This is a genomic window from Providencia sp. PROV268 (assembly GCF_028477805.1).
Classification (GTDB): domain Bacteria; phylum Pseudomonadota; class Gammaproteobacteria; order Enterobacterales; family Enterobacteriaceae; genus Providencia; species Providencia stuartii.
Map to the genome: position 1 here is coordinate 1 of NZ_JAMPLW010000026.1, position 56,490 is coordinate 56,490.

Here is a 56,490-nt window from a genome sequence, read left to right on the forward strand (position 1 = left end):
AGGCGTATTAAACCTGATTTCACAGTTGGAGTCAAGGAACATTCGAAAAACTTTATTTCGTATGCGCTTTTTTTCAACAGGTTAGCTGATTATTGAACAGTGAGGCTAATAAAAAGACGATAAAATAAAAAACACTCGCCAGTTATATACTGAAACGAGTGCTTTTTGTACTAATATTAATCGCCTTTAGAGACGGTAATTCTTCTGAGCCTTATCGACTTTTATCAGATAATTACGCGATTCGGCAGCAGGATGCTTTGTTGATAGCGTTTGATAAACTTCGCCAGGGGCGAGCTGATTGATCTTCTGTGCAGCTACTTTTTTATCGCTGTGGAAGACTCTAAGGACGCTACCAGCACCACCGTTATAAGCGGTTATTACGGCATAACGGCGTGACACTGGGTTTTGAATATCACCTAAATAGCTATTTTGTAAAATTGCCAAATAAGCAGTTCCCGTATCAATATTTTTTTCCGGATCGAAAAGATAACTACGGCTCGGAACCCCTGACTTACCTTGCGAACGGAAAACATCTTTACCCGCGGTATTTGGCATGATTTGCATCAAGCCTAACGCATCGGAACGACTTACCGCGTAAGGGTTAAAGCTCGATTCGATTTGCATAATGGCTAAAATAAGTGACTCATCAACCCCATATTTAGCCGATGCCTTCCTGATAAAAGGAAGGTACTTATGAGCGCGTTTATCAAGGTGGTTAGGAACCAGTTGCATGGTCACAGACCAAATGACATTCATACCTGATTGCCGGCGCTGCAACTTATTATTAACAAGGTATTCAGCGTATTTATTTGCGCGCCATTCCCAACGAATGGGTTCACCTGTGTTATCTAATACCTGCCCAAATAGAAAAGGTTCTTGGCTGTGAGGTATATCATTAATATCAGAATACAAATCGATAGAATTTGGGTCATCACCCATTAATAGGGTAGTGATGATAGCCTTTTTCAAATGTTCTGAAGGCTCTACGGCGGAGATGGTTTCTACTGTAATCGTCCCAGCATCAAAGTTGATATGACTACGGGTACGATACTCATCGGTATACTTAACATAATCTTTAGGGCCTGCAATGAGAACTTCTTTGATCCCCCAGATATTTTCGATATTGTGGGCAAATTGCCCCATAAGGATATCGAACCCATTGGTGTCTTTCACATAGTTAGGATTAAAATCAGACTCTTTATTGCTGGAGCAGGAGATAAGAAGAGGCACCAGCAGCGTTAAGGCTAACAGTTTTTTCATACATTCCACAGTATTCAAGCTCATGGTCTACCTAAGATAGGTAGACCAATCAATTATTTTTCAGGTGTGTAGCCGTCGATATGAATATCGTGTCCCTCAAATAGGAACTTAACCATTTCTTGCTCTAGCATTTTACGGTCATCAGGGTTCATGGTATTGAGCTTTTTCTCATTAATCAGCATGGTTTGTTTTGCCATCCACTGACCCCAAGCCTCTTTCGAAATCTCATTAAAAATGCACTTTCCTAGCTCACCCGGATAGAGCTGAAAATCTTGCCCCTCAGCGTCACGTTGTAAAAAAGTACAAAAAATTGTTCTACTCATTATTTTTTCCTCAGAATATCAGGCGGCACGGCAAGCTGTTGAAGTAAGCTTTCAACCGGCGCAGCGAGGCCGATTGTTGCACCGAGATTTAAGTTATACCAAAGTCCTTTACCTTCATCCATGGCTGAAGTAAATGCCTGAATATTAACTTTAACAGGAATAATATCCAGATGAAAATGGCTGAATGTGTGGCGAAACGCAATTAATTGTTCTGGCGTATCATGTTGAATACCGGATTGAGAAAGCCACGCATTCATTTGCTCTTGGGTTTCAAATTGAGGGAAGGCAAATAGCCCTCCCCAAATACCTGAAGGTGGTCGCTGTTCAAGCCAAACGAGATCGCCTTGCTGCATAATTAGAAACCAAGCTGTCTTTTCAGGGATCTTTTGTTTCGGCTTTTTACCGGGGTAATCCTGCCATGAGTGGTTAGCATAGGCTATGCAACCTAAATGCAGGGGGCAAAGTTCGCATTTCGGTTTACTACGGGTGCATACCATAGCACCTAAATCCATCATAGCCTGATTAAAGAACTGGACGCCTTCTTTAGGGGTAACCTCAGTACTGATATCCCATAAGCGATTTTCGACCTCTTTTTTCCCTGGCCATCCTTCGATGGCATAGCAGCGAGCGAGCACGCGTTTAACATTACCATCTAATATTGGATAGTGCTGTTGTTGTGATAACGACAAAATAGCGCCTGCTGTAGAGCGACCAACACCAGGAAGGGCCACAACATCATCGAATGTAGTTGGAAACAGCCCATTGAAACGTTCTGCTATGACTTTTGCGGCCTTATGCAAATTGCGAGCGCGTGCGTAATAGCCCAGCCCCGTCCATAGATGTAATACTTCATCTAAGGGGGCATTCGCGAGGTCTTTTACATCGGGAAAACGGCGAATAAATTTTTCGAAATAGGGAATAACCGTACTGACTTGAGTTTGTTGTAGCATGACTTCCGAGAGCCAGACATGGTATGACGTTTTTTCTTTTTGCCACGGCAAAGTTTTCCGGCCATATTGGTGATACCAATTAAGCACGGCGAGCGAAAATTGTTGAGCTTCCATTGAGTATATTATTTTTATCGGTAATTCTATTAAAATCAGAGATAGTCAGGATTGCAACATAGACCGGACAAGCTGTAAACCGCTTATTGTGTGCTGGAGTGTAAAGTTATCCAATTTTCACCTGCAACCTTGGATGAGTTTTGATAAACTCCCTGCACTTTCATGTGAAGTTTGTATTATTAATCGTTTTACTAACTTGTTGAAAATAGTCGGCAAGGGTAGTCATTTTCGCTTGTTTACTTGATTAGGCAATCAATTCGTAGAATTTTTATATTATGATCAATAACGTCATCTCCCCAGAATATAATGAAGAAGGGCGGGTTATGCGCCGCGTTCGCAGCTTTGTCCGTCGTCAAGGACGTTTGACGCAACGCCAAGAAGATGCGCTACAAAGTGAATGGGCAACGATGGGGATCGATTTTGTTGCACAGCCTTTAGATTTTGCCGCAATTTTTAATAACCAAAATCCTGTTGTACTTGAGATAGGGTTTGGTATGGGGGCCTCTTTAGTCACAATGGCCTCACAAAATCCTGAAAAAAACTTTCTAGGGATTGAAGTCCATGCGCCTGGTGTTGGAGCATGCCTTGCTTCCGCAAAAGAAGAAAATGTGACAAATTTACGTGTCATGTGTCATGACGCAATTGAAGTGTTGGACCGTATGATCCCCGATGAAAGTTTATCTATGGTTCAGCTATTTTTCCCAGATCCATGGCATAAGGCAAAACATAACAAGCGCCGTATTGTGCAAGGGCCTTTTGCCGATAAAATTCGCGCTAAACTGGTGAAGGGCGGTGTTTTTCATATGGCGACGGATTGGGAGCCATATGCGGAACATATGTTGGAAGTGATGAGCCATGCAGATGGGTATAAAAACTTATCTGCATCAGGGGATTATGTACCTCGGCCTGAAACACGACCTGAAACAAAATTTGAAAAACGCGGCCAGCGGTTGGGGCACGGTGTATGGGATTTAATGTTTGAGAGGACAAAATAATGGCTAAGCAACAACGCAGTCGTCGTTTACGTAAAAAACTACGTATTGATGAATTCCAAGAGTTAGGGTTCATTGTAAAATGGAGCTTTGAAGAAGGTACGCCTATCGAAGAAGTCGATCGTACCGTTGATGCATTGATTGCTGAAGCAATTGAACCTAATGGCTTAGCGTTTGAAGCAAGTGGTTATATGAGCTGGGAAGGTATTGTTTGCCTGCAAAAAATCGGTAAATGTACTGAAGAACACCGTACCATTGTCGAAAACTGGCTAAAATCAAAAGGCATGAAAGATATCGTTGTTTCAGAGCTATTTGATGTTTGGTGGGAATAATTTCTTAAGTCGGTAATCGATTTATTGGGTTTCTTATTTGTTTTACGAACTCTAATGGTCATTACGACCAAAGGCATCCTTTTAGGATGCCTTTGTTTTCTGGAGTGAAGTACAGTGAGCCGTCTATTTTCTAATCAACTACTGAACGATATCTTAGACCAAGTACGGCCTTTAATTGGTCAAGGCGCGGTCGCAGATTATATTCCTGCTCTCGCGAATGTCCCTCCTCATCAATTGGGGATTGCGGTGCATACTGCTGACGGTGAAATTTTTATGGCGGGAGATGCTCAGACACGTTTTTCTATCCAATCAATTTCAAAAGTACTGAGCCTGACTTTAGCGATGACGCGTTATGAAGAAGATGAAATTTGGCGACGCGTCGGGAAAGAGCCATCAGGATTACCATTTAACTCCTTGATCCAGCTTGAAATGGAAAAAGGTATTCCGCGTAACCCTTTTATTAATGCGGGAGCGATTGTGATTACAGATATGCTGCAATCACGTTTAAGTGCGCCCAAGCAACGCATGCTAGAGTTTGTCCGAAAACTTGCTTGCGAGCCAGATATTAGCTACGACATTGCGGTTGCGCGTTCGGAACTTGAACATGCCAGCCGTAATGCCGCCATTGCCTTTTTGATGAAATCATTTGGTAATTTTGAGAATAATGTCCTTACAGTTCTCGAAACTTACTTTCATTATTGTTCTCTAAGTATGAACTGTGTAGAGCTGGCACGCTGCTTCTCTTACTTAACATCACAAGGGATGTCATCTTGCTCTATCGACCCTATTATTACGCCACTACAGTCGCGGCAAATTAATGCCTTAATGATGACTTGTGGGATGTATGATGGTTCTGGTGAATTTGCCTTTCGTATTGGCATGCCTGGTAAATCAGGGGTTGGCGGTGGGATCGTTTGTGTCGTACCGAACCAGTTTTCTGTTGCGGTATGGGCACCTGAATTAGATTCGGCGGGGAACTCGCTGGTGGGTTGCGCAGCTCTTGAATTATTATCAAAACGCATTGGTCGTTCGGTGTTTTAGATATCATCAATCGGTAAAACGATCTAATAGGAGTTACTATGTTACGCCGTACTTTAATTGTTCTTTCTTTATTGGCTAGTGCAGGCACTCAGGCCGCAGATTATAAATGTTCAGTGACGCCTAAAGACGATATCTTTCTGACCCCAGCAAGTGTTCAAGTGGTTGGGCGCAGTGGCGACTTGAATATTACGCCTAATGGTGATGTGACTCTTAATGGCAAAAAAATTGAGGTAACCGAGCAGCAAAGGCAGCAAGCTGTTCGTTATCAAGCCGCTATCCGTAATGATATTCCATGGATCAAATTGGAAACCCAAAATAAATTATCGGCCTCGAAAAATACCCTTGATAAAGTGGTGATCCGAGTAATCGGTAATGATAGCAATGTACGTAAACGCTTAACAAAGTTAGAAAGTGACCTTAATGGTCAGATCAATCAAGTCATAGAGACACGCCCTGATGGTTATGCTTTCCATCACCAAGCAATGAGCAAAGTTGAAACGCAAGGGCGTCAATTGGTCAATGAGAGTCTAGGTGGTATATTACAGGACAGTATTAATGAAATGGGGCGTAAGCAACTGCTCTCTGGCGGTGATAGCAGTAAAGCGCTGCAAGGTCTTTTAGGGAATTTAGGTGGGCTTCAGCAAGACCTCGAAGCGGAGTGGAAAAAACAAGAAAATAGCTTCCAACAGTTTGGTCAACAAGTGTGTGGTAAAGTGACTTCCCTTGAACAGCAACGTATTTCATTAATGAATTCACTGAAGTAAGAGATATTCTCTTCTTTTTTAAGAGGCAGAGGCCTATTTTGGGCTCTGCCTCTTTGTTATTTAGCACAGCAAAAATGTGATGTTTTTATCAATAATAATAATCAAAATGAAATTGATTCTTATTTGATTGACTTATTAATGGCTCACTCTAGAATGCAAGTTTGGTTTAGTGACTAACTGGTATTGTTTAATATGAAAAAATTCATTCCTGCTGTACTTGTTTCCTTACTCTCTTTTTCCGCGCCATATGCACTGAGTGCTGAATCAGCGGCATTTACCCCTAACGCCGTCATTGCACAAGGCACTGAAAAAGTGAATATCAAACATTTGTCAGGTGAGACTGAAGTGAATAAGGCTCCACAGAAAGTGGTTTTATTCGACTTTGGTGTTTATGATTCAATGCAAAAATTAGGGCTTGGCGATAAGGTCGTTGCGCTGCCAATGGGCAATGCGCCTGCTTACATTAAAGGCAATATTGCTGCTAATGTGCAAAATGCAGGTGGAATGAAACAGCCTGATCTTGCAAAAATTGCAGAATTAAAGCCTGATCTGATCGTGATCACTGGCCGCCAAGGTAAGTCTTATGATGAACTATCTAAAATTGCTCCAACCATTAATTTAGGTACAAATAGCCAGCATTACATTGATTCAGTGAAAGCGAATATCAATTTAATCGGTGAGCTGTATGGCAATCAAAAATCGGTAGAAGAGCAACTGGCTCAGTTGGATAAATCTATTGCGGTAGCCCAAGAAAAAGCGAAAAAATCACAGTCTAAAGTGTTAGTTCTGCTGCATAACGATGGCAAATTGATCCCAAATAACCAAAGTGTTGTTTATGATGTTGTTAAAGCACAACGCGCAGAGTTACCAGAGCCAGCAGAAGCGGATAAGTCTAAGCGCCGTGTCGTTGATACGAAAACCATCGCACAGGCAGATCCTGATGTGATTTTAATCGTGGATCGCAGTGAAGCGATCGGGGCAGGTAAGCTGGATAAAACCGTTTTCGAAGATCAAAATATTCAAGAAACGAAAGCCTACAAAAATGGCAAAATCACATACTTGCAGTCTGATTTATGGTATTTGTCAGGTGGTGGTTTAGTGAGCCTAACAGAACAAGTTGATGCAGTCGCTAAAGCACTATAAGTGATCTAAAAAAGCCCGCACCAGTTAAAAGCGCCTAATTTTATGAGCGCACTTTAATCTGCGGGCTTTTGTGATTTATGGGGCGGGATAGGGATATTTTTATTGCAAAAATAAATTACTCTTCATCAAGAAAAAGCTCTAGTAATGAGTTTAAGAATAATTTGCCATGTTTGGTAATTTGCCACTCATGCTCATTTTCAGTGATATAGCCTTTATTTAGCGCTTCATTAAGTGAGTCTCTTACCACCGATTCAGGCAAGCCCGTATAGTCACTAAATTCTTTTCGGGGCATTGGCTCCAATAACCGAAAGCGGTTCATAAAATATTCGAACGGCCTATCTTGGGCATCGACATCGTAAGATTTTTGTAAATAGCGCCCCTCCATATAACCACGAGGATGCTTAGTCTTGATGGTACGCATAATACGTCCATCAGTGAATGAGATCTTACCATGAGCGCCACAGCCGATACCGAGATAATCACCAAAACGCCAATAGTTGAGGTTATGTTCACATTGAAAACCAGGCTTAGCATAAGCCGATGTTTCATATTGCTGATACCCTGCCGCAGTGAGCAGCTTATGCCCTTCGGAATAAATTTCCCATAATGTATCATCATCGGGCAGGGTCGGAGGGCGCGAGCCAAATTGTGTATTAGGCTCGATAGTCAATTGATACCAAGATAAATGGGGAGGGGAAAGCGCAATTGCTTGGCGCAAGTCAGATAACCCTTCATCACGAGTTTGTGAAGGCAAGCCATGCATCAAGTCTAAGTTAAAACTACGTAAATTAAGCTGTGTCGCAAGCTTCGCAGCCCGTTTCGCTTCTTCAGCGCCGTGGATGCGGCCAAGAGTAATCAATTTGTCATCGCCAAAGCTCTGTACACCAATAGAGATCCGGTTAATCCCTGCTTTTTGGTAGCCTGAAAAACGATCGGCTTCCACAGTACCCGGGTTAGCTTCCATCGTGATTTCAGCTTGTGGGTCAAGATGAATTCGTTGACGTACACCATCCATCAGCGCTTGCATGGATTCCGCACTTAATAAGCTTGGTGTACCTCCACCAATAAATAGTGTTTTGATGGCGCGATCACCGATGAATTTCGCATCAATCTCTAAGTCGTGCAACAGGTGCTCAACATACTCTCGCTGGGGGATATCACCTTTAAGAGTATGCGAATTGAAATCACAATATGGGCACTTTTGTACACACCAAGGAATATGGATATATAGGCTTAGAGGTGGCAACTTAAGCATTCTTGAGTGCATCCAATAGCATTGCTAAGGCTTTGCCTCGATGTGAAATCGCTTGTTTTTCTGATTTCGTCAGCTCAGCAGAGGTACAATTCAGTTCTGGCACATAAAAAATAGGATCATAACCAAAACCGCCTTGCCCACTCGGTTCATGAGTGATGATGCCATGCCAGCGTCCATGGAAAACCAAAGGTGTTGGGTCTTCTGCATGGCGTAAGTAAACCAACACACAGTTAAATTGTGCCTGACGTTCCCCATCAGGCACCGATTTCATCGCATCGAGTAATTTATGCAGGTTTTGTTCATCCGTTGCTTCTTCACCAGCATAGCGAGCGGAATAGATCCCCGGAGCACCACCGAGTGCGTCAACGGAGATCCCTGAGTCATCCGCAATAGCAGGGAGACCAGTTTGCTGAGAAGCATGGCGAGCTTTTAAAATCGCATTTTCGATAAATGTTAATCCTGTTTCCTCGGCAGACTCAACACCGAGAGAAGTTTGGGCTACGATATCCATCCCAAAATCACGTAACAGGTCAGCAAGTTCATTGACTTTTCCCGGATTACCGGTAGCTAAAACAACCTTTTGCATTTTTAATCGCTCTTATTACATTACGCCAACAGCGTAGAGAATGCCTGTTAATGTTGGATCAATCATCAGTGAAATATCAGAACGTAGATAATTCAGCGCAATTAAGATGAACATGACAATCATTGCTGAGAAATCAAGCCCACCCATAGCAGGGATAATGCGACGGATTGGCGCCATTAATGGTTCTGTTAATTGATATAACAAATAGTCGACAGGATTACGGCCTTGGCTAATCCAGCTCATGATCGCTCTAATCAATATCATCCAGAAAATTAATTTTCCGGCATAGGTTAGTAACAGAATAATACTGATTGGAATAACACTAAAACTGAGAAGGGCCAATGTATGGGTGATCCACAAGCTAAAGACAATAGCAACAAGTGATAAGATAAATGCGATAGTAACTGTTGCTGTATCAATAGGCCCGATAGAAGGGATAACACGGCGTAATGGTGTAATAACAGGTTTCGTGGCTTTTACCACGAACACGGAGAAGGGGTTATAGTAATCTGCACGTACCCACTGCATCCAGACTCGTAGCAGTAAGATAAAAATATAAAGTTGAATAATGGTTGTAACGACAAAAAGTAAAGTCTGCATGTCTCGTCCCGCTGTTAATTAAAAAAGTTTTTCCATCTCTTCTGCCCGAGTGATAGCACGTTGCATCGCTTTTGCTACCATTTGCGGAAGACCACTATCGTAAAATTGCGCTAATGCCATCGCTGTCGTTCCTCCCTTAGAAGTCACTTGTTCGCGCAATGTGGAAAATGGGGTGTCGCCTTGTGATTTCGACAACGCAACAGCACCTTCCGCGGCATTTAAGACCAATTGACGGGCTTGATCGGGCGTATAGCCTAGTTTCTCGGCTTCTTGCTGCATGGATTCCATAAATAAGAAGAAGTAAGCAGGAGAGCTTCCAGTAATCGCAATAATATTATTGATCTCTTGCTCGTTTTCGCACCAAATTGTCGAGCCAACACTTTGCATCAATTGCTCTGCAAATTGTTTGTCTTCGGCGTTAATACTCTCTTCTGCGAATAAACCACTCACGCCTTTACCGACGAGTGATGGCGTATTTGGCATGATACGAACCAACTGCAATGGTTGGGCTAAATAATCGGCATAGCGGTGAGCGGGGATACCCGCAGCAATGGTCAATACCAGTTTTTTACTGAAATCCACGGCATGCTGTAAAGGTTGACACACCTCTTCCATCATTTGTGGTTTTACAGCAAGTACAATCACATCGGCGTGTTGCACAGCGGATACATTATCACTACTGCTGATAACGCCATATTGTTCGGCGATTTTTTCTCGGCGAACAGGGGTTGGCGAACAGACGGTGATCATTGAGGCGGGGTAACCGTGGCTAACAAGCCCTGCAATAATAGCATGGGCCATATTTCCGGCACCTATAAATGCAATTTTGCGATGTTGCATGTTGTACTCCTTATGATTTGTGATAGTCACGGGCACCAAAAATAGCCGTTCCGATACGAACGAGGGTCGACCCACAATGAATGGCAGCAGCCATATCATCGGTCATCCCCATAGATAGGGTGTCGACGCTAGGGTAGTGTGTTTGTAACTGTTGATAGGCTTGCTCCATTTTGCGAAAAGCTTCGCATTGGCGCTGGTAGTCACTTTCCGGTGCTGGAATGGTCATCAAACCACGAAAAACTAGGTTAGGCATTTGGCTAACTTGTTTTGCTAGCTCATCAAGCTCTTCAAGTTTTATGCCTGACTTACTGTTTTCATCACTGATATTTATTTGGATCAGCACATTTAGCGGTGCTTTGTTGCTTGGACGCTGATCATTTAGACGTTGGGCGATTTTTTGCCGATCCAGCGTATGGAACCAGTCAAAATGCTCGGCGACAAGACGGCTTTTGTTTGATTGTAATGGGCCAATAAAATGCCAAACCAGATCTTGTCTATCCGCGAAAAACTGAATTTTCTCAACGCCTTCCTGAACATAATTTTCACCGAATTGACGCTGTCCAGCCTCGATAGCCTCCAAGATAGCGTCACAAGGTTTGGTTTTACTTACTGCAAGTAGTGTGATGTCCTGTGCAGAGCGATGACATTCTGCTGCCGCTCGTTCAATACGCGCTTTTACATCAGAGATATTACGTTGAATGGTCATTATTCTGTTCAATTACGTTAGGTGGATAATCATAATGCCCATAGTGTAAAGCATATTGCTTGATAACGGCACCTTTGCATGTGTAGATTAAAAAAAATTACATTTCGGAAAACATTGTGCGGCTTAAAGGTGTTGCTCAAACCAACTTTCTAAGATCACGACAGCAGATGCTGAGTCTACTTTGCCTTTACTCAGTGCTCGGTAACCACCACGCTCAAATAGTTCTGCTTTTGCGGCAACCGTGGATAGGCGTTCATCGTGTAGCTCGACTTTGACACCAAATCGCCCATGGATACGATTAGCAAAGTTACGCGCTTGGCTGGTGACAAGTTGTTCAGTGCCATCCATATTTAAAGGAAGGCCAACAATGACCAATTGAGGTTGCCACTCTTTTAGCAACTTTTCGATCTGTTGCCAATCAGGGCGGCCATCATTGGCTTTCAGTGAGGCGAGGGAGCGGGCTGTTCCTGTGATTTCTTGGCCAACAGCAACACCAATACTTTTCGTACCAAAATCAAATGCAAGAAGGGTTCTGCTAGACATCACGCGTGCCCTGCCTGCATGGAAATTGTATGGATATTCACGCCTAGAAGGTTAGCAGCAGCTTGCCAGCGATCTTTAATGGGGGTATCAAACACTAACTCTGGTGTGGCTTCTACCGTCAACCAACTATTTTCCATAATTTCATTTTCGAGTTGACCGGGCTCCCAGCTTGCATATCCCAGAGCGACTAATGATTGCATAGGCTGCTGGTCCTTGCCGAGTGTTTCTAAGATATCTTTAGAGGTCGTTACCATCATGTCATCATTGAGATGCAGACTTGAGGCAAAGCCTTTAATCGGCGTATGGAGGATAAAACCATGCTCTTCAGCAACAGGGCCACCAGCAATCACTGGTTTAGCAAGGTTGCTGGTATTGGTTGTTGAAACCGCTATCTCTAATTTCTCGAGCATGGTACTCACAGAAAAATCATCAATAGGTTTATTGATAACGATCCCCATAGCGCCTTTTTCATTGTGTTCACACACATAAACAACAGACTGCTCAAAATAGGGATCAGTAAGAGATGGCATTGCTATCAAAAAATGATTTTGTAAATTCATAATTTTTAGGCTCAGTGTAGTAAGTAACCTATTTTAATGATAAGAATTGCCTTTAAAGGTTGAGAAAAGGCACTTTAATGAGCCTTTTCTCATTACCAATACGCTATTTTTAGCGCTGAAGGCACTATTTTTTTATATCGCGCTCAATGGCATCCATCAACATACCCGTGATAGAAATATCGTAAGCGGCTTCAATTTCGCGGGCACAAGTTGGGCTAGTGACATTAATTTCAGTCAAACGATCGCCTATAATATCAAGCCCAACAAAGTATAAGCCTTTTGCTTTTAAAGTTGGGGCAACGGCGCGGGCAATTTCCCAATCGCTTTCACTTAATGGGCGAGCTTCTCCGCGACCACCTGCCGCCAAATTACCACGGGTTTCCCCCTGTGCTGGGATACGAGCTAGACAGTAAGGCACAGGCTCACCATCAACGACCAGTACACGTTTGTCACCATCTTTAATTGCTGGCAAATAGTTTTGTGCCATGCAGTAACGGCTAGCATGTTCGGTGAGCGTTTCGATAATAACCCCAACGTTAGGGTCGTCTTGCTTCAAACGGAAAATAGACGCTCCGCCCATTCCATCAAGTGGTTTAAAAATCACATCGCCATGCTTTTGGTGGAACTCACGTAGCTGTTTAGCGCTGCGCGTGACTAATGTGTGTGGCGTTAATTCAGGGAACCACGCTGTAAACAGTTTTTCATTGCAGTCGCGTAAACTTTGTGGCTTGTTGACGATCAGTGCGCCAGCCTGCTCAGCTCTTTCAAGAATATAAGTTGCATAGATAAACTCAGTGTCGAAAGGGGGGTCTTTACGCATTAAAATAGCGTCAAGATCACCGAGCGCGATATCTTGCTCAGATTTGAACTCATACCATTTGTTTGGGTTTTCTTTGACAGTGACGACTTTTGTCGTTGCGCGAGCTTCACCTTGATACAGATAGAGATCATTCATCTCCATATAATGGATTTCATAACCACGACGTTGAGCTTCCAGCATCATAGCAAAACTAGTATCTTTCTTGATTTTAATGGATGAAATAGGATCCATTACTATACCGAGCTTGATCATTTTTTCTCCTTAACCTAGGTCACCTAGGCGCACTTGCAGTGCGGTGATTGCAGTTAGCGCAGTCGTTTCTGTTCTTAACACTCTTGGCCCTAACAGAATATCGGTAAATTGATAATTAGCTGTCATGGCGATTTCTTCTTCACTTAGCCCACCTTCGGGGCCGATTAATAGCCGAACTTTATTTAATTCAGCAGGTAATGTATTGATACTTTGTGTTGCTCGTGGGTGTAAGTTGACCTTAAATGCCCCATCTTCCTCAGCACACCATGCTTCGAGTGACTGTACAGGACGAATTTGTGGGATCCGATTACGACCACACTGCTCACACGCAGCAATGGCAATCTTTTGCCATTGTTGTCGTTTTTTCTCTAACCTTTCAGGATCTAAACGAACACCACAGCGCTCAGAGAGTAAAGGGGTGATTGTATTAACACCTAGTTCCACCGATTTTTGGATAGTAAACTCCATTTTTTCACCACGCGACATGACTTGCCCAAGGTGTAAATCTAATGGCGATTCTCTATCATCAACATGGCTATCGATAATATTGACGGAGACTTTCTTTTTTGTCGCCTCTGATATTTCAGCGCAAAACACCTGATTACTGCCGTCAAATAATTCCAGTTTTTGGCCCGCAGTCATGCGAAGCACTCGCCCCACATGGTTGGCTGCATCATCGCCAAGAGCGATTGTAGTGTTAATTTGTAGTGGCTCAGGGTGATAAATGCGTGGAATGCGCATACAGTTTCCTTAAAAAGAACAAGGTTAAAAAAGAGCAATAGCAGATCAAAAATATGGGGATGCAATCGCCAAAATCAAGAGCTAGCTCAATTTTATAGTGGTTTATGGTTTTTTTGTAGTCTAGCCTGTGTGGTATTGGTGTGATGAATGATAATATATTATCAAATACGACAAAAAATCATCGCGGTTAAAACGATAAATTGTGTCGGAATTACTGTGTAGGGAAATAAATAGAGGTACGGTATATTTGTATATAACTCCATAATGGAATAAGGAGAATATATGATATTACCGATTGAAAGGATCTATCATAAAATTATCCATCATCTCTCTTTTTTATCTTTTAGTGATCTTAATGATTTTATTACTTCAACTTTTCCAATGCTAACAGTATGCCGAGGCAACTTAAGTTCAGGAAATGTAACTATCGATAATTCATACTGTTTTTTGGGGGATGTATGTGGCTATAGGCTATTACTTATGGCTTTTATCATTGTTATATCAGCGAAAATTTCACAGTTGATGTTACAACATATTCCTAAAAAATATTTAAATAAAGATGGGATAAGGATAGGTTATAAATGGCTGGTACTTATTTATTTTCCTTTATTAATATTTAATTTTTCATTAAATGATGAATTAATTATTGTTATTTTATTTAGTATTTTCTTCAATTTAATAGTTTGTCTATTTATTATTGATATGAAAATAGGCTATTTACCAGACATACTTGTTTACCCATTATTATGGGTAGGGTTAGTGTATCAAGTGTGCTCTGAGCAAGGTAATGTGGTTTCGGCTATCTATGCGGTGATCACCAGTTACCTTTCCATCATGCTGTTAACGGTAATTATGGAGAAGATCCGCCAATCCCCGCAAATGGGGCGAGGGGATTTTAAACTGATTGCCGCGTGTGCAGCTTGGATCGGGCTTATGAATTTACCTCAGTTTTTTGCGCTAGCGGCGGGCATTGGCGGGCTTCACTATTGGGCCATTTATTTACGTCATCGGCACAAAGCTATCGCCCGTATCCCCTTTGGCCCAGCTATCATTTTGAGTGCAACTTATTGGTTATTTGCGCCATTGGTGTGTTTAGTGATGTTCAATGGCGCGATGTCGTAGCGCATCATTGATTGGCTGCTACTAGTGAATCCAAAAATTGTTGCCATTTTTGAGGATCACCTAAATAGTTTTGTAACGGTACGCGCAGCCACTTATGCTGCTGTTTTATGAGTAAGGTCGGGAAGCCGGAAGATCCGGATTGAGCCAGTAGCTGGCGGCTATAGTGAATATGGTGTTCAAGGTTATTCCCTCCTTGTTCGGCATAATCAAACTGGTATTGCTCGCTATCTAACCCGATTTCTTGTGCGATCGCTAATAAGACATTTGGGTTGCTGATATGACGACCAGAGACGTAATGAGCATGCTGAACTGCTTTTAACATCGCTAATGCTTTTTGTTGCTTTTCAGAAGCAAGAATGGCTTGTAAAGGTGGTGCTGAATCAAGAACAAGATTTGGCTCATCCAGCATTTTTAAATAGTCATCACCAAAAATTTGCCCTGTCATGGCGGCAATGCGTTTATCGGATTGTTTGATGTGTTCACGGAATTGATTATCCATATGAAGGCATGATGCGCCTGCCAGCATGCCTCCGCCATGTAATTCTAACACAATGTCAGGGTGAGAATTGGCAATTTCAATCAATGGTGAAGCACCGTAACACCAGCCACATAAAGGGTCATAAATGTAATGTAAGGTGATTTTATTCATGATAGCTCCTTAACTATTCAGTGATTCAATTAGCCTATCCATTATAGAGATAGGCTAATTGAGATTATTTTATTGTGGCCACTGCATTTCGCCTTTAATGACTTTGGCACTTAGCTCTAAGCTCGATTTATCATCAAGATGAGGGTAAGCCTTCTCCATTTTGCTCGTAAGCTCTTTGGCATCCTTACTTTGTTCAGCCATGGCCTCAAAGGTATTCAAGTAATTTTGAGTAAAGGTAACAGAGCTAAGATCCATTTTTGATTTGCCAGTAAAGTGCCCTGGTACAACGGTTTTAGGTTGTAAAGCTTGAATGCTTTCTAAAGTTTGTTGCCAGTGTTTTCGCGATGATTGAGTTTGAGTATCTGCAATCCAAACATGGATATTATCAGAGACAACGACTCCCCCAACGACAGCTTTCAATGATGGAACCCAAACATAAGTACGCTCTGGAGCTGGGCCATCACTTCCTTTAATAAAGAGAGTTTCACCATCGACAGTAAAACTATTGCCTTGTATCACATCGGGTACGATAAGTGTTGTTGGCGCTTCGTTTTTAAGCACTTCACCCCAATATGCCAACTTGCCATCTTTCGATGCTTTGATAGCTTCAACGGTTTCTTTCGTCGCTATCACCTTAGCTTTAGGAAATGCTTTCGTGATCGTATCTAATCCAAAATAATAATCGGGATCAGAATGGCTGATATAAATGGTTGTTAGGGTTTTATTGAGCGCTTTTATCTTTTTCACTAAGGCCTGTGCATCATTTTTTTGAAACTGTGCATCGATCAGCACAACTTCTTTATCACCGCTGATAATTTCAGAGGAAACGGGAAATACACTGTTATTTCCTGGATTATAGATATCTAATTTAAGCTCTGCTGCATGGGCAAATGTAGCGCTCATTGCAAGTAAAGTGGCGGCGGCGATAGCATGTTGTTTCATCATTAACTCCTAATTGTTAGCCATATTTTAAAAACCTCGTTAAGTTGGGTGTATATTAAATTGCAATAATGATGAGAAAAACGCCATAATTAGCAAATGTTTGTTGCACAAATCGGTCAAATAGATGGATAGATTAACGGCGGTACAGGTTTTTATTAGTATTGTTGAGCATGGCAGTATGAGTGCTGCCGCAGATAAACTCGATATGTCACGAGCGATGGTGACCCGATATCTTGCTGAAATGGAACAGTGGGCTGGGGTACGTTTATTAAACCGTACGACAAGGCGGCTGAGTTTGACATCGGCAGGAGAAGGGGTTTATCAACAAGCGCTAAAGTTAAATGCACTCTCTTTAACTCTGCCTGTACAACAGCAACATGATGCGACTCAATTGACGGGGCTAGTGCGTATTAGTTGTGCTCAGTCGATTGCCAGCCAAGCGCTTTCTGTCGCAATAACCGAGTTTTTACAACACTACCCGAATATGGCGATTGATTTAAGTATTACAAATAAGGCGGTGAATCTGATTGAAGATAGGATTGATTTGGCTATCCGTATTACGAATCAATTAGAGCCGAGTTTGATAGCCAAGCCGCTTTCAACGTGCCACTCTGTGATTTGTGCAGCGCCATCTTTTTTCAAAGATAAAAAAATACCGACTAAGCCGGAGGATTTAGCGCCACTGGAATGTTTGACCTACAATTTTTTTGGGCGCAGTTTATGGCGTTTTGAAAAAGATGGGGAGCCTTTTTCCGTATTAGTAGGAGGGCGACTCAGTGCCGATGAATCTGTATTTTTGGCTCAAGCGGCATTAAATGGTGCAGGTATTGCTATGCAGCCTTATTTATCGGTCAAAAAATACTTAGAATCAGGGGAGCTGCTCCAGCTATTACCCGACTATGTGCCGCAGCCATTAGGAATTTATGCAGTGTATGCCAGTCGCCAAAATATGCCGACAACATTAAGAGCTGTACTGGATTTTTTAGGTAACTGGTTTACAACTTCAGAATATTGGCAGTCACTGATGCAGCAACGCGCTACTTAAATCCTGCTCAGTTTTGGCAAATGAAACCCGTAAGTATTGGGTAAAAATATCTAATAGTTGTGATGATGGCCGGTGAATCGGCTTAATTAAACTCACCGTAAAAGGAATCGAAAAACTCAATGGGCGAATGATCAGCTTACCTGCTGATTGCTGGTGGAAATCCAAAGCAGTGATAGGGTTGACGATTGAAATACCGATGCCTTTTAACGCCATTGCGCAGATAGACGATGCTGAATGCGTCTCCATCACCATTTTTCGCTCAATTTGATGTTGGGCAAAAATGGTATCGATAATCTGCCGATAGCTGTCTGTTAGTGACAGGCTAATGAAGTTTTGTTGCTGAAAATCAATCGGTGTTAAAACGGGTTTATGCTCAAGGGGATGACCCGCCGGTAAGACACAAACCTCATTCAGCGAGCCTAATGTGAGTTGTTCTGTGCCTGGTGGCGTTTGTAAGTGTTCGGTTAGACCAAAATCATAACGTTGAGCCGATAGCCACTCTTCGAGGATTGGTGATTCTTGAGGGATCACTGTCAGATTGACGTCAGGATAATCAGCCATAAATGTTTGGCACACTTGTGGTAGTAATGATTGGGCGAAGGCGGGTAAGCATATGATGGAGATCTGCGCATTATCAAAACGGCGGATGGTTTGTACTGAGTTTTTTATCCGCTCTAAACCATAATAAGAGCGCTCAACCTCCTCAAAAAAGCGTAATCCCTGTGCTGTCGGGCGCAAGCGGCCTTTAACGCGATCAAATAATTTGAACTGTAGCAGATGTTCAAGGCGAGCAAGCTCTCGACTAATGGTCGGCTGTGAGGTATTTAGCAGTAACGCTGCTTCTGTTAGATTCGGCGTCGTCATTACCGCCCGAAAGATTTCAATATGTCGCCAAGAGAGAGTTTGCATGATGTTTTTCTTTCTATATCAAAAATGAATAGACTTTAGCAAAATGGATATTTTTTTTCCCGAACTTTCTCTGAATAATAGGACAATATAAGAAAAAATTTACGTGCGAGAAAAACATGACCTCATTTGCCACCACTACTAGCCAATATTTAACGCCCGAATACTTATCGACGTTACCTGAACAGTTTGGCACCCCTGTTTGGGTGTACGACAGCTCAGTGATTATTGAACGAATAAATCAGCTCAAACCCTTTGATACCGTGCGTTTTGCTCAAAAAGCTTGCTCAAATATTCATATTTTGCGCTTAATGCGTGAGCAGGGAGTCAAGGTTGATTCTGTTTCGCTAGGTGAAATAGAGCGTGCGCTTGTGGCTGGTTTCCAGGCTGGTCGTGAAAACTCAGAAATTGTTTTTACTGCTGATGTACTGGATAGAGCCACTTTGGCACGGGTGACTGAGTTAGATATTCCGGTGAATGCTGGATCTATTGATATGTTAAGCCAGATTGGTGAGCAAAAATCGGGTCATCCTGTTTGGTTGCGTATTAACCCTGGTTTTGGTCATGGTCATTCACAAAAAACCAATACAGGTGGTGAAAACAGTAAACACGGTATTTGGTATCAAGACCTACCAAAAGCACTGGAACAAATTCGCCGTTATAATCTGTCATTGGTTGGGCTACATATGCATATTGGCTCTGGGGTCGATTATCAACACTTAGCAAATGTCTGTGATGCAATGGTTGAACAAGTGATCTCGTCAAATGCGGATATTCAGGCGATTTCAGCCGGTGGTGGGTTATCGACACCTTATCGAGAACAAGATGAAGTTATCGATATTCAGCACTATTACAGCCTTTGGAACACTGCTCGCCAACGAATTGAGCGTCATTTAGGTCATTCTATTGAACTGGAAATTGAACCGGGTCGCTATTTGGTTGCTGAATCGGGGGTATTGCTCGCGGAAGTGAGAGCGGTTAAAACGATGGGAAGCCGCCACTATGTGTTGGTCGATAGTGGATTTAATGATCTGATGCGTCCTGCAATGTATGGGAGTTATCACCATATCTCTGTATTACCTGCTGAGGGGCGCTCATTAGAAAATGTACCTTTAAAAGAGACTATTGTCGCGGGGCCTTTGTGTGAATCGGGGGATGTGTTTACCCAGCAAGAAGGAGGAATGGTCGAGACCCGTTTACTGCCTGATGTGCAAGTAGGGGATTATTTGGTCTTCCATGATACTGGTGCTTATGGGGCGTCGATGTCATCAAACTACAATAGCCGCCCTCTGTTACCTGAAGTGTTATTAATTGAGGGTACGCCAAAACTTATCCGCCGTCGCCAAACGATTGAGGAATTATTGGCATTAGAGCTTTAATCTTTTTTGACGATACTGCTTTTTAAAGCAGTATCGTTACCAACTAATATTAAAATTCATTTATTAAAATACTATTCCTGACCTATTTTCTTTCGGTTTTTAACTCATCCTATCTCAGAAATTAAGCGATAAAAAATAAGTTTATATGTTGAAAAAATAAACATATATTCATTGTAATAACTAAGGTTAATTTATTATTGCTTGAACCTATAACTAAAATTATTTGTTTATATTGAAATAAGGCCACCTATAAATAAAAAACGGCCAGTTTATTGAATAATGATAAATATTACTTTTGTATCGTGAGTTTAACTATTTTTATCGAGAGCAGTAGGTTTCCCTATTTTAGAGTAAACCAATAGATTGTTTTTTATCCAAAGTAGACGTATGTCCAATTAACCTGTAGGGATATTGGTATCTATCTTTTGAGTTTCTATTATTAGGGCGCTTTCAGGTAGGCGGATTAAAGTTATTACTTTTACATTCAGACTGCGGTTTATGGGTTGAAAAAATAAGTTGTTATTTTAAAATATTATAAATTCTGGATAGTGTAGATGACTTCACTTAGTGAATTCTAGATTGCCATAAAATTAGCCGTCATTATTGTAAAGAATTGAATATTACCCTTGATCCATTCGTTCAGATGCACTTTAATGCTCACCATTCATTTACTGAATGGACGAATGGTAACCTTCAGTGTTTTAGAGAGTTTTTTGCTGATTTAATGATTAGATAAGTGAATGGCTGTCTAAAGTTGCTGATATTAATTATCATAGATAATGAATTCAACAATGAAGAAAAAAGCGTTTTGTTAAATACCCTTAAACTAGACGATATCTTTGAGGACGAGCATTAATCTGTGGCGCAGCAAATACGTTGGTGTAATTTTAGCGGGAGAGTCTCTGACAAACTGACTCATTTCGTATTTAGCTTATTCATCACCTTCATGACATTGTTAAGTCATGGAAAGGATGTGGTACTAAAATAGGTTAATGGCGCTGAATTTACTCCGGTAGCCTCTGAATATAGGCTAAAAAACCATAGTTTATGTCTGGTAAATATATCGCCAAATTAAAGGTAAATTTGACAACATAAATATTGCAGTAAGGGATAATATCTCTTAAGCACTTAGTGGATATCTTTTGAACTGAAATAGTAAGAGATAAACACATAAATGTTATGCTGCTTTGATGACCATTTTTATTATGGGCAAAGTGGCTTCTTATATGAATGACTGATGAGAAGGTGTAATGGCATCTTCACTAGAGGTCATTTCTAGATTTTATAAAAAGCAATATCATAAAATAGGGAACTGAATATGAAAAAAGCATTACTAATTTCAGCACTATTAGCCAGCAGCGTAGCGATGGCTGATAATTCTTCAATCGTTCGTACCGCAGTACCTGACTTCCCAATCTCGAGCGTAGTTGAAGTACCTGCGAATATGAAAACCTATTATTTCAGCGGTGTTGTTCCATCAAAACAAGCTGATGGTTCATTCGGTAAAAACACAGAAGAACAAACCGTCAATGTACTTAACTCAATTAAGTCTGCATTGGAAAAACAAGGCCTAGGATTAGGTGACGTTGTTAAAATGCAAGTTTTCCTTGTTGCAACACCAGAAACAGGAAAAATGGACTTTGACGGCTTTATGAAAGGTTATACTCAATTCTTCGGTACTAAAGCTCAGCCTCTGACACCAGCTAGATCAGCAATGGAAGTGAAGGCTCTGGTTCACCCTGAATGGTTGGTTGAAATTGAAGTTACTGCGGTTAAAAAATAAGCTGTTTTAGCAATCAATTTCCAGCCTTAATATAGGCTGACCGCCTTTTGATGATAAAACTCTCGGTAATATTTATCGGGAGTTTTGTATTTTAGCACTAAATAAAAACGCCGCTGTAATTATCTACTAACCAAACTTCTTAGTATTTCGACCTAAAGGCAATAGTCACATAGCATCTGCCGTTTGAAGGGGAGTGGTGTCGAACAGTGAAATGCCCATACAAACGGCCTTATAGCAGGAATGGGTAGCGAGCGTGATTGCTCCACTAACAAAATGATTATTGTATAAAAAGACACACCATCCTCTACCTTATGACTTTTTAATAAATATTCAGTTTCCTTTTATGAGCCAGTTTCCATGCAAAAAATAAAGCCCCAATATGCTTGGGGCTTTATGGCGCTGACAATGTAGGCAGCTAATTAAGCGGCTTGCTTTTTCTTAGCTTGCTTTTCATTTTCCTCGCGAGGGTTTTTTTCACTGTGTACGCCTAGAGCATCAAACTCAAATTCATCAACATTGATGGTGCGTAGACGGCTTGCCTCTGCTTTACGTAAAATATCAGCTTCTTCTTGTGTGATAATATTTTCAGGCAACATCTGCTCTGCCAATTTATCTAAGCGAGTGAAGCTAAACTTGCGCTCTTTCAGACGGCAGATGCGCTCAAAAATTGGCTCTGCAGCGATGATGTCATACAGCGCCTGATTCACTAAACCATGCGGGTTATGCTCTGTTGGTGTCAGATATTGCCCACGACCGATCCTGTCACGAGTTTCAGATGGCTCCATTAACAGTTGTGCTAGTTTGTGGTCTAGGCGATCAGAAGGGGCAGACATAGCACGACCAGTCGGGAACAAGGTAATGCGCATTAAACCTGCAACCATTCTATTTGGGAAGTTTTTCAATAAATCATCCATCGCCTTCTCAGATTGATACAGACAATCTTCTACAGCCCATTTTACCAGTGGTAAATCTGCTTTTTGACGACCTTCATCTTCATAACGCTTAAGTGTTGCGGTTGCTAAATATAAGTGGCTGAGAATATCGCCTAAGCGTGCAGAGATACGCTCACGACGTTTTAAGCTACCACCTAAAACAGCCATGGAGATATCGGCAAGTAAGGCAAGGTTAGCACTTTGGCGATTTAACATTTGATAGTAACGACGCGTTTCATCTTTTGTTGGCGCGCTACTTCCTCGACCATTGGTTAATCCCAACCAGAAACTACGGACTTGGTTGCTAATAACATGTCCAATATGACCAAATACTGCTTTATCAAATTTGTGCAGATTATTGTCTTGTGCTGCCGCCATCTCTTCGAGCACATAAGGATGGCAACGAATAGCCCCTTGACCAAAGATGATCATGCTACGGGTTAAGATGTTGGCACCTTCAACGGTAATGGCGATTGGCGCACCTTGGTAAGCTCGACCAACAAAGTTAGATGGGCCAAGACAAATGCCTTTACCACCCGTAATATCCATGGCATCGATGACTGAATGTTGCCCACGGTGAGTACAGTGGTATTTAACGATAGCAGATAGCACGGCAGGTTTTTCACCTAACATGATACCAGAGGTAATCAATGTAGCAGCAGCATCCATCAAATAGGCATTACCTGCGATACGAGCGAGCGGCTCTTCAATCCCTTCCATCTTACCAATAGGCAATTTAAATTGGCGACGAATATAAGCGTAGGCTCCTGTCGCCATTGCAATGCTCTTTAAGCTACCTGTCGAGTTAGATGGTAGAGTAATTCCACGACCTACAGATAAACACTCCACAAGCATACGCCAGCCTTGGCCTGCCATTTTAGGGCCACCGATAATGTAGTCGATAGGAACAAAGATGTCTTTTCCGCGCGTTGGTCCATTCATAAATGGAATATTCAGTGGGAAGTGACGATGGCCTATTTCGACGCCTGGGGTATTAGTGGGGATTAACGCACAGGTGATCCCTAACTGTGTTTCACCACCCAATAAACGATCGGGATCCGATAATTTGAAAGCCAACCCAAGAACTGTCGCGATGGGGGCAAGAGTGATATAGCGTTTGTTCCAATTTAAACGCATACCTAACACTTGCTCTCCTTGCCATTCACCCATACAGACAACGCCAGTATCAGGGATAGCACCGGCGTCAGAGCCAGCTTCTGGGCTAGTAAGCGCAAAACAAGGGATCTCTTCACCTGTCGCTAAGCCAGGGAGGTAACGTTTTTTCTGTTCATCAGTACCATAATGTTGCAGCAACTCACCTGGCCCCAATGAGTTAGGAACACCAACGGTGATAGCTAAGATACCGGAGACACCCGCCAATTTTTGTAAAACTTGGGATTGCGCATAGGCAGAGAACTCAAGGCCGCCATACTCTTTTTTGATGATCATGGCGAAGAAGCGGTGCTCACGTAAATATTGCCAAACTTCTGGGGGGAGATCGGACAATTCATGGCTTACTGCAAAATCATTCACCATGCCACAAACCGTTTCTACAGGGCCATCAATGAAGGCTTGTTCTTCAGCCGTCAGCTGTGGTTTTGGGTAATTATGTAATTTATTCCAATCCGGTGCGCCACGGAAAAGATCACCTTCCCACCATGTTGTTCCTGCATCAATGGCTTCTTTCTCTGTACGAGACATGGGAGGCATGACTTTTTGGAACAGTTTCAGTGCACGTACTGAAACTAGTGATTGACGCACGGGAGTGAAAACAAAAGGGAATAACACAAGAGCCACTGGCAGTAACATCCAGTAACTCCATACATCAAGTACCCCCATAACGGCGGTATAGGCAAGTAACAGAACGGTACTCAATGTTAACGAAGTCTTGTGGTAACAGAGAATACCGATTAATGCGAGAAATAGAATTATGCTGAGTAGGGTCATAGGGAAACTCCTGTCTACTTGTAAGAGGTCTGACCTGTTGTTTCTCTTAATCTATATCCAGTAATAAACAATTAGCAAGACATTTACATCTTAATTACAACTTGGCTCACAAAATCACCAAATAATGTTTGGTGATTGTTTCATAAAAAAATTTGTGAGATAGATGAAGTAGGCGCAAAGGGAGAAAAAGAGGCAAAACGCATTGATTAGCCCTAAATGCATAAATCAAGCGTAATCAGATGTAGAAAGAAAATGTACCCTGTGTAACAATCTGAGTAGTAAAGATTAATTACCTATCTTGATGCCGTTTATCATGGCACAAAACTCGTTAAATTTAAGGGGAAATCTCATGTATCAAGACCTGATCCGTGGTGAATTATCAGAAGCGGCCGATACGTTGGCAAAATTCCTTAGTGATGATGCAAATATTCAGGCTATTGAGCAAGCGGCGGTGTTACTGGCAGATTCCTTTAAAGCCGGAGGAAAAGTGCTTTCGTGTGGTAATGGTGGCTCCCACTGTGATGCCATGCACTTTGCTGAAGAACTGACAGGGCGTTACCGTGAAAATCGCCCAGGCTATCCTGCTATTGCCATTTCTGATGTTAGCCACTTATCTTGTGTCAGTAATGACTTTGGCTATGAATATGTGTTTTCTCGCTTTATTGAGGCTGTAGGTAAAGAAGGGGATGTTCTTCTGGGCATTTCGACTTCTGGCAACTCAGGCAACATTATCAAAGCTATTAGTGCTGCGCGTGAAAAGGGCATGAAAGTGATTACGCTGACTGGGAAAGACGGCGGCAAAATGGCGGGTAGCGCAGATATTGAAATTCGTGTACCTCATTTTGGTTATGCGGATCGTATTCAGGAAATCCATATTAAAGTGATTCATATCCTGATCCAGCTGATTGAAAAAGAAATGGTAAAGTAGTTTCTTAAACTATAGAGGGTCTTGTAATGTGCGAATTACTTGGCATGAGTGCAAATGTGCCAACAGATATTAACTTCAGCCTAAGTGGACTGATATCCCGTGGGGGGCAAACTGGCCCACATAAAGATGGTTGGGGGATCACGTTTTATGAAGGGCTGGGGTGTCGCACTTTTAAAGATCCTCAACCTAGCTTTTTATCCCCAGTGGCACGCTTTGTGCAGGAGTATCCAATCAAATCGGAAACGGTGATAGCACATATTCGCCAAGCGAATCGAGGTGATGTCACACTAGCAAACACGCATCCTTTTACGCGTGAATTGTGGGGACGTAATTGGACCTATGCACATAACGGGCAATTAAAAGGGTATCGCTCACTAAATACAGGGCATTATCGACCGATAGGTGAAACAGACAGCGAAAAAGCATTTTGCTGGATTTTGAGCCAACTTGCAGCGAAATATCCGAAAACCCCCTCGAATTGGCCCGCTGTTTTCCGTTTTATTGCGGTGCTGGCTGAGCAGTTACGTCGTAAAGGCGTATTTAATATGCTGCTATCAGATGGGCGTTACGTAATGGCATTTTGTTCAACCAATCTTTATTGGATCACTCGTAAAGCTCCATTCGGTAAGGCGAAATTACTCGATCAGGATATTGAGATCGATTTTCAAAGTTGCACAACACCAACCGATATTGTTTCAGTGATTGCCACGCAGCCGCTAACAGGTAATGAAAATTGGCACAAAATTGAACCGGGTAGTTTCGTGCTATTTCACCTCGGCCAACGTATATTGTGATCGAAGTCTCAATAAAGTATCCGACCTTTCTGGCAAGCTATTCACAGCATACTTTCCTGATGTTACAGAGATTTGTGCGGGCTTGCCTACATCCTGAAAGTAATCATAAGCCGGTTTTAGTTGCTGCCAGAAAGCGTAATGGCTGGAGTTTCTGTGGATCAACATATTTTCTTTTGTCATTCGAAACGGGTAAATACTGACATCAATCGTGCTTTGTCCACTTTTAAAAGCACTTTCAACAGTTTGGTAGATTTCACTCATGTATTTATCTGTCATCGCATAGCAACCAACAGAAACACAGTCGCCATGTATCATCAAGTAGTTACCTTCATAGCCCTGTGCTCGGTCATATTCATTAGGAAAACCTAAATTAATAGATCGGTAATACCGACTGTTTGGGTTCAGTTGGGAGGCGGTTATTTGATAAAAGCCTTCAGGGCTTTTTAGATCACCTTCGCGCTTTTTAGGGCCTAGCCCGCCCGAAAACTTACAAATTGGATAAGTTTTAGATAAGTTATATTTTCCGTTCGGCGCTTTTTGATATAGCTCCAAGACGCCTTCTTGCTTAAATATCTGAATAAAGATCGCGGAATTTTGCTGGTTAGTTGTTTTACTATTAAGCAAAAATGAATGGTTATTCGCTTCAGCAACCGTAATTTGCAGAAAAAACAGGTTGAAAATAAAGCTAATAAGGATATTTTTATTCATACTTAAACCAAATTTAAATGAGTATTTTTGCCTAAAAAAAAGACATTATGGCGCTATTTTAAATGAGCTAAAAGTAATTTGATATAGCCTATTAATAGTTTCGTACGGAATAGATATTGTGTGAAAATCGCACAGCGTTCGATAAATATGATGTAAATGCTCGTTTTTTACGAATAATTATAAAGAAAGTTGAAAATTTATTGTAATTTGCTTGAGCTAAGTCACTTGAATATCCGGACAGAAGTCGGGGGAACTGATAAAATTACGAGCGGCAGAAAGAGAATAGCTTCACGATATCGAGAGAATTATTTGCTTGAGTTATGTGAGTAACTTGAGCTGTTTTTATTTACTGAGTCGCTATGGTCTATGTCAGGATCATTAGCTTAGGGTTAACTTAGAAACTTGTGCAGATCTTATGATTAAAATTAAAAAAGGACTCAACCTTCCTATTGCAGGTGAGCCAGCCCAAGTAATAGAAGACGGCCCGAAAATTCAACACGTAGCATTGCTAGGTGAAGAATATGTCGGAATGCGTCCTTCTATGCTGGTTAAAGAAGGTGAGCACGTTAAAAAAGGGCAGGTTCTTTTTGAAGATAAAAAGAACCCTGGTGTCTTATTCACTAGCCCAGCCTGCGGTAAAATTATTGCTATTCATCGTGGTGAGCGTCGTGTACTCCAATCCGTTGTTATCGAAATTGATGGTGACGAGCAAGAGGCCTTTGCTGCTTATAAGCGTGAAGAGCTTGCAGGATTGACTCGTGAACAAGTCGAAGAAAACTTGGTTAAATCAGGTTTATGGACAGCATTGCGAACGCGTCCATTTAGCCGCTCACCGGCACTGGGTTCCTCACCCGCCGCGATTTTTGTAACGGCGATGGATACCAACCCACTTGCTGCTGACCCACTTGTGATTATTCGTTCACAACAACAAGCTTTTAATGATGGTTTAACCATTATTAGCCATTTAACCGAAGGTAAAGTGCATGTTTGCCATGGCGCGGGGGATTTAGCGAAATCTGATAATCACCCACAAGTGAGCTATAGCGAATTTGCAGGCCCTCATCCCGCAGGCTTAGTCGGTACTCATATTCATTTTCTTGAGCCTGTGAGCCTCAATAAAAAAGTATGGCACCTTAATTATCAAGATGTCATTGCGATTGGTAAGTTATTCACAACAGGCTATCTATATACTGATCGCGTGATTGCCCTTGCGGGGCCTCAAGTTGAGAAACCACGTTTAGTTAAAACTCGTCTTGGTGCGGATCTCTATGAGTTAACAAAAGGTCAGCTCAAAGAGGGAGATAACCGCATTATTTCTGGCTCTGTACTGTGGGGCGTACCTTGTGATGATACACATCACTATTTAGGGCGTTTTCATAATCAGGTTTCAGTATTACGTGAAGGGCGTGAAAGAGAGCTTTTCGGCTGGATTTGGCCGGGCTTTAATAAATTCACCATTACACGTACAACGGTTGGCCATTTCTTGAAAGGCAAACGCTTCAACTTCACCACAACCATGAATGGTGGTGAGCGCTCAATGGTGCCAATTGGTAATTATGAACGTGTAATGCCTCTCGATATTATGATAACTCACCTGCTACGAGACCTCCTTTCTGGAGATACGGATTCATCTCAGGAGTTAGGGTGTCTAGAGTTGGATGAAGAAGATCTGGGACTGTGTACTTATGTATGCCCGGCTAAATATGAATATGGCCCTGTACTTCGTGATGTACTGACCAAGATTGAGCTAGAAGGGTAATTCCATGGGTTTGAAAAATTTATTTGAAAAGCATGAGCATCATTTTGAGCCTGGTGGAAAGTTAGAAAAACTCTATCCATTGTTTGAAGCTGTTACGACAGTCTTCTATACGCCAGGAACGGTGACTAAAGGTCGTTCTCACGTTCGTGACACAATAGACCTGAAACGCATGATGATCTTGGTTTGGTTATCTGTATTTCCTGCGATGTTTTGGGGGATGTATAACGTTGGTAACCAAGCCATTCCTGCACTTTACCACTTATACAGTGGGGCTGAGCTACAGCAAGTTTTAGCGAGTGATTGGCACTATCGCTTAGCTCAATTCTTGGGGGCATCATTAACACCTGATGCGGGCTGGGGTAGTAAAATGCTGCTTGGTGCAGTCTATTTTCTACCTATCTATGCGGTTGTTTTTGCAGTCGGTGGTTTTTGGGAAATTCTGTTTTCTCTGATCCGCGGTCATGAAATCAACGAAGGTTTCTTTATATCGTCCATCCTATTTGCCCTGATTGTGCCGCCAACTATCCCATTATGGCAGGCGGCGCTCGGTATTACATTTGGTGTGGTCATCGCTAAAGAAATTTTTGGTGGAACAGGGCGCAACTTCTTAAACCCTGCACTTGCAGGCCGTGCTTTCTTGTTCTTCGCTTACCCTGCACAAATTTCGGGTGATCTTGTTTGGACAGCGGCGGATGGCTTCTCTGGTGCAACCCCACTTTCTCAATGGGCTGCGGGCGGTGAGCGCGCGTTAATGAATACGGTATCTGGTGAGCCAATCTCTTGGATGCAAGCATTCCTAGGGAATATGCCTGGCTCTATCGGTGAAGTTTCCACATTGATGATTTTCATTGGTGGTGCCTTCATTATCTTCTTCCGTATTGCATCATGGCGCATCGTTGCTGGCGTTATGCTTGGGATGATTGCCATGTCTTACCTGTTTAACTTTATCGGGTCAGAGACGAATCCATTGTTTGCAATGCCATGGTACTGGCACATGGTTTTAGGTGGTTTTGCATTCGGGATGATCTTTATGGCGACGGACCCAGTTTCGGCCTCGTTTACAGATAAAGGCAAATGGGCCTACGGTATTTTGATCGGTGTAATGTGTGTGCTTATTCGTGTTGCAAACCCGGCATATCCGGAAGGCATGATGCTAGCAATCCTGTTCGCCAACTTGTTTGCTCCTCTGTTTGACTATCTGGTCGTTCAAGCAAATATTAAACGGAGAAAAGCCCGTGGCTAATGAAAAAACAACCAATAAAGATAGCGTCGGAAGAACGTTCATAGTCGTTTTTATTCTATGTCTAGTCTGTTCTATCGTCGTAGCCGGTTCTGCTGTAGGATTAAAATCTAAGCAGCAAGAACAAATTTTATTAGATACGCAACGTAATATTTTGAGTGTTGCAGGTCTATTGCAACCTAAAATGACAGCGGAAGAAGTGCAAAAAGTTTACAGTGACCGTATTGAACCTAAGCTGTTGAACTTCCAAACTAATGAGCTTTCTGATAGCAAGAGTCGCTTTGACCTCAATAGTGAATTACGTAGCGATGAAACCAGCATTGCACTTTCACCTGAAGAAGATATCGCCAAAATTCGCCGTCGTGCAAATACGGCTGAAATCTATCTTGTGAAAGATGAACAAGGCAAAATTTCACAAATTATTCTGCCTGTTTATGGGTCAGGACTATGGTCGGTGATGTATGCCTTCGTTGCGGTAGATGTGGATGGCGTGACTTCTCGTGGTATCACATATTATTCGCATGGTGAAACGCCAGGTCTTGGTGGTGAAGTCGATAATCCACAATGGAAGGCGCAATGGCCGGGTAAAAAACTGTTCAATGAGCAGGGGATACCGGCAATAAAAATTGTCCGTAGTGGCTCTACAGATAGTCCTTATGGTATCGATGGCCTTTCAGGTGCAACGCTAACATCAAACGGCATTCAGCATATGTTTGATTTTTGGTTAGGTGATAACGGTTTTGGTCCGTTCCTGAAAAAAGTTCGTGAAGGAGCGCTGAATAATGGCTGATTCTAAAGAAGTAAAACGCGTCCTACTTGGGCCTTTGTTTGATAACAACCCAATTGCGTTACAGATCCTCGGGGTGTGTTCTGCACTGGCAGTAACGACTAAGCTGGAAACGGCTGTCGTCATGACCATCGCAGTAACTTTGGTTACCGCGTTCTCTAACTTTTTTATCTCATTAATTCGCAACTACATTCCAAGCAGTGTGCGGATCATTGTTCAGATGGCAATTATTGCTTCTTTGGTTATCGTTGTTGACCAAATTTTGCGTGCCTATGCTTATGAGATATCTAAGCAGCTGTCGGTGTTCGTCGGCCTTATCATTACAAACTGTATTGTTATGGGTCGTGCAGAAGCCTATGCCATGAAAGCGCCACCGGTAGAAAGCTTTATGGATGGTATTGGTAATGGCCTTGGTTATGGTGTCATTCTGATCCTCGTTGGTTTCCTACGCGAGCTGTTCGGCTCTGGCAAATTGTTTGGTATTACCGTTATGGAATCATTGCAAAATGGTGGTTGGTATATGCCTAATGGTTTGTTCCTGTTAGCGCCTAGTGCATTCTTTATCATTGGTATGCTGATTTGGGGATTACGTACCTTGAAACCAGCTCAGGTAGAGAAGGATTAAGTCAATGGAACATTATATTAGTCTGTTCGTAAAAGCTGTGTTCATTGAAAACATGGCATTGGCATTCTTCCTCGGTATGTGTACATTTTTGGCGGTATCGAAGAATGTTAAGACAGCTTTCGGTTTAGGTATTGCTGTTACCGTGGTGTTAGGTATTTCTGTACCTGCCAACAACCTTGTGTACAACCTAGTACTGCGTGATGGTGCATTAGTTGAGGGGGTCGATTTATCTTTCCTTAACTTTATTACCTTTATCGGGGTTATTGCAGCACTGGTGCAAATTCTGGAAATGATTTTAGACCGTTATTTCCCGTCACTTTATAACGCATTGGGTATCTTCCTGCCGTTGATTACCGTTAACTGTGCAATCTTTGGTGGCGTCTCTTTCATGGCTCAGCGCGATTACAACTTTAGCGAATCTATCGTTTATGGGTTCGGCTCAGGTATCGGCTGGATGTTAGCAATTGTGCTGTTAGCATCGATTCGTGAAAAGATGAAATATTCAGATGTTCCGGCGGGTCTGAAAGGCTTAGGTATTACCTTTGTCACCACCGGTTTGATGGCACTGGGCTTTATGTCCTTCTCCGGTGTGCAGCTATAAAGGCGAGAAGAATTCATGGATATTATTATTCTAGGCGTAGTGATGTTTACCCTGATTGTCTTGGTGCTAACAGGTCTGATCCTGTTTGCTAAATCCAAGTTAGTCAATACAGGGAACATCAAAGTTGAAGTTAACGGCGACCCTGATAAGAGCTTTGAAGCTCCCGCAGGTGACAAGCTGTTAGGTATGTTATCTAACCAAGGGATTTTCGTTTCATCTGCTTGTGGTGGTGGTGGCTCCTGTGGTCAATGCCGCGTGAAAATCAAAGAAGGTGGTGGGGATATCCTGCCAACAGAGCTTTCTCACATTAATAAACGTGAAGCGAAAGATGGTTGCCGTTTAGCTTGTCAGGTGAACGTTAAACAAGACTTAAAAATTGAGTTACCAGAAGAAATTTTTGGGGTGAAAAAATGGGAATGCGAAGTTATTTCTAATGATAACAAAGCAACTTTCATTAAAGAACTGAAACTAAAAATTCCTGAAGGTGAAGTCGTACCATTCCGTGCAGGTGGTTACATTCAGATAGAATGTCCACCACACGTAGTGAAATATGAAGATTTTGATGTTCCAGAAGAGTACCGTGAGGATTGGGATAAATTTAATTTGTTCCGCTATGTTTCTGAGGTAAAAGAACCCACAGTTCGTGCTTATTCAATGGCTAACTACCCAGAAGAACACGGGATCATCATGTTGAACGTGCGTATTGCTACACCGCCACCACGTAATCCGGATGTTCCACCGGGCATCATGTCATCTTATATTTGGTCGCTAAAACCGGGTGATAAAGTGACAATTTCTGGGCCATTTGGTGAATTCTTCGCTAAAGAAACCGATGCAGAGATGATCTTTATTGGTGGTGGTGCGGGGATGGCACCAATGCGTTCACATATTTTTGATCAGTTAAGACGTCTAAATTCGAAACGTAAGATCAGCTTCTGGTATGGTGCTCGTTCTAAGCGCGAAATGTTCTATACAGAAGACTTTGATCAATTAGCGGCTGAAAACGAAAACTTTACTTGGAATGTTGCACTTTCTGACGCATTGCCGGAAGATAATTGGGATGGTTATACCGGGTTTATTCATAATGTATTGTATGAAAACTACCTGAAAGATCACCCAGCACCAGAAGATTGTGAATTCTACATGTGTGGGCCACCAGTGATGAACGCTGCGGTTATCAAGATGCTTAAAGATCTTGGTGTAGAAGATGAAAACATCTTGTTGGATGATTTCGGTGGTTAAGTAACCCTAGAGTTGTTTGTATATACTTTAAATAATTCGAGGTACAGCGAGACGGCAGGCCAATGAGTGACTAGGAATTTAAACAGCTTTGTGACTCGTGTGAATGAATGCCATCAATAATGTTGAAACTTGAAGTATGGCGAGTATAGCGCCCACTTGTGTGGGCGCTTATTATTGAAGCAGAGAAAATTATGCTGAACAGAAAAGTGATTACCCCAGTGCTGCTATTTGCAGCGACACTATTGTTGGCTGCCTGCGGTGGGCCTGAACAGGCAAACCTTCAGGGTCAGACAATGGGAACCTACTATTCCATTAAATATGTTGCTGAATCTTCATCGCCAAGCAGTGAATCTATCCAAGCTGAGATAGATAAGCGCTTAGAAGAAGTGAATGATCAGATGTCAACTTATCGTCCAGACTCGGAATTAAGTCGCTTCAACCAATTTAAAGAGGTTAATGTTCCTTTTCCTGTTTCAGCAGCAACAGCGAAAGTTGTTAAAGAAGCCATACGCATTAATGAATTAACTAATGGTGCATTAGATGTCACGGTAGGGCCGTTAGTCAATTTATGGGGCTTTGGGCCAGAAGGGCGAGTAACCAAAGCACCAACAGATAGTGAATTGGAGAAACGTCGTGCATGGGTTGGTATAGAAAAGCTGTCTGTGCAGGGCAATAACTTAATTAAAACTATCCCTGAATTGTACGTCGACCTTTCTTCGATAGCAAAAGGCTATGGCGTTGATGTTGTAGCTGAATACTTGGAGTCAATTAATATCAATAATTATATGGTTGATATTGGTGGTGAAGTACGTACAAAAGGGAAAAATGGTAAAGGTGCACCTTGGCGGATTGCGATTGAAAAACCACAAACCGATGGCGTAAACCAAACGGCTCAGGAAGTGATTGAACCTGGTGATATGTCTATTGCTACCTCTGGTGATTATCGCAACTATTTTGAACAAGACGGTGTGCGCTTCTCTCATACCATCGACCCGAAAACAGGGATGCCAATTAAACATAACCTCGTTTCGATTACGGTACTGGCACCAACTTGCATGAGTGCTGATGGGCTATCGACTGGGCTTAATGTATTAGGGCCTGTTGAAGGTTTTGCCTTAGCTGAAAAGCTCGATATTCCTGTGTTTATGATCATTAAGACAGAAAAAGGCTTTGAAGAGCGTTATACTAAGGCATTCGAGCCATTTTTACAGAAAAAGCAGTAATTAGGAGGATGTAAGAATGCTAAATGTTTTTATTGCAGCTTTCGTCCTATTCCTACTGGCATTTCTCGGTATGTCACTAGGGTATATTATTAAGCGCAAAAGTATTCAAGGTAGCTGTGGTGGGTTAAGCAGTATTGGTGTTGAAAAAGTCTGTGATTGCCCTGAACCTTGCGATGCCCGTAAAAAACGTATGGCACGGGAAGAGGCTCGCCAAAAGGCACTTGAAAAACACCGCATTATTTAAATAGTCGATATTAGTATGATGACAGCCTTAACTGCGAACATTCACAGTTAAGGCTTATTTTTTATTTGGCGGTCTAATTAAGACAGATAGCTTTAACGTAAAACCGATTAGATAAAGCCAGCTAAAATTTACTTAATGATTTCGCTTTTAAAAGTTTTAGGGGAATCAACCATCACGGCATCCGCACCAATTTCTTTAGCTAATTGATAATCTGCCGCACTATTGACACCAAATAGAACAATGTAGGCCTGACCATTTTTTCTAAAGCAATCAATGGCTTCTTTATCCCATGACAACGTTGCAGGTGAGCGAGCCTCTCCTAACGTATATTTCTCTACAACCTCGACTTTACGGTGTAATTCAAAGCCATACCAACGCGATTTAGATTGTGCATCACTGCTGACTGAACAATGATGATTCATCGCGCTGTTCGCTAAGATAGTGCGTGTTTCATCACGGCTTTCAAAGGTATTAATTTTATCGGAGCGCTTGGTTAGGGCTTTTACAAATGCATCATTGGTTGAATAAAACCGAGTATTTTTAAAAGCATTATTTTTTTCGAGTAGGGAGTACACCGCTTCTGCTTGAGTATCTGGATCGGCGTCAGGTGATTTTAAATCAATATAAAACGCAGTATCTGGATATTTTTTAAGGACGGATCCAAGTGTTGGGATCGTGGTTTGCTGTAAAGGTAATTGAAAATGAGCCTTTTTATTAAATTGATGGGCGGCATTGAACGTTGTGAGTTGTTGAGCGGAGTAATCGGAAATAACCCCTTTTTTATCGGTTAATGCCTCTAACTGGCTTGGCCGATATAGAACAAGTTGATTATCTTTAGAGAGTTGGACGGTTAGCCAAATAATATCGGCGCTATTTTTTTTAGCCAGTTCAATTGCATAAAGCGTATTTTCTGGCGCATCTGCCGTTCCTGCTCTATGGGCAACAATTTGTGGTGATTGAGCGGCTGCACTATAGCTGGCAAGAAACAATAAACTGATAGCCACCCCTTTTTTAATAGATGGCATTGCTGTTTTTGTCATATTTATTACCTATAATAATAGTTATCTCAATGAGTTAAATACGTTTCAGTGAGCTCTTTTTGTAATACTTTTCTTGCTACTTGTAAGTAGTACTTGATTGAATTAGGACTAACTTTTAACTGAGTTGCAATTTGTTGGTAAGTCATCCCTTCAAATTGCGCGAGTAAATAAGCTTGTTCCATATTTTCAGGTAGTTTGGCAAGTTGCTCAGACAGTAATTGCAATTGCTCTTCGACTACTAACTGAGTTTCTAAATTCCACTCTGGCTCAGGCTCCACCAGCAAACGTTGATATTCCGCTTCGATGCGTTGCCGACGATAAAAATTGGCGATGTTGCGTTGTGCCAGTGTGTACATAAAGGCTCTCGGAAATTGCAAAGTTTGGCAGCGATATGTTTCAATCGTATGAACAAAGACATCCTGTAAAATTTCGTTTGCGATATCGCTATCAGGTGTGCGCGCAAGAATATAGCGAAATAGGCTAGGGGCGTGCTGTTGCAAAAGTTGGCTTTCTTCTGCCAAGTCGCTATTTTCTATAGAGGGAGTGTGTGTTGTCATAAATAAAAATAATTATTATTATCATTTTTATTTTATTGTCAATTATGGACTCTCAGAGATGAGAGTCCATCGATTGCTTAGAAGTACTTGGTGATACTTAAGCGAACATCACGACCAACGCCTGAGACAGACTCCCCTAAGTAGGGATAGTAGTCACGGTCAAAGAGGTTAGTCGCGGTCACTCTAATATTGGTATCTGGAATAAATTCAGGCTGCCATTGCGCAAATGCACCATAGAGTGCATAGCCTTTCGACTTTGGGTATCCCCATGAATCGGCTTTAGGATCTCTATCTGCGGGAGAGCGGACTTGATGACCAACAAAGTCACCGGTGAGACCAAAGTTGGCATTCCATTGAGGGAGTTTATACCCCAACATAACATGTAAGGTATCTGGTGGGATCTCACCAATCCATGTTTTTTGCCCAAACCAAGGGTCTCGAGGGGAAGCATCACGTTCACCCTTGATGGCGGAGTAGGCCATTTTACCGAATACATTCGGGCTATCATAAAATAGCTCAATTTCTAAGCCCTCAATGGTGTAACCGGGTAAGTTACGGTAATTGGATAAGGGGCGACCACAATCGCCAGTACCATTTTTCTTGGCTTCACAGTATTCACCACGGCGGCGGAATATCTCATCTTTTCCTCTGTTACGAAAAAGCGTGGTTCGTATTTGCAGCTGATCATTGGCCTGTATGACTTGATCAAAGTCGAGTATTGCGCCTAAACGTACCCCATCCATGCGCTCCTTACCCAAGTTTCGACTACTTCCGGTTAAACTACTATTGGCAAATTGCACCTCATATTGTTCATCAATAACAGGTGCACGCCATGTGCGGCTAACATCCCCGAATAAAGTGAGATTCGGTGTCGTTTTCCAAAGAATGCCTAAGTGAGGTGAAATACCACTATAAGTGACAGAACGGTAGTCATGACCAATTAGCGGGTCTTGCTCCATATAGGTTGCGGCTAAGTTTCCTTTACCTTTGTTCTGCACATAGTCATAACGTAAGCCCGGTGTGACAGTGAGTGTGTGCCAACTAATCGCATCTTGGAGATATACACTAGTGGTTTCTTGAACACCTGCTGGCATAAATTGTGGCTGATAATAACCATAGTTATATTTAGGGTTTTTCGCTTTTCCCGCATCAAACATCAAAATACCGCGATCATTTTTATGCCAACGAGCACCTATAGTAAGTTGATGTTCTAAACGACCAGTATCAAATAGACTTTCATTATGGATATCAAATAGCTGATCGGTATAGTCAACCCAACTTTTATTCCCTAAGCTGGAGGTTAAGTATTTTGAAGCATTTTCTGGTCGGGTATCATGCTGTTGACTCTTAGACCAAGCATAAGTTGTCGTTAGGTTTATCCAATCACTATTTTCAGGGATATAATTCCATTTCACACTATAGTTTTGATCTTGTTGATCCCGTTGGACCAATTTGCGTTTTATCGCACCGTCAAAACCATATTGCTCAATCTCTTTTTGCGTTGGTGTTGCTAACTCATCTCGTTTGGCTGCCCAAGGAACTAAGTTATCCGATTCGGAGCGCATTGCCGATAGACTGAGCGTGTGTTCATCATTGAGATAAAGGTTGGTTTTCAGTAAATAAGAGAGTTGGTCAGCTTGCGAAAAGCCAAATCGAGTGCCATCGGGGCGGCGTAAATCATCCCCTTTTCGTTTACTGACATACAGCAAACCATCTGCAACGCCATTTAATGTTTTACCATATAGTGCTGAACTGTAAATATTTTGGCGATCATTAGTGTGATAGCTGTATTTGAACATAGCGCCAAAATGTTGATCGGCAAGTAGTAAGTCTGCGGGATCTTTGGTGGTAATTTTAACGGTTCCGCCGAAACCACCATTACCATCCATAATATTATGTGGTCCTTTATCAACGTCAATGCGTTTAATCAGCTCAGGCTCGATAAACACAGAGCCTTGGCGATATTTTTCAAACCCTTTAGGGGCATCATCAAGGGTCACTTTGACATCTTCCACATCGCCCATGCCCCAAATATTTAGGGTTTGTCCACCGGGGCGAGGTGAACCTGATGAGGAGACCCCCGGTAGCTGATCAACTAATTCTGCAAGGTTATTAGCTTGAGTACGCTCAATATCCTTCAGTTTTAATACAGAGCTACCGGCACCGACACTGGAATTTAAATTACCAACAACAGAGAGCGCGGGGAATTGCACGACATCATCTTGTTGTTTTGTCTGTTTAACCTCTTCCGATGCACTTTGCGCAAATGCAGAGGAGGTAACAACAAGTAATCCAGCCAGAGAAAGGTGATTAAATGTTGATAAAAAGAGATGTGTAGAGCTATTGATTTTAAACCATGAAATATAATTTTTATTCATTATTTTCCTACTAATTAACCATTCTATAAACATCTTTAATGAGTCGTTTTGAGGTGGTTTTTCGGGTAATAAAAATAATAATTATTTTCATCTATGTTGCTTGCTTGAGGAATAATTGCACAGCCTATAAATATACTGTATATTTGAACAGTGTTGTTTGTCGATCAGATTGCTATGCGTAAAATAATTCATATCGATATGGACTGCTTCTATGCAGCGATAGAAATGCGTGATGACCCAAGTTTGCGCAATATTCCAATTGCCGTCGGTGGGAGTGCTGACCGCCGTGGTGTCATCAGTACCGCGAATTATGAAGCGAGGCGTTATGGCGTACATAGCGCCATGTCAACGGCGGTTGCATTAAGGTTGTGTCCTCATCTGAAAGTTGTACCGGGTAGGATGGCCCTTTATAAAGAAACCTCTTTACACATTCATAAAATCTTTTCCCAGTATACGGATTTAATAGAGCCTCTTTCTTGGGATGAAGCTTATTTGGATGTCAGTGAGTGTGAGCATTACCACGGCTCAGCGACATTGATTGCCCAAGCCATTCGCCAGCAAATTTTTGATGAACTGCAACTCACTGCTTCGGCAGGGATAGCCCCAATAAAGTTTTTAGCCAAGATAGCGTCTGATCTAAATAAACCGAATGGCCAATACGTGATCACGCCTCAAGCGTTGCCCGACTTTGTTTGGTCATTGCCATTAAAGAAAATTCCTGGGGTAGGGAAGGTAACCGCACAAAAATTACTCGATATGGGGTTAGAAACTTGTGGTGATGTACAAAGTTATGATGTGGTTAACTTAATCAAAGTGATGGGGAAATTTGGTCAAGTCCTGTGGGAGCGTTGCCATGGAATTGATGAACGCTCAGTCAATCCTGATAGGCTACGTAAATCTGTTGGTGTCGAACGCACACTGGCAGAAGATATTCAACATTGGGAAGATTGCTTACCATTACTTAATCAATTATATGAAGAGTTGGAAGTCAGGCTTATGAAAGTGAAACCGGACCGCCGTATTGCTCGGCAAGGGATAAAAATGAAATTTAATGACTTTCAGCAAACAACTCAAGAGCATGCTTATCCCATTTTAGACAAGCAAGACTTAATATCATTAGCTAAGCAAGTGTGGGAGCATCGCCGTAAAGATCGAGGTGTTAGGCTAGTGGGCCTGCATGTAACGTTATTAAGCCCACAGATAGAAAGGCAATTATTACTAGATTTCTAAAAAACACCCGCCATTAATGACGCTGATCCCATAAAGCTAGACCGTTCATTAAGACGGGTATTTGAAGAAACAATTAGTTTTTAACAGGGATCGCTTTTAAGACCGCTGTTAATAATTTCCAGTATTCACCAACACTGGCGATATGTACTCGCTCATCAGGTGAGTGCGCACCACGAATGGTTGGCCCAATAGAGACCATATCCATATCAGGGTAAGGCTTCTTGAATAGACCACATTCCAGACCTGCATGGATCACCATTACATTAGGAATTTTACCAAACAGTTTTTGGTAAGTTTCGCTAACTAAATGCATAACGGGTGAGTCTGCATCGGGTTGCCAACCTGGGTAGCTGCCTTCTGCACGGTATTGTGCTTGTGCGAGCTTGCTCACCGATGTCAGCATATTCACGACATAGTTTTTACCGCTGTCGATTAATGAACGAACGAGGAAAATCACTTCGGCTTTCTCTTCCGTCATCGTGACAACGCCTTCGTTAAGTGAGGTTTCTACCACACCTTTTGCGACATCGCTCATGCGGATCACGCCATTTGGCGCCGCATTTAAGAAGAACACAAAGCGTTTTTGGCACTCTTCAGTCAGCGCTTTCAAGTTGCTTTGAGTTTCTTCTAATAAAAGAACTAAGTTTGGCTCAACAACGGCCAGTTCATTTTTTAAGATGTCTTCATAGCGTGCTCTTAGGGCTGTTAGTTCAGCGACTTTATCTGCTGGAACAGCGATAATCACATGCCCTTCACGAGGGATAGCATTACGAACGGTTCCCCCAGTGAATTCTAACAGTTTTAAACCAAGCTCTTCTTGGTGGCCCGCAAGGAAGCGTGCCAACAGCTTGTTAGCATTACCTAAACCTAAATGAACATCACCACCAGAGTGACCGCCTTTTAAGCCTTTTAATGTCATGGTGAAGGTTTTGTAGCCTTGCGGTACGGCTTCACGAGTGAGGTCAAATGTTGTTGTAAAATCAACACCACCCGCGCAACCCATATAGATTTCGCCTTCTTCTTCTGAGTCAGTATTGATCAGAATATCCGCTTGTAGCCAACCTGCTTGTAAGCCAAAAGCACCGTCCATGCCTGTTTCTTCGGTCATGGTTAACAGTACTTCAAGTGGCCCATGTTCAACGCTATCATCTGCTAGCACCGCAAGGGTAGATGCCATTCCGATACCGTTATCTGCACCTAAAGTTGTGCCTTCTGCCGTGACCCACTCTCCATCAACGTAAGGGCGGATAGGATCTTTGGTAAAATCATGTACCGTGTCATTATTTTTCTGCGGAACCATATCTAAGTGTGCTTGCAGCACAACAGGTTTACGATTTTCATAGCCAGGTGTTGCCGCTTTGCGGATCAAGATATTACCGACTTGGTCACGTTCTACATGAAACCCTTTTTGTTTTGACCATTCGATAATGTGTGTTGCTAGCGCTTCTTCATGATGAGAAGGATGGGGAATTGAACAAATTTTGGCAAAAATATCCCATAATGGCTGTGGTGACAATTTGGCTAGTTCAGACACGTTAGATCTCCTTAAGCGACTTTGATCTTATTTATTTTTAGCTACTTATTCTGCTTAAAAGGTGTGGCACAGATATTCAGGCCACACGATTGATTTTCTCAGCATACACCTAATTGTTATAAATAGTCAGTGTAAATCATATTAATTCATCACAATTATCCGTTTTTGCTGGTTTTTGCTGTGTCAAATCACTATAATCTCGCGCAACCTTTTTTCCGCAAGACACATTTCAGTATTACTCAGCAGTCGGGACCCGAATTTTATGAGCGAAAAATATGTCGTAACGTGGGATATGTTGCAAATACATGCCCGTAAACTCGCACAACGTTTATTACCAGTCGAACAATGGACCGGCATTATCGCGGTTAGCCGTGGTGGCCTTGTACCAGGTGCACTTCTTGCACGTGAATTGGGTATCCGCCATGTTGATACCGTATGCATCTCCAGCTATGACCATGACAACCAGCGTGAATTGAAAGTCATTAAACGTGCCGAAGGTGATGGGGAAGGTTTCATTGTCATTGACGACCTCGTTGACACTGGTGGTACTGCAAAAGCCATTCGTGATATGTACCCGAAAGCACATTTTGTGACAATTTTTGCAAAACCAGCAGGCCGCCCATTGGTGGATGATTATGTCGTTGATATTCCACAAAACACGTGGATTGAACAGCCATGGGATATGGGCGTGGTGTTTGTAAAGCCTTTGTGTGAGCAAGATAAATAAACCATAACGGTTTTGAGTTAGATCTAAATGACAGGTAAAAATAGCGCTAATATGGGGTGTGCCCTTTATTATGATGCTTAAAACATTATTACCTAATAAAATTAAACACGAAACGTTATGATAAGGGGGATGCAATGGCATTCCCTTTTTATTTTAGCTCAATCGACAGGTTATCAGGATGACTCAACAAAATCTCTCCGAAAAACTGTTCAAGCCAAAAGTTAAGCAAACTGAAACATCAACATTAGTTTCTTACTCCGCTTATAGCGCCCCTATTGTCAATAGCCATTCGGCATTAAGTGGTGCCCAGCACGCGGGCTGGTATCGTATGATCAATCGCTTGTTGTGGATTTGGCGTGGTATTGACGCTTTAGAAATTGAAGAGGTTTTGAGCCGTATTGCGGTAACAGAAGCCGAACGTAGTGATGAACATTTACTTGATACCATCATTGGTAATCGTCGCGGTAACTGGTGCTTTGAGTGGTCTCATCAAGCCATGCAATGGCAACAAAAAGCCTTGCAGTTTGAAGGAGGAGAAAAAGCCAGTCGGGCATGGTTGCGTGCTGCCAATTTGTACAGTATTGCCGCTTACCCTTTTATAAAAGGCGATGAATTAGCGGATCAAGCGATTCTCTTGGCATGCAAAGCCTATGATAGCGCCGCACAATTTTCGCGTTATAAACTGAAAAAAATCGCGTTTAAGGTCGATGGTAATAAAGAGGTATGTGGCTTTTTACATATCCCTTCAACGGGTCAGGGGCCTTATCCGACAGTCATGGTATGTGGAACGCTGGATAGTTTACAAATCGACTATTGCCGTTTTTTCCGTGACTACCTTGAGCCACTTGGTATTGCCATGTTGACATTAGATATGCCGTCAATTGGCTATTCAATTAAATATAAGCTATCCCAAGAAACCAGTGAACTCCATGAGCAAGTGGTTCGCCAGCTAAACACAATCCCATGGATAGACCATACACGCTTTGGCCTTGTTGGGTTGCGCTTTGGCGCCAATGTCGCTTTAAGGCTTGCCTATATGTGCCCTGATAAAATCAAAGCTGTCGCTGTCTTAGGACCAGTTGTACACAGTTTATTGCATGAAGAAAAATATCAGCGCGATATTCCACGTATGGAGCTGGATGTTTTCGCCAGTCGTTTAGGAATTTATCATGTTGATGGTGCGGCATTACGGCATGAATTAAGTTGCTATTCATTAAAAAATCAAGGGCTTTTAGGGCGTCGTTGTCGTGTGCCTATGATGTCGGTTTATTGGAAAGGTGATATTTATAGTCCTAAAGCAGAATCCGATTTGATCAGGCGTTCATCAATGGATAGCCATATATTAACCCTGCCAGAGACACCTGTTTTTGAAAACTTCCAAAAGTCACTGAGTGAAACAACAGATTGGTTAAAAAGTAAAATTGTTTAATTTTATTTAATAACTTGATTATTTTTTAACTTTTGTTAAAAAGGGATCTTCTCAAAAAGGAGATCCTTACATGGCGTTACCTACTGATTACTCTAATGGGAAGTATTTAAAGAAGTTTTCTGCTTTAGGACCTTATCTACGAGAAAAGCAATGTTTAGATGGTTGCTATTTTTTCGATAGCCTGACTGTTTGCGTTAATGTCAATTCAGCACCAGAAAGACGCGAGTTTTGGGGCTGGTGGATGCTATTATCGCCAAATGAAGATGGATTTGAGTATTCATACCATTTGGGTTTGTACAATGTTCATGGTACTTGGCAAGATAAGCCACTGAAAGATAATGCAACCCTTGATATCATTGAGCAGAACCTCATATCCTTCCATCAATCCCTTTCCAAACAACTTTCTGAGCTTGAGCTATCTTTGTTTCCTTCCGCAAAAATGGCAGAATTTAAATTGGAATTAAGCGCATAAAATTGTTTTAAGCCAACTTTTGTTGAATTTAGCGTTATGCCTGTTGGCATAACGCGCTCCAACTGATAAAAATGATACCTAATTTGTATTGATTAATTTTAATGGCAGAAAAATGATGAAAAATAGCCAGACACTTGTTGTTAAATTAGGCACTAGTGTATTGACCGGAGGCTCACGGCAATTGAACCAAGCTCATATTGTTGAGTTAGTCAGGCAGTGTGCGCAACAATATCAAAAAGGGCATCGTATTATTATTGTCACGTCTGGCGCTATCGCTGCTGGTCGTGAACACCTTAATTACCCCGAGCTTCCAGCGACAATCGCGTCGAAGCAGCTTCTTGCAGCGGTAGGGCAAAGCCGCCTTATTCAGTTATGGGAACGTCTATTCTCTATTTATGGTATTCATATTGGGCAGATGCTGTTGACACGGGCTGATCTGGAAGACAGAGAGCGCTTTTTGAATGCACGAGATACATTGCAGGCTCTGCTTGATAATGGCATTGTGCCTGTGATTAATGAGAATGATGCTGTCGCAACCGCTGAAATTAAAGTGGGGGATAATGATAATTTATCAGCCCTTGCCGCTATCCTTGGTGATGCTGACAAATTGCTATTATTGACAGATATTGAAGGGTTATTTGATTCTGACCCTCGTAGTAACCCGAATGCAAAACTGATCCCAGAAGTGTATGGCATCAATGATGAATTGCGTGAAATGGCGGGGGGAAGTGTTACTGGTCTGGGGACGGGGGGGATGGCAACTAAGTTGCAAGCCGCCGATGTTGCAGGAAGAGCAGGAATAGATGTCATTATTGCGGCAGGTAATAAGCCAGATGTGATCAACGCGGTGATTGAAGATATTCCAGTAGGCACGCGGTTTTATGGGCAGAAAAACCCAATGGAAAACCGCAAGCGTTGGATCTTTGGTGCTCCAGCGGCTGGCGATATATATATCGATGATGGCGCTCAACTTGCTATTATGGAAAAAGGAAGCTCCTTACTGCCGAAAGGCATCAAAAAAATTGAAGGTGATTTTTCCCGTGGTGCCGTTGTACGGATACGGAATATGGCAGGTAAAGATCTTGCTCACGGGGTCACTCATTATAATAGTGACGCTTTAAGAATGATTGCGGGCCATCATTCACAGGAAATAGGCCGCATACTGGGCTATGAACATGGCTCTGTAGCTGTCCACCGCGACGATATGATAGTGGGTTAATTATGTTAGAACAAATGGGAAAATCGGCTCGTGAAGCCTCATGGCAACTCGCCCAATTAAGTACAAAACAAAAAAATGCGGCTTTAGAGCAAATTGCTGATCTACTGGAACAAGAAAGTGCAGCAATTCTTGCCGCTAACGAAAAAGACATAGAACAAGCTCGTGCAAATGGGATGTCGCCTGCACTGCAAGATCGTTTATTACTAACGCCAGAGCGCCTAAAAAATATCGCGGATGATGTTAGAAAAGTGTGCCAATTAGCCGATCCTGTCGGGCAAGTGATTGATGGCAATCTGTTGGATAGCGGTTTAAATTTACAACGTCGCCGTGTGCCACTAGGGGTTGTTGGGGTGATCTATGAAGCTCGCCCAAATGTGACCGTTGACGTGGCTGCTTTATGCTTAAAAACAGGTAACGCGGCGATTTTACGTGGTGGTAAAGAAACGCATAATACCAATTTGGCTATCACAGACGTGATCCAAAAAGCATTAAAAAATAGCGGCATATCGGCGAATGCTATTCAAGCGATTAATAACCCTGATCGTGAATTAGTGGCGCAGCTACTCAAATTAGATCGATATGTTGATATGCTGATCCCAAGAGGTGGAGCAGGGCTACATAAATTGTGTCGTGAGCAATCGACGATCCCTGTGATCACCGGTGGGATTGGTGTTTGTCACACATTTGTTGATGAATCAGTTGATTTTGATAAAGCAATCAACGTGCTGATTAATGCAAAAGTCCAACGTCCAAGCGCTTGTAATTCACTTGAAACCGTATTGGTTCATGAAAAAATTGCGGCGGCGTTTTTACCTCTACTAAGCCAAAAAATGGCTGAACAGCAGGTCACTTTACATGCCAGCAAGCAAGCTATGCCGTACTTGCAAAAAGGGCCTGCAAAAGTGGTCGATGTCACGCCTGAAAACTTAGTGGATGAGTGGTTATCACTCGATCTGAATGTTGAAATTGTCTCGGGAATTGATGCCGCAATCGACCATATTCGAACCTATGGCACCGCACACTCCGATGCTATTTTAACGGAATCTATCCGCCAAGCTGACTACTTTGTCCTACGTGTAGATTCTGCGGCAGTGTATGTCAATGCAAGTACTCGGTTTACCGACGGAGGTCAATTTGGACTAGGCGCTGAAGTTGCTGTGAGTACACAAAAACTGCATTCTCGTGGTCCAATGGGATTAGATGCCTTGACGACATACAAATGGATTGGTTATGGAGACTTCCTTAACCGAGCTTAAAAGTTAAATAATAATAATTAGGCCACACTTAGCGTGTGGCTTTGTTTTTATGATTATTGGTTGTTTTGAGACTAAAAAATCTATAACGCGTAGCGTACGCCTCGTAATGATCATGACAATGGGATGAATCAAAATGTTTTACATAATAGGTCCGAGAGGTTCAGGGAAAACAACAATCGGTAGGCGATTGGCTGATTATAAAGCATGTCAATTCATTGATACCGATAAATTGATTGTTGAACGTGCGGGAACCAGTATTGCGCGGATAGTAGAACAACATGGCTGGGAATACTTTCGTCACTTAGAAAGTGAAGTATTAAAATCGATAGCCGATCCAGATGCCGTGGTATCGACGGGGGGCGGCATTATCCTATCTGAAGAAAACCAACGTGTGATGCGTGATAATGGCACGGTGATCTATTTGAGCGCGAAACCAGAGGTTTTGGCGGCGAGACTAGCAGCTGAGCCGCAAGCTGATCAACGTCCAAGCTTAACAGGCAAATCAATATTAGAAGAAATTGAAGAGGTCATGTCACAAAGGGAGCCTCTTTATCAAGCAACCGCACATTATGTGATTGATGCGGAGCTGCCCGTCGAGACAATTATCACTCAATTAACAAATTTGGCTTAAAAGCATCGTGCTTCAAGGCACTTTAGGAGTAAACTACTTAGCTTAATTCTGGTTTTCAAGACATAATTATCTGTTGGAATGATAAAAGAAGACAAAACATAGGGATTTATTATGCTGGCAAATATGCTCAGGGCAGTACTTAGATTTTTATTTCGTATCCGCGTACTGGGAGACGAAAAAGAGTTATATCAAGACAAATGTCTAATTACACCTAACCATGTTTCATTCATTGATGGGATATTAATTGCGCTGTTTTTACCTATCAAGCCTGTGTTTGCAGTTTATTCGACTGTTGCAACACCGAGAATGATCAAACTACTAAAACCTTATGCTGATATTGTTCCTCTTGATCCGGCAAACCCTCTGGGGATCCGCAAACTAGTCAAAGAAGTTGAAAAAGGCCGTCCAATCGTTATTTTCCCTGAAGGGCGTATCAGCGTTCACGGCTCGCTGATGAAAATTTATGACGGTGCGGCATTTGTTGCGGCAAAATCAGGGGCAAAAGTGATACCTATTCGTATTGAAGGCGCTGAAAGGAGTTATTTTAGCCGCCTAAAAGGTATTATTCCTTTGAAATGGTTTCCTCAAATCACTCTGCATATTTTACCCGCTGAAACTATCCCTATGCCTGAAGCGGCAAAAGCGATTGAACGCCGTCGTTTAGCAGGTATTCATTTATATAGCATTATGAAGTCAGCACGTATGGCTTGCCGTCCTCAAGTCACACTGGTTGAAGAATTTATTCAGAGCGTAAAACGCTTTGGGCGCCGTTCGCCATGTATTGAAGATATTAATTTTAAAGAAGATAACTACCAAACGCTGTTGAAAAAATCGTTAGGCGTTGGGCGAATAATCGAACGTTATACCCATGAAAATGAGCGTATTGGCCTATTATTACCAAATACAACAGTGACGGCGGCCGCTATTTTCGGGGCTTTAATGCGTGGACGAGTTCCTGCCATGCTGAATTATACGGCGGGTAGCCATGGTATTCGTAATGCACTTAAAGCTTCTCAAGCAAAAGTTATCTTTACGTCACGACAATTTCTTGAAAAAGGCAATTTAACCCATATTCCAGAGCAAGTTACTGAAGCAAATTGGATTTACCTTGAAGATTTAAAAGATACCGTAACTTGGCAAGATAAATTATGGATAGTTAAACACCTATTAATGCCAGCTAAGGCCGTGATTCCTCGTAAGGCTGAAGATGAAGCATTAGTGCTGTTTACTTCTGGTTCAGAAGGTACGCCAAAAGGGGTTGTGCACAGCCACGCTAGCCTTATGGCAAACGTTGAGCAAATTAAAACCATCGCAGACTTTACGCCTCGTGACCGTTTTATGTCATCGTTGCCACTCTTTCACGCTTTTGGGTTAACGGTTGGGCTGTTTATTCCTCTCTTTTCAGGAAGCCGGGTCTTTTTATACCCAAGCCCACTCCATTACCGAGTTATCCCTGAATTAGTGTATGACAAAAATTGCACTGTGTTATTTGGCACATCAACATTTTTGGCTAACTACGCACGTTTTGCTCATCAATATGATTTTGCACGATTACGCTATGTCGTTGCGGGTGCTGAAAAATTATCAGATAGCACCAAGAAGATTTGGTTTGATAAATTCGGCATTCGTATTCTTGAAGGTTATGGTGTGACTGAGTGTGCGCCTATTGTCTCTATCAATGTTCCGATGGCTTCTAAAGAAGGCACGGTAGGGCAAATATTGCCACAAATGGACTCCCGTATTATCCCAATTTCCGGGATTGAAAATGGAGGCAAGTTGCAACTCAAAGGGCCAAATATCATGAAAGGGTATTTGCGTGTTGAAGCGCCCGGCGTTCTTGAAAAACCATCGGCAGAAAACCAGCATGGTGAGCAAGAAGAAGGATGGTATGACACAGGTGATATCGTCGTACTTGATGAACTCAATTACTGCACGATTAAAGGCCGTGTCAAAAGATTTGCGAAGCTTGCTGGTGAAATGGTTTCACTCGAAAGTATTGAACAGATGGTATTCAGTTTGTCGCCAAACGCCCATCATGCTGTGGTTACGAAACCGGATAGCAGTAAAGGCGAGGCATTGGTCCTGTTTACCACAGATAAAGAGCTGGATAGAAGTGCACTTTCATCTGCCGCAAAAAGTAAGGGCTTAACCGAATTAGCTGTGCCGCGGGATATTCGTGTTGTAAAAGAGTTACCAGTGCTCGGAACGGGTAAAACAGATTTCGTTACGCTTAAACAGATGGCGTTAGAGGATTGAAGGTATGCAAGATGTCAATGCGCCACTCATGAGCCGAGGGATGAAAGCGGTTCTGGCTTCGCAGTTTCTTTCCGCTTTTGCTGATAATGCGCTGTTATTTGCCATTTTAGCCCAGTTAAAAGCGGAGTTTTATCCTGAATGGAGCCATCCCGTATTACAGATGGTCTTTGTATTTACCTATATCATCTTAGCGCCATTTGTAGGGCAAGTTGCTGATCGCTTCTCGAAAGGGCGTGTCATGTTAGTTTCAAACTTGTTTAAGTTTATTGGCGCGCTGGGGATCTGCTTGGGTCTTAACCCATTCCTTTGTTATGGGCTTGTTGGGATTGGCGCAGCATCATATTCCCCTGCAAAATACGGTATCTTAGGTGAACTAACCAGTGGCGATAACTTAGTAAAAGCAAACGGCGTTATGGAAGCATCAACAATCGCCGCTATATTAGTTGGCTCAGTTGTTGGCGGTATTTTATCTGATGTTAGCCTAATATTAGCCCTTGCGACCTGTGCTGTGCTTTATGCGTTAGCGGTAATTGCCAATTTTTATATTCCTCGATTAGTTGCCGCTCGCCCTGGTAAAGGCTGGCATTTTAAAAAACTATTCATTGATTTTTGGACAGCCTGCCGCACGCTGTGGGCAAACCAAGAAAGCCGCTTTTCATTGGTCGGAACTAGTATGTTTTGGGGCGCGGGTGTCACTTTACGCTTCTTATTAGTGGCATGGGTTCCTATCGCATTAGGCTTACAAGATAATGCAACGCCAACCTACCTTAATGCCGCGGTTGCCGTCGGTATTGTCGTGGGAGCGGGGCTTGCCGCAAAATTTATTACATTAAAAACCGTATCACGCTGTATTCCCGCAGGGATTGTGATTGGCGTTATGGTGATATTACTTGCTCTGCAAACTAAACTCATGCCTTCTTACGCCATCTTGGCTGTATTAGGGATTTTTGGTGGGCTATTTGTAGTTCCTCTCAATGCGTTACTGCAAGAAAAAGGTAAGGAAACGGTTGGGGCTGGTAACGCGATAGCGGTGCAAAACCTAGGTGAAAATAGCGCCATGCTTATTATGTTAGGGCTATATTCACTGGCAATGAAAGCTGGGTTGTCTGTGATTAGTGTCGGTATTGGCTTTGGCTCGGTATTTGCTATCGCAATTGCTGGGTTGTGGATCTGGGATCGCGCACGCAAAAAATAGGCATGTAAAGGTAAACAATCAAATGAAAAATGAAAGTTATCTCGAAACATTAAGCGTTCAGCTTGGTCAGATCCTCAAAAAGCAAGGTAAAACGATAACCTGTGCGGAGTCATGTACTGGCGGGTGGATTGCAAAAGTATTGACGGATATTGCCGGTAGTTCGGATTACTTTCATAGAGGGTTTGTGACATACAGTAATGAGGCAAAACACCAGATGATCGGTGTGACAGAAGCCTCATTGCAGAAGTATGGCGCAGTGAGTGAACAAGTCGTTTCGGAGATGGCGCTTGGTGCACTTAAAGAAGCCGCCGCTGATGTGGCGGTTTCCGTCAGCGGTATCGCAGGTCCCGGTGGCGGTAGTGAGGAAAAACCGGTTGGTACTGTTTGGTTTGGATTTGCTCAAAAACACTCTACAGGTACTGTTAATATTACGACTAAGCATTGTGTGTTCCAAGGTGATAGAAATGCAGTTCGTTTACAATCAACCGCTTATGCACTTGAAACACTTTTACAAATGTTAAGTTAAAAATCTTCTTGATACTGTATGATTATACAGTATACTTATCATCAACAAACCGAATTCAATCGTTCTATTTGCAGTGGGAGAGTCCATTGCACCAAAGGGAGTGAACATGGCTATCGATGAAAACAAACAAAAGGCATTAGCTGCAGCGTTAGGTCAAATTGAAAAGCAATTTGGTAAAGGCTCTATCATGCGTCTTGGTGAAGACCGCTCAATGGACGTAGAAACTATTTCAACAGGCTCTTTATCTCTTGATGTGGCTTTAGGTGCAGGTGGTTTGCCATTAGGGCGTATTGTCGAAATTTATGGTCCTGAATCTTCTGGTAAAACAACACTCACGTTGCAAGTTATTGCAGCAGCACAACGTAGCGGAAAAACCTGTGCATTTATCGACGCTGAACATGCGCTAGATCCAATCTATGCGAAAAAACTGGGTGTTGATATCGATAACCTTCTATGTTCTCAACCTGATACTGGTGAGCAAGCATTAGAGATTTGTGATGCACTGACGCGTTCAGGCGCTGTTGATGTCATTATCGTTGACTCCGTAGCCGCATTAACACCAAAAGCTGAAATTGAAGGTGAAATCGGTGACTCACACATGGGCTTAGCGGCTCGTATGATGAGCCAAGCGATGCGTAAATTAGCGGGTAACTTAAAGAACTCGAATACACTTTTAATCTTCATTAACCAAATCCGTATGAAGATCGGCGTTATGTTTGGTAACCCTGAAACCACTACAGGTGGTAACGCTCTGAAATTCTACGCTTCTGTTCGTTTAGATATTCGCCGTATCGGTGCTGTCAAAAATGGTGAAGAAATTGTAGGTAGCGAAACACGCGTTAAAGTTGTTAAAAACAAAGTTGCAGCGCCATTTAAACAGGCTGAATTCCAAATCCTTTATGGTGAAGGCATTAACACCTATGGTGAATTGATCGACTTAGGTGTTAAACATAAGTTGATTGAAAAAGCCGGTGCTTGGTATAGCTATAACGGTGATAAAATCGGTCAAGGTAAAGCAAACGCGACAACGTATCTGAAAGAGCATCGGGAAATTGCAGAAGAACTCGATAAAAAATTGCGTGAAATGCTTTTAACGCATACTGGTGAGTTTAGCAGCGCAGCGGCTGACTATATCAGTGAAACTGATGAAGATGAGACACCAGAAGAATTTTAATACGAACTTATTAGTTTGATAAATAAGAAGATTATAAACGCCACTCTAAAATGAGTGGCGTTTTTTTGTTTTTCATTTGAGCTATAATGGGATGAACAATGGTTTTTCTGTGGAAAAATAGCCCATTGAAAGGTATAAACATACTTTCAGAAAATATTCAGACGCTTTACAATGAAAGCCACGAATGGATGTATCTATACTACAAAAAATTCAAGGCGCAGCGAGGCGACAAAAAAATAAGTCGCTAAGAACATGTATCATGTCTGTAACTAGGACGAGTGAACATAGTCAACCATGCTACAACTTGAAGTATGAAGAGTATAAATTTTACTTCTACACAAAGAGACTTTATCTTATCAGTCACTTTTTAATCGGAGAGTTGATTAGAGGTGATGTTACATTCCATCTCAACAATTCGTAATTCAGTTTCCAGCTTGAAATCGGGATAATTATGAGTAAAAGCACCGCTGAGATCCGTCAAGCGTTTCTCGACTTTTTTCATACAAAAGGTCATCAGGTGGTCAGTAGCAGTTCGCTAGTGCCAAACAATGACCCAACATTATTGTTCACTAACGCAGGGATGAACCAGTTCAAAGATGTTTTTCTTGGTCTGGATAAAAGAGCATATTCCCGAGCGACAACAGCACAAAGATGTGTGCGAGCAGGTGGTAAACATAACGATTTAGAAAACGTTGGCTACACAGCCCGCCACCATACTTTCTTTGAAATGCTTGGCAACTTTAGCTTCGGTGATTACTTCAAACATGATGCAATCAACTTTGCTTGGGAGCTATTAACTGGGAAAGAATGGTTCAACTTACCAAAAGAAAAATTGTGGGTGACCGTCTACGAGACCGATGATGAGGCCTATGATATTTGGCACAAAGAAGTCGGTATTCCTGTAGATCGTATTATCCGTATTGGTGATAACAAAGGGGCGCCATACGCATCTGATAACTTCTGGCAGATGGGGGATACAGGTCCTTGTGGTCCATGTACCGAAATTTTCTATGATCATGGTGAGCATATCTGGGGTGGTCCTCCAGGAAGCCCTGAAGAAGATGGTGACCGTTATATCGAAATCTGGAACATCGTTTTCATGCAGTTTAACCGTCAATCCGATGGCACGATGGAACCACTACCTAAGCCGTCAGTGGATACAGGGATGGGGCTTGAACGTATTGCGGCAGTATTGCAGCATGTCAACTCTAACTATGATATCGATATTTTCCAAGAGCTGATCGCAGCAGCCGCTAAAGCGACAGGTTCTAACGACCTTTCAAATAAATCACTTCGTGTCATTGCTGACCATATCCGTTCTTGTGCATTCCTCGTGAGTGATGGTGTTATTCCATCCAACGAAGGTCGTGGTTATGTATTGCGCCGTATTATTCGCCGCGCAGTACGTCATGGTTATATGCTGGGAGCAAAAGACACTTTCTTCTACAAACTAGTGGCGCCACTCATTAACGTTATGGGGTCCGCTGCGGATGAACTGGCTCGTCAGCAATCTACTGTTGAAAAAGTACTTAAAACTGAAGAAGAACAGTTCGCTCGTACCTTAGAGCGGGGCCTACAGCTACTTGATGAAGAACTAGCTGCCCTTAAAGGGGATACCTTAGATGGTGAAACGGTATTCCGTTTATATGATACATACGGTTTCCCGATGGATTTAACCGCTGATGTGTGTCGTGAACGTAATATTAAGGTTGACGAAGAAGGCTTTGAGCGCGCAATGGAAGACCAGCGTCGTCGTGCTAGAGAATCAAGTGGCTTTGGTACTGACTATAATTCACTGATTAAGGTCGAAAAGCACAGCGAATTTTCTGGTTATGCCTATAATGAACAATTAGCAACAATAACTGCCATCTATAAAAATGGCCAGCCAGTCGATTCCCTGAACGCAGGTGAAGAAGGTTTGGTGATCCTTGATAAAACGGCGTTTTACGCAGAATCAGGTGGTCAAGTCGGTGATACAGGTTTGTTGCGTAATGATAGCGGTAGCTTTATCGTGACGGATACCCAAAAATATGGTCAAGCGATTGGTCATATTGGTAAGGTAGAATCAGGCTCTTTGGTGATTAATCATCGTATTGATGCCAAAATCGATGTGGAAAGACGTGATGCAATCCGTCTGAATCACTCAGCGACTCACTTGTTACATGCCGCTTTACGTCAAGTGCTAGGTGAGCATGTGTCACAAAAAGGCTCTTTAGTTAATGATAAATACTTGCGCTTTGACTTCTCACATTTTGAGGCTATGACAGCCGCTCAGTTGCGCGAAGTTGAAGATATCGTTAACGCACAAATTCGTAAGAATACACCAATTGAAACGGAACTTATGGATTTAGAGAGTGCAAAAGCGAAAGGTGCGATGGCACTATTCGGTGAGAAATACGAAGAGCGCGTACGTGTTCTGAGTATGGGCGGTGATTTCTCTATCGAACTTTGTGGTGGTACGCATGCAAGCCGTACTGGTGATATTGGTTTGTTCCGTATCCTCAGTGAGTCTGGTACAGCGGCAGGTGTGCGTCGTATTGAAGCGACAACAGGTGAGAGCGCATTGGAAAGTGTTCATAGCCAGTCAGAGCAACTTAATGCGATAGCTCATCTTCTCAAAGGCGATATGAGTAGCTTAGTTGAAAAAGTTAAGTCTGCATTGGAAAAATCTCGTCAGCTAGAAAAAGAGATTTTGCAATTAAAAGATCAACAAGCATCGCAAGAAAGTGCTTCACTAAGTAGCAAAGCAAAAGATATCAAAGGCGTTAAATTACTTGTTAGTCAATTAAATAATACTGAACCTAAGCTTTTGAGAACCATGGTTGATGATCTCAAAAATCAGTTGAAATCAGCGATTATCGTGCTTTCAACAACAAGTGGTGATAAAGTCAGTATAATTGTTGGTGTAACTAATGATTTGACTGCTAAAATAAAGGCGGGTGATTTGATATCCTATGTTGCTCAACAAGTCGGTGGTAAAGGCGGTGGGCGCCCAGACATGGCTCAGGCTGGTGGTACGGATGTGAGTGCGTTACCAACAGCTATGGCAAGTGTAGAAGATTGGGTGTCTTCACGGCTCTAGCTACTGGGGAAGTTACCTCATACACCGTGAGGTAACTTTCGCTGTTGCAACATTGTTAAAGTGTTGTAAGTGGTGTTATATTTTGTATGTATATAATTAAAAATGATTGCCTTGATGGCATCAATGCTTTAGGTGTATATCATTGCTTTACGTTTTCACGGTGTGTGATGGACAATAGCGGGGGAAACCTAGAGACCCGACTCTTTTAATATTTCAAGGAGCAAAGAATGCTTATTCTGACTCGTCGAGTTGGTGAAACACTCATGATAGGCGATGAGGTAACAGTTACGGTACTGGGAGTAAAAGGCAATCAAGTTCGTATTGGTGTCAATGCCCCAAAGGAAGTTTCTGTTCACCGTGAAGAAATTTATCAACGGATCCAGGCTGAAAAGACTCAACCAGACAATCAATAATAATGAATAAGCGTCCATATCTTGACCCACACAGCAAAGATGGACGCTTGTCTTTTATCTATATCCCTTCCTATATTTAATTTTTTCTCGCTTCCCTGTGGCTAATTGGCCTTTTATTCTATGGCCCTTACCACTTCTCTTGCACTGCATATGATGATTAACATGTTTTGCTAGCATATTTTCACGATAGAATTTCACAATGAGTCGTTTTTTTACGACCTTAAAAATTGTGAAATTACCCCGTGATGAATATGATTTTCGATGCTAAACTAATCATCTTGCTTGTGAAATGTGCAAACGATCATTGAAAAGTAAAAAGTTTGGAAAAATTGTTTGACTTCTAAAGCGAGGAAAGTAATATGTGCGCCACACAGAGACGAGATGTCAAAAACAAATCGCCTGTGACTAAAAACGGTGAGGTGGCCGAGAGGCTGAAGGCGCTCCCCTGCTAAGGGAGTATGCGGTCAAAAGCTGCATCGAGGGTTCGAATCCCTCCCTCACCGCCATTTTAGAAGCTGCATCCGTAGCTCAGCTGGATAGAGTACTCGGCTACGAACCGAGCGGTCGGAGGTTCGAATCCTCCCGGATGCACCATATTTAACCCTATAAGTAAAGCTGGTGGGGTTGCGTTTTGGTTTTTAAGAACTGAAACAACAGTAGTCATTGAGAAGTGTAGAGTTTGATATTGTAATG

53 protein-coding genes and 2 tRNA genes are annotated in these 56,490 nt (G+C 42.3%); 34 read left to right on the forward strand and 21 right to left on the reverse strand.

Annotated elements, in window-relative coordinates; all coding sequences use genetic code 11:
- Nucleotides 1–186 precede the first annotated feature (186 nt).
- The 3 genes from mltC to mutY are packed head-to-tail and all read right to left on the reverse strand — an operon-like array spanning nt 187 to nt 2,647.
- Nucleotides 187–1,260, reverse strand: a complete 1,074-nt coding sequence (gene mltC, locus PR699_RS17045) for a membrane-bound lytic murein transglycosylase MltC (RefSeq protein ID WP_004923287.1) — start codon at nt 1,258–1,260, stop codon at nt 187–189.
- A gap of 53 nt (nt 1,261–1,313) precedes the next feature.
- Nucleotides 1,314–1,583 (reverse strand): oxidative damage protection protein, encoded by a 270-nt coding sequence (locus tag PR699_RS17050; RefSeq protein WP_014656685.1) that lies wholly within the window; start codon nt 1,581–1,583, stop codon nt 1,314–1,316.
- The gene (mutY, locus tag PR699_RS17055; protein WP_014656684.1) at nt 1,583–2,647 is read right to left on the reverse strand and encodes an A/G-specific adenine glycosylase; all 1,065 of its coding nucleotides are present in this window, start codon (nt 2,645–2,647) and stop codon (nt 1,583–1,585) included. Before mutY ends, PR699_RS17050 begins: the two co-directional genes overlap by 1 nt.
- A gap of 275 nt (nt 2,648–2,922) precedes the next feature.
- Here mutY and trmB point away from each other — a divergent pair, with 275 nt between their 5' ends.
- The 5 genes from trmB (at nt 2,923) to PR699_RS17080 (ending at nt 6,919) form a co-directional block, all read left to right on the forward strand.
- Nucleotides 2,923–3,642, forward strand: coding sequence for a tRNA (guanosine(46)-N7)-methyltransferase TrmB (gene trmB / locus PR699_RS17060; protein WP_004923278.1), 720 nt, complete (start codon nt 2,923–2,925; stop codon nt 3,640–3,642).
- Nucleotides 3,642–3,971, forward strand: a complete 330-nt coding sequence (locus tag PR699_RS17065; RefSeq protein ID WP_004923275.1) for a YggL family protein — start codon at nt 3,642–3,644, stop codon at nt 3,969–3,971. The genes trmB and PR699_RS17065 overlap by 1 nt, the downstream gene beginning before the upstream one ends.
- A gap of 114 nt (nt 3,972–4,085) precedes the next feature.
- On the forward strand, nt 4,086–5,012 hold the full coding sequence (glsB, locus tag PR699_RS17070; RefSeq protein WP_004923272.1) for a glutaminase B: 927 nt from the start codon (nt 4,086–4,088) through the stop codon (nt 5,010–5,012).
- A 38-nt stretch (nt 5,013–5,050) separates the two neighbouring features.
- Nucleotides 5,051–5,776, forward strand: coding sequence for a DUF2884 family protein (locus PR699_RS17075; RefSeq protein WP_014656683.1), 726 nt, complete (start codon nt 5,051–5,053; stop codon nt 5,774–5,776).
- Nucleotides 5,777–5,968: 192 nt separating this feature from the next.
- The gene (locus PR699_RS17080) at nt 5,969–6,919 is read left to right on the forward strand and encodes a siderophore ABC transporter substrate-binding protein (RefSeq protein WP_014656682.1); all 951 of its coding nucleotides are present in this window, start codon (nt 5,969–5,971) and stop codon (nt 6,917–6,919) included.
- A 115-nt stretch (nt 6,920–7,034) separates the two neighbouring features.
- Here the strand turns inward: PR699_RS17080 and hemW are convergent, their stop codons facing one another.
- The 9 genes from hemW to rsmE form a co-directional block, all read right to left on the reverse strand.
- Nucleotides 7,035–8,174: a radical SAM family heme chaperone HemW gene (gene hemW / locus PR699_RS17085; protein WP_014656681.1), complete on the reverse strand. Its 1,140-nt coding sequence runs from the start codon at nt 8,172–8,174 to the stop codon at nt 7,035–7,037.
- Nucleotides 8,167–8,760: an RdgB/HAM1 family non-canonical purine NTP pyrophosphatase gene (rdgB, locus tag PR699_RS17090; protein WP_004923259.1), complete on the reverse strand. Its 594-nt coding sequence runs from the start codon at nt 8,758–8,760 to the stop codon at nt 8,167–8,169. Before rdgB ends, hemW begins: the two co-directional genes overlap by 8 nt.
- 15 nt (nt 8,761–8,775) lie before the next feature.
- Nucleotides 8,776–9,360, reverse strand: a complete 585-nt coding sequence (locus PR699_RS17095; RefSeq protein WP_004923256.1) for a YggT family protein — start codon at nt 9,358–9,360, stop codon at nt 8,776–8,778.
- Between the two features lie 18 nt (nt 9,361–9,378).
- Entirely contained in the window at nt 9,379–10,200 is an 822-nt protein-coding gene (gene proC, locus PR699_RS17100) for a pyrroline-5-carboxylate reductase (RefSeq protein ID WP_014656680.1), read from the reverse strand.
- Between the two features lie 10 nt (nt 10,201–10,210).
- Nucleotides 10,211–10,906: a YggS family pyridoxal phosphate-dependent enzyme gene (locus tag PR699_RS17105; protein WP_014656679.1), complete on the reverse strand. Its 696-nt coding sequence runs from the start codon at nt 10,904–10,906 to the stop codon at nt 10,211–10,213.
- 123 nt (nt 10,907–11,029) lie between these two features.
- Nucleotides 11,030–11,449 (reverse strand): Holliday junction resolvase RuvX, encoded by a 420-nt coding sequence (gene ruvX / locus PR699_RS17110; protein ID WP_004923249.1) that lies wholly within the window; start codon nt 11,447–11,449, stop codon nt 11,030–11,032.
- Nucleotides 11,449–12,009 carry a YqgE/AlgH family protein gene (locus tag PR699_RS17115; protein WP_004923247.1) on the reverse strand — a complete coding sequence of 187 codons (561 nt, stop codon included), beginning with the start codon at nt 12,007–12,009 and terminating at the stop codon, nt 11,449–11,451. The genes ruvX and PR699_RS17115 overlap by 1 nt, the downstream gene beginning before the upstream one ends.
- A 124-nt stretch (nt 12,010–12,133) precedes the next feature.
- Nucleotides 12,134–13,081, reverse strand: a complete 948-nt coding sequence (gene gshB, locus PR699_RS17120; RefSeq protein WP_014656678.1) for a glutathione synthase — start codon at nt 13,079–13,081, stop codon at nt 12,134–12,136.
- 9 nt (nt 13,082–13,090) lie between these two features.
- The gene (gene rsmE / locus PR699_RS17125) at nt 13,091–13,822 is read right to left on the reverse strand and encodes a 16S rRNA (uracil(1498)-N(3))-methyltransferase (protein ID WP_004923239.1); all 732 of its coding nucleotides are present in this window, start codon (nt 13,820–13,822) and stop codon (nt 13,091–13,093) included.
- A gap of 282 nt (nt 13,823–14,104) precedes the next feature.
- Between rsmE and PR699_RS17130 the strand changes: the two genes are divergently transcribed.
- Nucleotides 14,105–14,944, forward strand: coding sequence for an A24 family peptidase (locus PR699_RS17130; RefSeq protein WP_237713176.1), 840 nt, complete (start codon nt 14,105–14,107; stop codon nt 14,942–14,944).
- A gap of 4 nt (nt 14,945–14,948) precedes the next feature.
- On the opposite strand, the gene PR699_RS17135 is transcribed toward PR699_RS17130, so the two are convergent.
- Together PR699_RS17135 and PR699_RS17140 are read right to left on the reverse strand one after the other, a co-directional pair.
- Complete coding sequence (locus PR699_RS17135; RefSeq protein WP_014656676.1) at nt 14,949–15,593, reverse strand: DsbA family protein; 645 nt, start codon at nt 15,591–15,593, stop codon at nt 14,949–14,951.
- Nucleotides 15,594–15,662: 69 nt separating this feature from the next.
- The gene (locus tag PR699_RS17140; protein ID WP_014656675.1) at nt 15,663–16,535 is read right to left on the reverse strand and encodes an MBL fold metallo-hydrolase; all 873 of its coding nucleotides are present in this window, start codon (nt 16,533–16,535) and stop codon (nt 15,663–15,665) included.
- 124 nt (nt 16,536–16,659) lie between these two features.
- Between PR699_RS17140 and PR699_RS17145 the strand changes: the two genes are divergently transcribed.
- Entirely contained in the window at nt 16,660–17,580 is a 921-nt protein-coding gene (locus tag PR699_RS17145) for a LysR family transcriptional regulator (protein ID WP_014656674.1), read from the forward strand.
- Here the strand turns inward: PR699_RS17145 and PR699_RS17150 are convergent.
- Nucleotides 17,554–18,489: a LysR family transcriptional regulator gene (locus tag PR699_RS17150; protein ID WP_014656673.1), complete on the reverse strand. Its 936-nt coding sequence runs from the start codon at nt 18,487–18,489 to the stop codon at nt 17,554–17,556. The genes PR699_RS17145 and PR699_RS17150 overlap by 27 nt on opposite strands.
- Nucleotides 18,490–18,605: 116 nt before the next feature.
- On the opposite strand from PR699_RS17150, the gene lysA reads away from it, so the two are divergent.
- Together lysA and PR699_RS17160 are read left to right on the forward strand one after the other, a co-directional pair.
- Entirely contained in the window at nt 18,606–19,865 is a 1,260-nt protein-coding gene (gene lysA, locus PR699_RS17155; protein WP_004923229.1) for a diaminopimelate decarboxylase, read from the forward strand.
- A gap of 1,318 nt (nt 19,866–21,183) precedes the next feature.
- Nucleotides 21,184–21,648, forward strand: coding sequence for a RidA family protein (locus PR699_RS17160; RefSeq protein ID WP_004923225.1), 465 nt, complete (start codon nt 21,184–21,186; stop codon nt 21,646–21,648).
- A gap of 419 nt (nt 21,649–22,067) precedes the next feature.
- Here PR699_RS17160 and fadE read toward each other — a convergent pair whose 3' ends face one another.
- Entirely contained in the window at nt 22,068–24,527 is a 2,460-nt protein-coding gene (gene fadE, locus PR699_RS17165; RefSeq protein WP_004923318.1) for an acyl-CoA dehydrogenase FadE, read from the reverse strand.
- 349 nt (nt 24,528–24,876) lie between these two features.
- Between fadE and lpcA the strand changes: the two genes are divergently transcribed.
- Together lpcA and PR699_RS17175 are read left to right on the forward strand one after the other, a co-directional pair.
- Complete coding sequence (gene lpcA, locus PR699_RS17170; RefSeq protein ID WP_014656671.1) at nt 24,877–25,455, forward strand: D-sedoheptulose 7-phosphate isomerase; 579 nt, start codon at nt 24,877–24,879, stop codon at nt 25,453–25,455.
- 26 nt (nt 25,456–25,481) lie between these two features.
- The gene (locus tag PR699_RS17175) at nt 25,482–26,249 is read left to right on the forward strand and encodes a class II glutamine amidotransferase (RefSeq protein WP_004923223.1); all 768 of its coding nucleotides are present in this window, start codon (nt 25,482–25,484) and stop codon (nt 26,247–26,249) included.
- Here the strand turns inward: PR699_RS17175 and PR699_RS17180 are convergent.
- Nucleotides 26,220–26,957, reverse strand: a complete 738-nt coding sequence (locus tag PR699_RS17180) for a murein L,D-transpeptidase family protein (RefSeq protein WP_014656669.1) — start codon at nt 26,955–26,957, stop codon at nt 26,220–26,222. The genes PR699_RS17175 and PR699_RS17180 overlap by 30 nt on opposite strands.
- 415 nt (nt 26,958–27,372) lie before the next feature.
- Between PR699_RS17180 and PR699_RS17185 the strand changes: the two genes are divergently transcribed.
- From PR699_RS17185 to nqrM, 8 genes are all read left to right on the forward strand, one after another.
- Nucleotides 27,373–28,716 carry a Na(+)-translocating NADH-quinone reductase subunit A gene (locus PR699_RS17185; protein ID WP_004923217.1) on the forward strand — a complete coding sequence of 448 codons (1,344 nt, stop codon included), beginning with the start codon at nt 27,373–27,375 and terminating at the stop codon, nt 28,714–28,716.
- Between the two features lie 4 nt (nt 28,717–28,720).
- Nucleotides 28,721–29,959: an NADH:ubiquinone reductase (Na(+)-transporting) subunit B gene (locus PR699_RS17190; protein ID WP_004923214.1), complete on the forward strand. Its 1,239-nt coding sequence runs from the start codon at nt 28,721–28,723 to the stop codon at nt 29,957–29,959.
- Nucleotides 29,952–30,746 carry a Na(+)-translocating NADH-quinone reductase subunit C gene (locus PR699_RS17195; protein ID WP_014656668.1) on the forward strand — a complete coding sequence of 265 codons (795 nt, stop codon included), beginning with the start codon at nt 29,952–29,954 and terminating at the stop codon, nt 30,744–30,746. The genes PR699_RS17190 and PR699_RS17195 overlap by 8 nt, the downstream gene beginning before the upstream one ends.
- A complete protein-coding gene (locus PR699_RS17200; protein ID WP_004923209.1) occupies nt 30,739–31,368 on the forward strand; it encodes an NADH:ubiquinone reductase (Na(+)-transporting) subunit D in 630 nt (209 codons plus the stop codon). Before PR699_RS17195 ends, PR699_RS17200 begins: the two co-directional genes overlap by 8 nt.
- 4 nt (nt 31,369–31,372) lie before the next feature.
- On the forward strand, nt 31,373–31,969 hold the full coding sequence (nqrE, locus tag PR699_RS17205; RefSeq protein ID WP_004923207.1) for an NADH:ubiquinone reductase (Na(+)-transporting) subunit E: 597 nt from the start codon (nt 31,373–31,375) through the stop codon (nt 31,967–31,969).
- Nucleotides 31,970–31,984: 15 nt separating this feature from the next.
- Nucleotides 31,985–33,211, forward strand: coding sequence for an NADH:ubiquinone reductase (Na(+)-transporting) subunit F (gene nqrF, locus PR699_RS17210; protein ID WP_004923204.1), 1,227 nt, complete (start codon nt 31,985–31,987; stop codon nt 33,209–33,211).
- Nucleotides 33,212–33,402: 191 nt separating this feature from the next.
- Nucleotides 33,403–34,434, forward strand: a complete 1,032-nt coding sequence (locus tag PR699_RS17215; protein ID WP_036943998.1) for an FAD:protein FMN transferase — start codon at nt 33,403–33,405, stop codon at nt 34,432–34,434.
- Nucleotides 34,435–34,450: 16 nt separating this feature from the next.
- Nucleotides 34,451–34,678 carry a (Na+)-NQR maturation NqrM gene (gene nqrM / locus PR699_RS17220; protein WP_004923200.1) on the forward strand — a complete coding sequence of 76 codons (228 nt, stop codon included), beginning with the start codon at nt 34,451–34,453 and terminating at the stop codon, nt 34,676–34,678.
- 128 nt (nt 34,679–34,806) lie between these two features.
- Here nqrM and PR699_RS17225 read toward each other — a convergent pair whose 3' ends face one another.
- From PR699_RS17225 to PR699_RS17235, 3 genes are all read right to left on the reverse strand, one after another.
- Entirely contained in the window at nt 34,807–35,718 is a 912-nt protein-coding gene (locus PR699_RS17225) for a glycerophosphodiester phosphodiesterase family protein (protein WP_014656666.1), read from the reverse strand.
- 26 nt (nt 35,719–35,744) lie between these two features.
- The gene (locus PR699_RS17230; protein WP_004923195.1) at nt 35,745–36,275 is read right to left on the reverse strand and encodes an RNA polymerase sigma factor; all 531 of its coding nucleotides are present in this window, start codon (nt 36,273–36,275) and stop codon (nt 35,745–35,747) included.
- Between the two features lie 77 nt (nt 36,276–36,352).
- The gene (locus PR699_RS17235; RefSeq protein WP_014656664.1) at nt 36,353–38,653 is read right to left on the reverse strand and encodes a TonB-dependent hemoglobin/transferrin/lactoferrin family receptor; all 2,301 of its coding nucleotides are present in this window, start codon (nt 38,651–38,653) and stop codon (nt 36,353–36,355) included.
- 174 nt (nt 38,654–38,827) lie between these two features.
- Here PR699_RS17235 and dinB point away from each other — a divergent pair, with 174 nt between their 5' ends.
- Nucleotides 38,828–39,883, forward strand: coding sequence for a DNA polymerase IV (gene dinB / locus PR699_RS17240; protein WP_014656663.1), 1,056 nt, complete (start codon nt 38,828–38,830; stop codon nt 39,881–39,883).
- A 73-nt stretch (nt 39,884–39,956) separates the two neighbouring features.
- On the opposite strand, the gene pepD is transcribed toward dinB, so the two are convergent.
- Nucleotides 39,957–41,417: a beta-Ala-His dipeptidase gene (pepD, locus tag PR699_RS17245; protein ID WP_004923192.1), complete on the reverse strand. Its 1,461-nt coding sequence runs from the start codon at nt 41,415–41,417 to the stop codon at nt 39,957–39,959.
- 262 nt (nt 41,418–41,679) lie between these two features.
- Here pepD and gpt point away from each other — a divergent pair, with 262 nt between their 5' ends.
- From gpt to PR699_RS17315, 14 genes are all read left to right on the forward strand, one after another.
- Entirely contained in the window at nt 41,680–42,144 is a 465-nt protein-coding gene (gene gpt / locus PR699_RS17250; RefSeq protein WP_004923189.1) for a xanthine phosphoribosyltransferase, read from the forward strand.
- Nucleotides 42,145–42,322: 178 nt separating this feature from the next.
- Nucleotides 42,323–43,573: an esterase FrsA gene (frsA, locus tag PR699_RS17255; protein WP_004923186.1), complete on the forward strand. Its 1,251-nt coding sequence runs from the start codon at nt 42,323–42,325 to the stop codon at nt 43,571–43,573.
- A gap of 70 nt (nt 43,574–43,643) precedes the next feature.
- Nucleotides 43,644–44,045 (forward strand): sigma factor-binding protein Crl, encoded by a 402-nt coding sequence (gene crl, locus PR699_RS17260; RefSeq protein WP_004923183.1) that lies wholly within the window; start codon nt 43,644–43,646, stop codon nt 44,043–44,045.
- Nucleotides 44,046–44,160: 115 nt separating this feature from the next.
- Nucleotides 44,161–45,264: a glutamate 5-kinase gene (gene proB / locus PR699_RS17265; RefSeq protein WP_014656662.1), complete on the forward strand. Its 1,104-nt coding sequence runs from the start codon at nt 44,161–44,163 to the stop codon at nt 45,262–45,264.
- Between the two features lie 2 nt (nt 45,265–45,266).
- Complete coding sequence (gene proA, locus PR699_RS17270) at nt 45,267–46,520, forward strand: glutamate-5-semialdehyde dehydrogenase (protein WP_004923180.1); 1,254 nt, start codon at nt 45,267–45,269, stop codon at nt 46,518–46,520.
- 133 nt (nt 46,521–46,653) lie between these two features.
- On the forward strand, nt 46,654–47,151 hold the full coding sequence (aroL, locus tag PR699_RS17275) for a shikimate kinase AroL (protein ID WP_004923298.1): 498 nt from the start codon (nt 46,654–46,656) through the stop codon (nt 47,149–47,151).
- 111 nt (nt 47,152–47,262) lie between these two features.
- Nucleotides 47,263–49,407, forward strand: coding sequence for a bifunctional acyl-ACP--phospholipid O-acyltransferase/long-chain-fatty-acid--ACP ligase (gene aas / locus PR699_RS17280; protein ID WP_014656660.1), 2,145 nt, complete (start codon nt 47,263–47,265; stop codon nt 49,405–49,407).
- A 4-nt stretch (nt 49,408–49,411) separates the two neighbouring features.
- Nucleotides 49,412–50,602, forward strand: coding sequence for a lysophospholipid transporter LplT (gene lplT, locus PR699_RS17285; RefSeq protein ID WP_004923175.1), 1,191 nt, complete (start codon nt 49,412–49,414; stop codon nt 50,600–50,602).
- A 22-nt stretch (nt 50,603–50,624) separates the two neighbouring features.
- Nucleotides 50,625–51,128 carry a nicotinamide-nucleotide amidase gene (gene pncC, locus PR699_RS17290; RefSeq protein ID WP_014656659.1) on the forward strand — a complete coding sequence of 168 codons (504 nt, stop codon included), beginning with the start codon at nt 50,625–50,627 and terminating at the stop codon, nt 51,126–51,128.
- 106 nt (nt 51,129–51,234) lie between these two features.
- On the forward strand, nt 51,235–52,302 hold the full coding sequence (gene recA, locus PR699_RS17295; protein WP_014656658.1) for a recombinase RecA: 1,068 nt from the start codon (nt 51,235–51,237) through the stop codon (nt 52,300–52,302).
- A 451-nt stretch (nt 52,303–52,753) separates the two neighbouring features.
- Entirely contained in the window at nt 52,754–55,384 is a 2,631-nt protein-coding gene (gene alaS / locus PR699_RS17300; RefSeq protein ID WP_014656657.1) for an alanine--tRNA ligase, read from the forward strand.
- A gap of 227 nt (nt 55,385–55,611) precedes the next feature.
- Nucleotides 55,612–55,797, forward strand: a complete 186-nt coding sequence (gene csrA / locus PR699_RS17305; RefSeq protein ID WP_004264815.1) for a carbon storage regulator CsrA — start codon at nt 55,612–55,614, stop codon at nt 55,795–55,797.
- Between the two features lie 413 nt (nt 55,798–56,210).
- Nucleotides 56,211–56,303 (forward strand) — tRNA-Ser (locus PR699_RS17310).
- Nucleotides 56,304–56,314: 11 nt separating this feature from the next.
- Nucleotides 56,315–56,391, forward strand: a tRNA-Arg gene (locus tag PR699_RS17315).
- Nucleotides 56,392–56,490: the final 99 nt, after the last annotated feature.

What these genes read in the sequence shown, in the direction of transcription:
- hemW (WP_014656681.1), bottom strand. Translation starts at nt 8,174, where the DNA reads ATGCTTAAGTTGCCACCTCTAAGCCTATATATCCATATTCCTTGGTGT.
- rsmE (WP_004923239.1), bottom strand. Translation starts at nt 13,822, where the DNA reads ATGCGCATTCCACGCATTTATCACCCTGAGCCACTACAAATTAACACT.
- PR699_RS17080 (WP_014656682.1), top strand. Translation starts at nt 5,969, where the DNA reads ATGAAAAAATTCATTCCTGCTGTACTTGTTTCCTTACTCTCTTTTTCC.
- lysA (WP_004923229.1), top strand. Translation starts at nt 18,606, where the DNA reads ATGACCTCATTTGCCACCACTACTAGCCAATATTTAACGCCCGAATAC.
- PR699_RS17230 (WP_004923195.1), bottom strand. Translation starts at nt 36,275, where the DNA reads ATGACAACACACACTCCCTCTATAGAAAATAGCGACTTGGCAGAAGAA.
- PR699_RS17075 (WP_014656683.1), top strand. Translation starts at nt 5,051, where the DNA reads ATGTTACGCCGTACTTTAATTGTTCTTTCTTTATTGGCTAGTGCAGGC.
- PR699_RS17130 (WP_237713176.1), top strand. Translation starts at nt 14,105, where the DNA reads ATGATATTACCGATTGAAAGGATCTATCATAAAATTATCCATCATCTC.
- aas (WP_014656660.1), top strand. Translation starts at nt 47,263, where the DNA reads ATGCTGGCAAATATGCTCAGGGCAGTACTTAGATTTTTATTTCGTATC.
- alaS (WP_014656657.1), top strand. Translation starts at nt 52,754, where the DNA reads ATGAGTAAAAGCACCGCTGAGATCCGTCAAGCGTTTCTCGACTTTTTT.
- PR699_RS17135 (WP_014656676.1), bottom strand. Translation starts at nt 15,593, where the DNA reads ATGAATAAAATCACCTTACATTACATTTATGACCCTTTATGTGGCTGG.
- nqrM (WP_004923200.1), top strand. Translation starts at nt 34,451, where the DNA reads ATGCTAAATGTTTTTATTGCAGCTTTCGTCCTATTCCTACTGGCATTT.
- PR699_RS17105 (WP_014656679.1), bottom strand. Translation starts at nt 10,906, where the DNA reads ATGACCATTCAACGTAATATCTCTGATGTAAAAGCGCGTATTGAACGA.
- PR699_RS17180 (WP_014656669.1), bottom strand. Translation starts at nt 26,957, where the DNA reads ATGAATAAAAATATCCTTATTAGCTTTATTTTCAACCTGTTTTTTCTG.
- PR699_RS17145 (WP_014656674.1), top strand. Translation starts at nt 16,660, where the DNA reads ATGGATAGATTAACGGCGGTACAGGTTTTTATTAGTATTGTTGAGCAT.
- frsA (WP_004923186.1), top strand. Translation starts at nt 42,323, where the DNA reads ATGACTCAACAAAATCTCTCCGAAAAACTGTTCAAGCCAAAAGTTAAG.
- dinB (WP_014656663.1), top strand. Translation starts at nt 38,828, where the DNA reads ATGCGTAAAATAATTCATATCGATATGGACTGCTTCTATGCAGCGATA.
- PR699_RS17215 (WP_036943998.1), top strand. Translation starts at nt 33,403, where the DNA reads ATGCTGAACAGAAAAGTGATTACCCCAGTGCTGCTATTTGCAGCGACA.
- PR699_RS17065 (WP_004923275.1), top strand. Translation starts at nt 3,642, where the DNA reads ATGGCTAAGCAACAACGCAGTCGTCGTTTACGTAAAAAACTACGTATT.
- proB (WP_014656662.1), top strand. Translation starts at nt 44,161, where the DNA reads ATGAAAAATAGCCAGACACTTGTTGTTAAATTAGGCACTAGTGTATTG.
- PR699_RS17190 (WP_004923214.1), top strand. Translation starts at nt 28,721, where the DNA reads ATGGGTTTGAAAAATTTATTTGAAAAGCATGAGCATCATTTTGAGCCT.
- PR699_RS17200 (WP_004923209.1), top strand. Translation starts at nt 30,739, where the DNA reads ATGGCTGATTCTAAAGAAGTAAAACGCGTCCTACTTGGGCCTTTGTTT.
- gpt (WP_004923189.1), top strand. Translation starts at nt 41,680, where the DNA reads ATGAGCGAAAAATATGTCGTAACGTGGGATATGTTGCAAATACATGCC.
- PR699_RS17095 (WP_004923256.1), bottom strand. Translation starts at nt 9,360, where the DNA reads ATGCAGACTTTACTTTTTGTCGTTACAACCATTATTCAACTTTATATT.
- PR699_RS17115 (WP_004923247.1), bottom strand. Translation starts at nt 12,009, where the DNA reads ATGAATTTACAAAATCATTTTTTGATAGCAATGCCATCTCTTACTGAT.
- PR699_RS17150 (WP_014656673.1), bottom strand. Translation starts at nt 18,489, where the DNA reads ATGCAAACTCTCTCTTGGCGACATATTGAAATCTTTCGGGCGGTAATG.
- PR699_RS17140 (WP_014656675.1), bottom strand. Translation starts at nt 16,535, where the DNA reads ATGAAACAACATGCTATCGCCGCCGCCACTTTACTTGCAATGAGCGCT.
- PR699_RS17225 (WP_014656666.1), bottom strand. Translation starts at nt 35,718, where the DNA reads ATGACAAAAACAGCAATGCCATCTATTAAAAAAGGGGTGGCTATCAGT.
- gshB (WP_014656678.1), bottom strand. Translation starts at nt 13,081, where the DNA reads ATGATCAAGCTCGGTATAGTAATGGATCCTATTTCATCCATTAAAATC.
- lplT (WP_004923175.1), top strand. Translation starts at nt 49,412, where the DNA reads ATGCAAGATGTCAATGCGCCACTCATGAGCCGAGGGATGAAAGCGGTT.
- PR699_RS17160 (WP_004923225.1), top strand. Translation starts at nt 21,184, where the DNA reads ATGAAAAAAGCATTACTAATTTCAGCACTATTAGCCAGCAGCGTAGCG.
- pncC (WP_014656659.1), top strand. Translation starts at nt 50,625, where the DNA reads ATGAAAAATGAAAGTTATCTCGAAACATTAAGCGTTCAGCTTGGTCAG.
- PR699_RS17185 (WP_004923217.1), top strand. Translation starts at nt 27,373, where the DNA reads ATGATTAAAATTAAAAAAGGACTCAACCTTCCTATTGCAGGTGAGCCA.
- nqrE (WP_004923207.1), top strand. Translation starts at nt 31,373, where the DNA reads ATGGAACATTATATTAGTCTGTTCGTAAAAGCTGTGTTCATTGAAAAC.
- ruvX (WP_004923249.1), bottom strand. Translation starts at nt 11,449, where the DNA reads ATGTCTAGCAGAACCCTTCTTGCATTTGATTTTGGTACGAAAAGTATT.
- trmB (WP_004923278.1), top strand. Translation starts at nt 2,923, where the DNA reads ATGATCAATAACGTCATCTCCCCAGAATATAATGAAGAAGGGCGGGTT.
- proC (WP_014656680.1), bottom strand. Translation starts at nt 10,200, where the DNA reads ATGCAACATCGCAAAATTGCATTTATAGGTGCCGGAAATATGGCCCAT.
- PR699_RS17235 (WP_014656664.1), bottom strand. Translation starts at nt 38,653, where the DNA reads ATGAATAAAAATTATATTTCATGGTTTAAAATCAATAGCTCTACACAT.
- PR699_RS17050 (WP_014656685.1), bottom strand. Translation starts at nt 1,583, where the DNA reads ATGAGTAGAACAATTTTTTGTACTTTTTTACAACGTGACGCTGAGGGG.
- proA (WP_004923180.1), top strand. Translation starts at nt 45,267, where the DNA reads ATGTTAGAACAAATGGGAAAATCGGCTCGTGAAGCCTCATGGCAACTC.
- rdgB (WP_004923259.1), bottom strand. Translation starts at nt 8,760, where the DNA reads ATGCAAAAGGTTGTTTTAGCTACCGGTAATCCGGGAAAAGTCAATGAA.
- lpcA (WP_014656671.1), top strand. Translation starts at nt 24,877, where the DNA reads ATGTATCAAGACCTGATCCGTGGTGAATTATCAGAAGCGGCCGATACG.
- fadE (WP_004923318.1), bottom strand. Translation starts at nt 24,527, where the DNA reads ATGACCCTACTCAGCATAATTCTATTTCTCGCATTAATCGGTATTCTC.
- PR699_RS17175 (WP_004923223.1), top strand. Translation starts at nt 25,482, where the DNA reads ATGTGCGAATTACTTGGCATGAGTGCAAATGTGCCAACAGATATTAAC.
- mltC (WP_004923287.1), bottom strand. Translation starts at nt 1,260, where the DNA reads ATGAAAAAACTGTTAGCCTTAACGCTGCTGGTGCCTCTTCTTATCTCC.
- recA (WP_014656658.1), top strand. Translation starts at nt 51,235, where the DNA reads ATGGCTATCGATGAAAACAAACAAAAGGCATTAGCTGCAGCGTTAGGT.
- nqrF (WP_004923204.1), top strand. Translation starts at nt 31,985, where the DNA reads ATGGATATTATTATTCTAGGCGTAGTGATGTTTACCCTGATTGTCTTG.
- csrA (WP_004264815.1), top strand. Translation starts at nt 55,612, where the DNA reads ATGCTTATTCTGACTCGTCGAGTTGGTGAAACACTCATGATAGGCGAT.
- aroL (WP_004923298.1), top strand. Translation starts at nt 46,654, where the DNA reads ATGTTTTACATAATAGGTCCGAGAGGTTCAGGGAAAACAACAATCGGT.
- crl (WP_004923183.1), top strand. Translation starts at nt 43,644, where the DNA reads ATGGCGTTACCTACTGATTACTCTAATGGGAAGTATTTAAAGAAGTTT.
- mutY (WP_014656684.1), bottom strand. Translation starts at nt 2,647, where the DNA reads ATGGAAGCTCAACAATTTTCGCTCGCCGTGCTTAATTGGTATCACCAA.